Raw genomic sequence first — 57,254 nt, 5'->3', positions numbered from 1 at the left:
GTGGATATTCATGAAACACGGCATGCGCCAAAAGGTGCTGTCTCTTCCGAATGGGCAAGGCGCCCTGGCGCGGAGGGCCATCCGAGGTTTTCTGCGGAGGAAGATTCCGGGCCACATCTTTTCGCCTGGATTAAGCGGCCGTGGTATTTATACAAGGTGGCAGGCCGCCGAGTGGCCTTCTTCGATCTCGGTGAGAAGGGGCAGCCGGTCCCTGCAGATGTCCCGTGCCAAGGGGCATCTCGTGCGAAAGGCACACCCGCTGGGCACGTCCACGGGGCTGGGAACGTCGCCCATGAGGACGAATTCCTCTGTCTGCCGGTCGGGATCTGGGTTCGGGACGGCCGAGAGCAAGGCTTTCGAATAAGGGTGTGCGGGGTTGAGGAATATCGCGTCGGTCGGGCCTGCCTCGACGATCCTGCCGAGATACATTATGATCACCCGGTGTGAGATGTGCTCCACCACGGCGAGGTTGTGGGAGATGAACAGGTAGGTGAGGTCGAAGGTTTTCTGGAGGCCGGTTATGAGGTTGAGGACTTGAGCCTGAACCGATACATCCAGTGCCGAGGTGGGCTCGTCGAGGATCAGGAAGGAGGGGTTCAACGCGAGAGCCCTGGCTATGGCGATCCGCTGTCTCTGCCCCCCGCTGAACTCGTGGGGGTAGCGGGCCAGATGTTCACTTCCCAAACCCACGTGCCGGAGGAGTTCCAGTACCTTCCCTCTCAACTTGGTTCCGGTCAGGCTCGTGTGGGTTCTCAGGGGCTCGGCGACGATGTCCATTACCCGCAACCTCGGGTCAAGCGAGGAATATGGATCCTGGAACACGATGGCCATCTCCTTCCTGACAGCCCGAAGCTCTTCCTCGGTGAGGCTGAAGATCGCCTTTGACCCGAGAAAGACCTCTCCTCCCGTGGGCTCTACCAACCTCATGATGGTCCTGCCCACGGTGGACTTGCCGCAGCCTGATTCGCCCACCAGGCCCAGGGTTTCGCCCCGACCTATCTCGAAGGAGACATCGTCCACGGCCTTGACGAACCGCTTGCCCCCTCCCAAAAGACCCTGCTTGACGGGGAAGTATTTCTTCAGGTGTCGGACACGGACCAATCTTTCCATCGACCGGGTTCTCTGGCGTACGGGTTATCCCTGCCACAGGTGGCAGGACACGAGATGGCCTCCATCTATTTCAACGGTTCCGGGGACTTCCGCGCGGCAGATGTCGCTGGCCTGGGAACATCTGGGGTTGAAAAGGCATCCCGGAGGCGGGTCTGCGAGGTTCGGCACGTATCCCTCGATTGTTTCCAGACGATCCCTGGCCTCTCCCAGCTTCGGGGTCGAGGCCAGGAGTCCCCTGGTATAGGGGTGTCTTGGGTCCTTGAAAATCTGACGCAGGCTTCCGTACTCTACGATTCTGCCAGCATACATTACCGCGACGTTCTCGCACATCTTGGCGATCACCCCCAGGTCGTGGGTGATCAAGAGGATGGAGGTTCTGACCTCGGTCTTCAGATCTCGCATGAGGTGGAGTATCTGTGCCTGAACCGTCACATCGAGGGCCGTTGTCGGTTCGTCGGCTATGAGGAGACTCGGCCTGCAGGAAAGGGCCATGGCGATCATGGCCCTCTGGCACATCCCGCCGCTCAGCTCATGGGGGTATTTGCCGAGAGCGGCGAGGGGGTCTGACAATCCCACCATGGAGAACATCTCCACAGCCCGATCCAGAGCCTCGGACTTTGAGACTTTCTGGTGGAGCCGGATAACCGTTTCTATCTGGTCTCCCACTGTAAAGACCGGGTTGAGCGAGGTCATGGGGTCCTGAAAAATCATGGAAATAGTCTTGCCCCGGATTTCCTGCATCTCCCTCTCACTTTTGTTCAGGAGATTTTCTCCCTCGAACCATATCTCGCCCGAGACGATTCTGCCGGCCGGATAGGGGATGAGCCTCACGATCGATAGGGCGGTCACGGATTTCCCACAACCGGATTCGCCCACGAGTCCCAGGGTCTCCTCCTTCTGCATAGTGAGATCGATCCCCTGGATCGCCTTTACCGTGCTCTTGTACATGGAAAACTCGACCCCGAGGTTCCTGATTTCCAGAAGAATCCTGTCCGTACCCATCGGCATTTCACTGGCGTACCTTGGGGTCCAGAACCTCCCTCAGGCCGTCCCCAAGCAGGTTAAAGGCAAAAACGGATAAGAAGATGGCGAGTCCGGGAAAGGTCGTGGTCCACCAGAAGTTCAAGAAATAGGGCCTCGCCTCGCTGATCATGAACCCCCACTCAGCCCTAGGGGGTCTGGCACCAATGCCGATGAAACTGAGCGAGGCCGACGCCAGAATCGCGTAGCCGAGGTCCAGGGAAGCCTGGACCAGGACCGGGCTTATGCTGTTCGATATTACATGCCGGAGGATGATGACCCCGTCTCTGACGCCCATCGATTTGGCCGCCAACACGTAGAGTTGCTCCCGGGTGACCAAGACCTGAGCCCTCAGGAGCCGCGAATACCAGGGCCACCAAACAATGGCCAGCCCGATCATGTTGATCTTCATGCTGCTTCCGAACACCCCGCCGATGACAATAGGCAAGAGCAGGGTCGGAAAAGAGAGAAAACCGTCGCAGATTCTCATCAGTATTTCATCCATCCGTCCTCCGAAGTATCCGGCGACCAGGCCCAGGGGGATGCCGATGAGAAGTGCGATCAGGACGATCCCGAGTCCGATGGAGAGTGAGTACCTGGATCCGTAGAGCACCCTGGAAAATATGTCCCTTCCGAGATGGTCTGTTCCCATGAGGTGGCGTGGAGACGGGGGAAGGAGCTTGCTGTGCATGTGAATGTCGCCCGAGGCATCTCCCGGAAACGGTGCGACCCAGGGCGCCAGCAGAGCCACGAAAACCAGGAGAGCGCCGATCCCAAGCCCCAGCATGAGCAAGCGGTTTCCCCGGATGAGGTAGAGGTAATAGCCGGTGCGCTCCTTTTTGCGCTCCCAGGGGGAGGGCGGTTTTGCAAAGGTGGTTTGCATCTCTGTTCCTTCTACTTTCCTCCGGTCTTCACCCTGGGATCGATGAACGCGTAGAGCAGATCGACGACCAGATTGATCGTACAGCATATGACGGCAAACACGATGGTCACGCCCATGATCCCGGGGTAATCGTTGTTGATAATCGAAAGCCAGAGGAATCGCCCCATTCCCGGCCAGTCAAAGATGCTTTCCACCAGTATGGATCCGCCCATCTCATAGGCATAAGAGAGCCCGACAACGGTGACAACCGGAATCAACCCGTTCTTGAGTGCATATTTGTAGTGAATCAGTTTTTCTTTCATGCCGAAGGCCTTGGCAGTCCGGATATAGTCCTGATTCATGACTTCGATCATCGACGAACGGGTTATCCGCACCACGAAGGCGAGGGAGGCAAAAGCGAGGGTGACCGCCGGGAGGACCATGTGCGTCACGGAATCCACGAAGGCCGGCCAGTTGCCGGTTATCAGGGTGTCGATGAGATAGAACCCGGTTTTGGTGTCGATGGGGTAGAGGAGAAAAGCGGTACTGGAAATTCTCCCCTGGAGAGGAAGGAGTTGCCAGCCACTGGAAAAGGCCAGTTGAAACATCATCCCGAGCCAGAAGATGGGGACGGCGACGCCGGAGAGCGAAAAGATCCTCCCGGCGTGGTCGGCCAGGGATTCCCTGTGGAAGGCGGTGTAGATGCCCAAGGGGATACCCGCGACCAGGCTGAGGATGATGGCAACGGTGACCAACTCGATGGTGGCCGGGAAATATCGCTTCAGTTCCCCGGCCACGGGTTGGCGGGTTCGGATTGAAACACCGAAATCTCCGTGCACGAGTCTCTTCAGATAGAGCACATAGCGGGTATGGGCCGGCTTGTCCAGGCCGAGTTCCTTTCTCGCCTTTTCCAGTTGTCCCGGTTTGGGTCGCGGCCCCACCCACAGGCCGGCCGGGTCCGAGGGGGCGATGGTGGTGAGGAAGAAGGTCACCATCGTCAGGACCCAGAGAACAATGGCCATGAAGGCGACTCTTTTCAGAATGTAATAGCCCATTGGCGTACGTGCGTCCGAGGATGCCGCGCCCGGCATACCTCCGGGGCGGCATCTCGAGGATTATCCTCTCGACAGACGGTAAATCCAGTAAGCACCGTTGTAAAGCGGAAGGAGTTTCAGGCCCTTGATGTCTTTTCTCTTGAAGACCACGTAATTGAAATCGGCGACGAAAAACGATGCAGCGTCGTCCAGCAGGATCTGCTGGGCCTTGCTGTAATACTCCGAGGCCTTCGAGATGTCGGTCGCCTCGTAAGTCATCGCCTCATTGACGAGCCTTTCGAACTCCGGGTTGTAGTAGTAGGCCCAGTTGAACAGTGTCTCCTCTTCCTTGAACCAGGGCCCGGTAAGAAAGGTCCTGGGTGTCGGCCATTCCGCCCACCAGTCAAGACAGGTCATCTGTGGACACCTCTCCTTGTTCTTGAAAGTCTCCCAGCAGGCGGGCCAGGGAGTGGAGTCGATTTCCGCGGTGATCCCGATCTTCTTCAGCGCCGCCTGTATGTAAGTCGCCGGTGCCAGCCTGGTCTCGTCATAGGAGGTGATAGTCAGCTTGAGCTCCCCCTTTTTCCACTGGTCTGCATATCTGGATTTGGCAAGATACTGCTTGGCCTTCTCCGGGTTGTAATCGTAAGTCCTCAGGGTGGGGTCATGGCCCCAGAGGCTGTACGGGATGGGCCCGACGGCCTTGACGGCGTTCCTTTTACCGAAGATGGTCTCGATCATCTCGTCGACGTTGATGGCGTGGCTGATGGCCTTTCTCACGTTTATGTCGTCTGTGGGGAATTTCTGGTTATGGAGATGGTACCAGAGATTCTGGGTGCTCTCGAAGACGGCCATCTCGATGCCCGGCTCTTTTGCCAGGCTCTCCTGGACCTCCATGGGCACCATCTCGATGATATCCATCTCACCCCGCTTCAGGAGTTGGACTGCTGTCGAGGACTCGTTGATGATCTTGTAGATCGCAATGTCGAACTGGTCGGGCTTCCACCCTCCCCAGTAGTCGTCGAATTTCTCGAGTACAGCGCCGACCCCCTTTTCATAGGACTTGAGCTTGTATGGTCCGGTGCCGCAGGCATTGCCTCTCTGGAACCATTCCGATCCCTTTGCCTCGGTCAGCTTCGGGGGCATGATGTAAGGACCGTAATAGGATGTCATCATGAGGTCCACAGGTTGGGCTTCGTCACAGACGAACTGTACCGTGTACTCGTCGATGGCCCTTGTCTCCTTGATCGGCTCGAAGTTCCATGCGCCTCCTTTGCCCATCTTCAGCAGCCGGTCGATCGAGTATTTCACGGCATAAGCGTTGAAGGGCTCTCCGTTTTGAAACTTCACTCCCTTGCGGAGTTTGAAGGTCCAGACCCTTCCGTTGTCGGATTTCTCCCAGGAGGTGGCCAGGGAGGGGGTCACCTTTCCGTCTTCATATCTGACGAGAGTTTCGTAGATATTGGTCAGGATCCGGGCCCCGTCGGAATAGCAGACGTGGGGGTCCCAATCCTTGATCTCCCACATGAATACCTTTATGATGTTCTTGGTCGTGCCGATCGATACAAGAGAGAAGGTGAAGGCAAGAACCAACACCACGGTGGAAAAGATTCTCTTCCCAACAGACATGTCACACCTCCTGTCGTGGTTTTGTCATGTTCCATACCCAGGAAAAAAGGGGGCGTCTGGATTTGACGGCGTTCTCTCTCCCCCTCGCTCCGGTGGTTTGCACACCACCTCCTTTGGATACGGGGAACCGTTTATAGTTCCCCGCCCCCCCGGGCCGGGTCGCGCCGGAAGGGCATGCTCTGAAGGTGCCCCCCCTCTTGACTCGGTTCTTGGCCGAAAGGAAGTCTCATAACAGCAAGAGGGGTCGGCCGGGGCCAACGAACTACTGGAGAGAGCCTAGCCCCCAGGGGAGAAAACCCTATTCCCCGTGGAGTGAAGCATCCCGGTAGACCTCTCTTCCCTCAAAGAGGGTCAGCACAACCCGGGTCTTCCCGATCTCAGAGGCAGGCATCTCGAAGAGGTTCCCGTCGATTACAACGATGTCCGCCACTTTGCCTACCTGGAGCGAGCCTGTTTCCCTTTCGAGGAAATTGGCGTACGCGCCGTTGATCGTAAAGCAGGCGATCATGTCCTTGAGGCTTGCCCGCTCTTCCGGCCAGAGTACCTCGCCTGGGTCTGCGACGCCCGGCTCGCATCTCGTTACACCGGTCATGATGCCGAGCAGAGGAGGGCATGGGAGCGTGACCGGAAAATCGCTTGCCCCGGCCATCCTGACACCGGCCTCGAAAAAGCTCTTCATGGGGTACTGGCGATCTGCCCTCTCGCGGCCCAGGTAAGGGAGTGCCAGTTTGTAGTAGTAGTCGCCCTTCAGAAACCAGATGGGCTGGGGTACCCCGATGACCCCCAGGGAGGCAAAGCGGGGGATATCCTTGGGACCGAGGAGTTGGAGATGTGTGATCAGGTGGCGTGAGTCCCGGGGGCCGTTTGCGTTTCTTGCGTGTTCAAAGGCGTCGAGTGTCATGCTGATGGCAGCATCGCCGATGGCGTGAACGTGAATCTGGAATTTCTCGCGGTCCAGGACCCTGCAGATCTCCTTCAAGGCGTCCGGTTCCCAGAGGCTCTTTCCCCTGTATTCCGGCATGTGTGCGTAAGGTTCGAAAAGATAGGCGGTGCTCCCCTCTATGACACCGTCTGCGAATATCTTGGCCGAGTTGATCTGAAACTGTGCTCCCCTGTGTTTGGCACGTTCCGAGAGGAATGCCGAAACCTGTGCCGGGCCTCTTGTCGGTAAGGTCAGGAGAGACCCTCTCACACGGAGGCTCAACTCACCGTGGGCTTCGAGCTGTGAAAAGGCCTCGACACTGTTCCTGGCCAGCCCCGAGGCCAGGTAGGATTCCCTGTCGCCGGGACAGATCAGCATGGGGTCGTGGACGGTAGTGATGCCCTCTCTTGCGGCCATGGCTGCATAGGCTCGTATACCCTCCTTCATCTGTTCGACTGTGTACGGAGGCAGGATACTATGGACGGAGTCCATGGCGGTTTCCCGCAGTGTCCCGGAGGGCTCGCCCGTCTCGGGGTCGCGTTCTATCACACCACCTCGTGGATCAGGGGTTCCCTTGCCGATGCCTGCTGCCTCGAGGGCCTTTGAGTTTACCCAGACCGCGTGGCCGTCCTCTGACATCATCGACACGGGGCGGTCTGCCACAACGGCGTCGAGGTCCTCTTTTCTGGGCCCTAGGGGAGGGAAAATGGAGTTGGTCCAGCCTGCACCATAGATGACTTCCAGATCGGGACGTCTCGCCGCGAAATCTCTCAAGGCCTGCTGATACGCGGCAAGGGACGGCAGGTTGAAGAGTTGAACCGACACGGAAGGAACCAGCGAGACACCCAGGGACACGTGGGCATGAGAGTCGACAAATCCCGGGAGGACCATCTTTCCGTGGAGGTCTATCACCTCTGTGCCCTGGCCGATGTAGGCACCAACCCCGGTGTTGCTTCCCACATAGACGATCTCTTTGCCCTTGACCGCAAGTGAATCCGCCCACGGGCGGCTGGGATCGACCGTGTAAACCGCGGCGTTTTGAAGCACCAAATCAGCGGGATTCTTGCCCGCCCTGCTCGTATTCGACTTGCCTCCATTCATCCCGTTCGTCCTCCCGGCTCGATTCTCGCACTCTTTTCACCTTGCACGCTTATCTCATCAGACGACCGTATTTTTCAAGATCCTCCCTCAGTCGGTCATGGGGGATCGCTATGACCGTATGGTCGTCGATACCGGTCATTGTCTCTGCTGCAACCAGTGCATTGATGATCGCCTCTTCAGCGGCCTGGACGGTTGCTTCAAAAATGGGATCCATTCGGTCCTCAAGAAGCATGGTCATCTGGGCCACGCCTGAGGATCTTGCAACCTCGGGATTTGCCGTGGAGAAAGCGAGGAAGATGTCGCCCGAGTAGTTGCTCGCCGTGCTACCGGTTCTTGCCAGCCCCAGAGAGGCCCGTCTGGCCACTCGCTTCAACTGGTGGGGCATCAGCGGTGCATCCGTTGCCACAATGATGATGATCGAGCCTGCCACGCGCGAGCGGTCCTGGGACCAGACCAGATTTTCTGTCATATCCGTACAGACAGGGACGCCGGCGACCCGGAGCTGCCTCCTCCGCCCGTGGTTGGCCTGTACCAGGACGCCTATAGCATAGGCTCCATCCCTTTCCTCCAGCTTCCTTGAGGCTGTCCCGATACCCCCTTTGAATTCATAGCAGATCATTCCGGTCCCGCCTCCGACGTTTCCCTCTGCCACGGGGCCGGAACCGGCCTTGTCCAGAGCCTCAAACACGTGTTCTTTATTCACATGGAACCCATTGATATCGTTCAGAAAACCGTCATAGGTTTCCGCAACAACCGGGAGGGCCCATGGCTGGGTCATGAGCCCGTGTTTTGCCAGCCATTCGACCACACTGTCCCGGACAACTCCGACGCTGTGCGTATTGGTCAGCATGATGGGGCCTTCTAAAAGGCCCGATTCTTCAATCCAGGTGGTGCCGGTCATCTCGCCGTTCCCGTTGAGGGAAAACCACGCGGCAAAGACCCGGCCGGGCCCCTTTTTGCCCCGGGGCAAGATCGCGGTGACCCCTGTTCTGACCGGGCCTTTCCCCACGACGAGTCTCCCCTTGCCCCTTATGAGCGTGGCATGGCCCACCTCGACCCCCTTGACGTCCGTGATTGCATTCATCGGTCCCGGTCTGCCCTCAAGGGGTATGCCCAGGTCCCGGGCCCTTGGTCTTTTCTCGAGGCTGTCTCCCATCTATCGATTCCCCTTGCGATTGCTCCCCGGCAAGCCGGAGCCCATTGATGAGAGCCATCAAGCGGAGGGCCCCGCCGGAGGGACTCCCGCCGTCCCTTTGTGAGACGAGTATAGGAGAAGGGAAATTCTGTGTCAAGGAGAAAGAGGGTAGGGCAGGAATTCCGCATTTACGTGATTTGTTTTGGATAAGGTCCTGAATTGGAGGAGTATTTTCTGGTTTGAAGGGTGGCGCAGAGTCGCGAGTCCTGGGTTTTGAGCTTTGAACTTGTTATTACATGGTCGGTATGGGTGGCAAGGCCGAGCTGGGTCGTTGGCCCTCTACGGGCGAGGAGTGACTGCTGGTAATTCGGTGGTCCGGGCGGTTTGGGTTGGGCAAGGTCAATCGGGTTTTAGGTGGGCAGGGTTCTGAAGCATCTCATGGAGACTTTGAACAAACATCTGGCTGACATAATGCATGGACCCTCGGTGAGATAGCGGGATTTTAAGATTGCGATAATAGAACATCTGAAACAGGGTATAGGCGAGACAGCAGACCAGGGCAAAAGCCACAATGGCGGTGGGGTGATGTTTGAAGCAATGATCCAGGCCGTAGTAATTGACCAAAACATTGAGCCCTTGATTCTCTACTTCCCAGCGCGTATGTCCGATTCGACAGATCGTATCGGTAGAGACGATCGCCTTGGGTAGGGTTGTGGCCCAGTACCAGTCAGAAGTCTCGATTTGCTTGGCTTTGGGCTTGGTCTCCAAAGAACGGACAATTCGAAGGGTGTCTTTGAGGTCTGGCCAAGCATCGAATCCCTCCTCGTCCCAGCGCTGACAGAGCCCGGAGCCGTCCTGCTTGCCAAGGGGGGCTTGGTTCAAAAATAATCCTTTGGCATCTTCTAGCAGATCATGGTTGTTCTCCTTGAGAACAAACACGATATGTTTACAATGTTTGGTCAATAGATTCACAAAACCCGCCCGTCCATATAAGCCGTCGACCGTCACCACATCAAAGGCCTTCGGGTACCTTCCCAAAAGCCGCTCCATCAATCGAGTAGCCGCCCCTACCTCATCCTCGCCTGCTCTGATGGGTTCAATGTCCAAAACAATGGCAAAACTGCCTCCCAAAAGCTGAGCCACAACAACCCGATGATAATACTGAATCCGCTCTCCTTGGGCCGTATGAATCCGCCGGGTAGAGCACTGGGGACAACATCTCGAATAGCTTGAAAACAACTCATGCCCATCAAGGGCAACGATCAACCAACCATCCAAGCGGATCTGGCCAATCAGATGGTTGCGCTGGAGCCTCCTGTAGACCTGATGAATCATCTGTCTGAGGGTCTCACAATCAAACCGCATTAAGCTATAGCCCAGCGTATCCGCACTGGGAGGAGCTTGACCCAAGTGGCCTGCCCATGTCCGCCTCCTTGACCCTGTCCGATAATGGGCCTCCAAGGCATTCAAGCTGCCCAGCCTCAGAACAAACAGCAAAAAGACACAATAAAAGACCGTCTGGGTAGAAATGGGAGGAGAGTGACGACTGTCGCGCAGATGGCCGAGCAAAGCCGACAAATCAAAAACCCTTTCCAGATATCGGAAGAATCGCCGGAGCAACTATTCCTCTTTCTTCTCTAACTTCTGCCAGTACTGCTCGGATAAGGATTCCAGAATCTGGTGAATCTCCTGATACCGGCCCACCCAAGCCCGGATGCGAAGATGCCAAGTTCGAGGAACATACTGCATGTGGTGCTTTCCTCTCCGACTCTGGGCCAGATAAAGGGATTCGTGCTTCTCTCCTCTCTGACACTTGCAGTTGGGCTTGCCACAGGTATTCCTGAGCGTCACCAGGTTGCCCCGCACAAGCCCTCCAGAACGGACAAGCTGCATCAAGCGCGAACGGAGCTGTCTCTCTTTACCAGACAGATGGGCTCACCTGTCAACCCTTTTTTTCAATCGCGACTTTGCTCAGTCTCCCACAGAGCCCTAAACTGCTTGGATTCTCAAGGATTCTCTCGAACTAACAAATCAATTTGCGGAATTGCTGACCAGGTGGAGTTTCCCGACTTTTGGAGAACACCCTTGTCCCTTCACTCCCAAGCTCTCGCGGTGACCCTTTCGGAGTTCGCGGGCGGGGAATTCCTGCCCCTTCGCCACGGCACGAATCACGAATCACGAACACGAATCACGAACACGAATCACGAACACGAATCACGAATATCGAAAGCTCCACAGAAGACCAGAGGCTGGCCGGTCCGCCCTTTGCCCCTATGTCAGGTAATCCCGGTAGATGCGCCAGCCTATGTAGACCCCGGCTATGCTGCCGATAAGACTCAGGATGTATCCGGCCATGAATCCAAAGTGTCTGCCTATCCACCAGCCGGCCCATCCGAAAACACTCATTGCCAGGAAGATGCAGAGCTTGTTCATTTTGTTCTCCCTCCCTCAGGGGACCGACGGGCGTTAGGCAAGAAGGAAAGGGATCCTGGCGCTCACACCTTCGGCCATCCCAGGCCCAGGGCCGACGCTGTAATGGGTCCCACTATCCCATCGTCCCCTCCGGGCCCGAAGGCTCTCGTCTGAAATTCCAGCACGGCGCGGATCGTTCTCCTGCCGAAATCACCATCCAGGTTGCCCTCGTAGTAACCTTTTTCCTGCAATGCCTCCTGCAAGGCCGAGACCAGGTCGCCCTTCGATCCGAAACGGAGGCGAGCAGGCACCTTCCGAGTACCCCCGAGGGCCGTCTTTTGTGCATCCCGGCCGTTGAGGAGGAGATAGGGAAAACCCTGCTGGTCGAGGCCGTAGGCGTTTGCCTTGAATCGTTTCCAGGGGCCCTCGTCGGGCATGTTCCCCCGGCTTTCGCACCTGGGATATCCCACGATCACCTGGCATCCAGCGCTGGCATATGAGTCATGGTTCACTCCCATGGTCCAGCCCGCATGGATGTTGTCATAGGGATTGGCGAACTCCACGCGGTCGTCATTGTCAAAGTCGAAGTCGTCGGCGGTCCTGCGTACGGGATGCCCTTCTGTCTGCCTGAAGGCCTCGTGGGCGGTGGGGCTACCGTTGAGGTGGATACCTTTCCGGTAGTCCTTGTAGTAGCCCGTCATCATCTGGTTTGCCCCAAGGCCGTCTTTCTCCTTTGAGGCTTTTACGTACCTCAGGTGAGGGACTGTGCTGCCCGGGAAAAGGGCGATTCTGCCCTCCCTTGGAAGCCATTGTCCGAGCATGCAGCGGGGGTGGAGATAGTCGATTCCTGCCAGGACGACCCTGTGCTCGGCCTTGAACTCCTGGTCGTCTTCGTCCAGGGGCAGGCATCCACGGAAGCCGAAAAAGACCATGCCCCGATCACGAACCGGAAAGCTGTTGATGAGGCAGAGCCGCTCGAGATGGGCCCTGTTGAGCCTGAAGGCCATGGTTTTTCTCCTTCCCATGATCTCGGATCCATATGTTTGGCATCGGTCAGCGAGCCGTCTTCAGGGATCCTGTCCAAGTCTCAAAGGAGGGGAAGTCCGTTCCCCTCTCCTCTTTCTTGTAGAAAGCAACCCAGGTCATGTTCTTGAGACTCATGAAACCCGGCCCCTTCGTCGCCTTCTGGTGCGTAACCCGCCATGTTCCGGTGTTGAGATAGAAATGCTCCTTTCTGCCTCTTTCGTTCTCAACCACATCGAGAAGGACCCGCCTCGGTTCATGAGTATGCCCATAGACTACATAGGAGATCCTGCTGTCCAGGTGAAGATACTCCCTGTAAGCAGCCTCCAGGAAATCGTCCCTTTCTGAGAGCCGTCTTTTTATCTGCATCAAATGAGCGAGGAGCCTGTGCGAGGGGAAGGCCCTGAAATGCTCGTAGAGCCAGAGCACCGATTGGATCTTGTCCGCCTCGTCGCACCAGTCCGTCCACCGGTCGTGGTGCCTGTACCATGCTCTGACAAAGTCCAGGTTGTTGAACTTCCCTATGACCTCGTCTACCGACACCTCTATCATCTCTTTGAGGCTCAAGTTCCTCTTCACCTGGTAGAGCAGCCATTCAAGCACGGCGGAAAAGGGCCTGACATTGTCTATGTCCCGGAAATTTCTCACCAGCCTCCCTTTCTCTTCAGCCGTCAGAGGAAGGGACTCGATCTTCCCCTTCAGGACACGGGGCAGCCTGCTTATGAGCTCGGTCGTGATGGGGTCTCCGATGGGCACGCGCATGTATTCGTCGTACTCATATGAGAGGCCCCCTTCGTAGTTGAACTGGTCATATTCGTGGCCGTGCCTGCAAAACACGCCGTAGTCGACATCCTCGAAATAATGCTCGAACGGCAGAGACCCCCGCCTGGGGATGTTGAGGCAGTCACACACCCTGTCTCTCAGGGTCTGGTACCTGTCACAGAGCCTGTCGTGGTTTCCAGGAACATAGATCCTCTCAGGCTCGGAGGGGAGGCCGAACTCCCTCTTCAGGTCTCCGCCGAGGAGGCCGAAGGCATCCTGATTCTCTTTGATGATCCCATCGAGGATCGTAGCGGCATTCTTCTCGATGCCTTCAGAATCGCCACCCCAAGGCCTCTCACTGACCGGGTGCTCGAACCAGGTCTCTGTCCTCAAGAGGTCGAAGATGTCTCCCAGGAAGACGATCTTTATTTCTCTTATCTTTCCCCCTGCTCTCTTGAGCCTCTTGGCGGTCCCGGAGACGGCCCTGAAAAATATCCTGAACGCATCTGCGGGAACATTGTGTTTTCCGGCGGTTCCATCGGTGAAGTGCAGGTCACTGATAAGAACGAGCATCACACCCCCTCCCCACTGTTTGGTACGGCATGAGGTCTTCCGGCCCATGGCGGGAACAGACAAAGAGCCCGTCCCTCCTGGCCGGGAGACCGGGCCCCACTCACACTCTCTCCTTGCTCTGCCCGATTCCACGGTGCAGACAAGCGGTGTATTACCCCTATGTTAGCAGGCAGGGCGGCAAAGTCAACCGGTTTTGCCTCGACAGGAGGCTCGAGTTTCCTGACCTTTCGGCCAGGGATTTTCGCAAGGAGTGGACTTGATGATCGTCTACACATTCTCCAGAAGCGAAGAAACTCCAGCGCGGATTTTTGTTTTTCTTTCCGTGTTTTTGTGTTATTCATGTGAAGCCTGCTGGTTGAGGATCGGTCCGATCTCTGGCCGTTTTCCCGGCCTGAGCGAGGCCTGGACGATCGGATTGCAAGACGGACCAGTAGGAAGAAAGCTTAACCGGGATTTCAAACAGAGACCCGCCAAAGGAGGACTGCCATGCCCGAAGGAAAGAACTTTGTGGACAAAATCCTGGAGAAGATCGAAAACCTCAAGACCCTTGAGATCCGTACGGTTATCGGAAATTTCAAATGGAACCCCCAGACCAGGAAGATCGAGTATGCAGAGGGGAAGGTGAAGACCATCATCACCCAGATAGATCTCCTGGAAGGGGACATCACAACGGCATTCAGCGAGGATTTCCTGGAAGAGCCTTACGCCGGCATCCGGGATTTCCACGCCGAAAGGGAAAAACGGGGCCAGGAGATCATAGATGGCAACATAAAGGCTTTAAAGGAGTTGGTCGGTCTGGCTGTAGCGGCCCTCAAAAGCAAAAAGGACATAGACGCTCTCGAGCAGGGCTGATGGGGGGTTCCGAACGGGAGACGGTGCTTTTGATCCCGTGCGTCTGAGAGAGAATCGGTAAGGGTTGCGATGAAAAGGGATTTTTTCAGGACACTGGCCCAGGATCTTCTCACCCTCGAAGTGAACACCATCATCAAGGAAGACATGTCGGGAATCAAGATGCCTCCATCGAGACGGCAGGCTCTCTATGAACTGGCGCGGGGGTATCACCTGAAGCTGAAAGAGCTCGGCGTTCGGGATCCTGTATACTGGCGGTTTGCAGGGATCAGGTCCTTTGGTGAACTGCGTGATCGTGCCAAGTACGGTATAGGGGAGTACGAGAAGAGGGAGAGGAGAGCGCCTGAAGAGAAAAAAAGAGAACTCCGGGAGGATATCAAGATACTCGAACGGATTCGGGATCAGTCGTCAGATATGGTAGGCCTGTTCTATGAGTTGAGGGAGAACGTTCGGGGCCTGATTGAGAGGGGGGAGAAGGGATACCGTGACGTGCCGGAACAGAAGGGGAGGGAGGTTCTGGAACAGGAGGAGAGAGAAGGCCGGCTGGAGCGGGCGCCCGCCCACACGGCCTCCCAAATGTGGAACAACGACATCGAGAGGAAACAGATGAACGGACTTGCGGATCTGGATCTCACGGCAGAACAGGTGACCCGGATCCGGAAGGCGTGGGAGATAGGCACCGAGCGGATCGTACTCCAGACCGTCATACAGATCGACGGAGATGTTACGACGCGGCTTTCGGAAGGTTTCGCCGAGGCTCCGGACGCCACGGTTCTCCGGATGCACAACGATTCCATTGAGACCTCCACCAGGTTCTGGTCGAATCTGGTCAAAACGCTGGCCGGCATCGCCGGGAAAGGATTCGAAGCGATCCTGGGTTGACCGAGATGGCTCTGAGATTGGCCGAAGAGAGGGGTTTTGTCCTTTGCCGATTGGCCGAGTCCTTGAGGCTTGTCGTGCGAAGCCTGCCGGACTTCCTCCTGGAGGGAGGGGTCTCGATCGACACGGAAGCCCCACCCAGGGCAGGGCAGGGAGGTGGAAGGGAGTCGCTGCTCTTCCGAACGGTTATCCAGGCCGACGGGGACATCATCAATCTCATGCGGGGCCCTGACGGATCCGGATACGGCCCGGCCGGACTTCGATCGTACGAGGAGACCTACGAGGTCCACAGGGCCAAGGTGCGGACTTTTCTCGCCTCCCTGGAGCGGCTCAAAGCGATTCCCCTGGCGTTGAACACGGTTTTCGGGTTTTTCCTTGCCCTTGTGCCGGCGAGGGGGCTTCTTCTTGATCAGGGGAAAGCGGTTACCTATGTGGGGCTGCTTATTGCCTGGATACTTCTTGTCGCTCTTCTTCAGAGGTTTCTTGCCAGGTATCTGTTGAGAGTCACCATAGGCTACCTTCTGAGAAGGAGGACGTGACGGATCGACCGGGGAGAGAGCGGCTGGAGTTTCCCGAATCACTGTTTGAACGAGGATTCTTGCGGATGGCTGCCCCATCGTTTCCGCCCTCCGGGACGCTGCGGTCGGCAAGACGGGTGACCGTTTCGGGGCTCACGTGTGGGTAATCCTTGACCCTGCCCACTGGTGCTACCTTACCATGCCGGCCCAGACCGCAGAGGCTCGATCGACCAACCTCCGGGTGATTTGTTCTGTGGTGGCACCCTTGCCTCTGAATTCATTCACGACACCGTCCAAGCTGAATTGGAGACCCTGCTTGAGCTGTTGTTCGGTGAGCCTGTTCAGCCACTTCAATCCCCGATCACCATACCTTGCCAGGGAGCTGTCGAAAAGCCCTCTCATCTTCCCTGCCACGAGACTGGAGAAGTATGCTGTGGCAGAGGCTTGCAGAATATCCACCACATCGATTTGGTCATCGAGAAAGACGCTTTTTCCCACCTGGAGGGCAGTCTCTGCCACCCCTGCCAGCAGGGCCGACTCCAGGGGCAGGCTGGCTGGCGCGGTGATCACCACGATCGCCAGTTCGCAGATGCGTTTGCCTGTGGCTGCCCCCTTGATCACGCCTTTCCGGTACTCGTTCCACTCGCGGTAAGCCCCATTGAATCGAATCTGTGCGATGCGGAGATACATCTCGGCAAGGGCGAGTTGGTTTTCGACCCATTCCGGATTGTCCCGGAACCCCGGCCGGTCCGCCTCCTCGACCATTCTCCTCGCTTCTCGCAGGGACTTTGTCACGCCACTGAAACGGCCCGGGCTTGGTATGGAAACGCCGGCCAGCGCCTCTGCCCAAAAACTGACTATCCATTGGTCTCTGTTGAGTTCCTGCTGATTCCGGATCGCCGTTATGGCTGAGTCGGTCCAGTTATCTATCGTATCGATAGCCTGGAGTAAGCCCAATTCCCACTCCTGGTCGGCGAAGGTCAACCTGACGCGTTTCCTCAGGGCGACCCCGGCCGCCTGTGGTCCTCCTCCGGGCACTGAAAAATCGAGGAGGCTGAAGGAGAGATGCCAAGGTAGCTCCTCCCCTGTACCCTTCCGGACATCCACTCGAAGGGTGACCGCCTCAGGACGGAGCCCCTTGGGCGAAAGGCCCTTGTAAGTAACTTCCTCAAGGTTGGATTCTCCAAGGAGGGCGTAGTACATACGGAATGGAACGGTCAGCCCGTACTTTGTCTTTCCGAGCTCGGCTATGATGCGATTTTCGAAGAGTCCATAATCCGGATCCCAGGGGACGTTCCTCAGAACAACGCTTTTGGGCTGGAATGCTCCCTCGGTTTCCTTTTCAGGCTCGGCCTCTGTCTGAACCGGCCGCGGGATCGGTTCGAAAGGCAGTGTTGTCTGAATGAGGTCTTCTTCTCGCTCCGGTTGTGGCTTTCTACGAGGCACGGGTGCGAAGGGGGCGGGCCTGCCCCGGTATTTGTCGGCTGCCCGGGCGATTTGGAGCTTTGTCTGAAAGGTGCTGGACGCAATCATGTTTCGGACTGCTCGATTACCGATGGTTCTTTGGAGGGAGAGGATGCGCCCGTGGGGAGATCCCATGGATTGAGGGAAATCGGGCTCCCCTGCCCGGGAGACCAGGTCTGTTCTGTCCGCCGGGTGGTTTTGCTCCGATAGAGTCGTCTTTTCAGGGGATTGCTCTTTTCCAGGCATTTCCTGATTCTTCCGGGGTTTGTGATTGTCAGTGGCAGAGCCAGGTCACATCCTGGATCTCGACACCCTCGCGAAAGTCGAAACGGTGCACCATCTCAAATGTTTTTCCCCCATCGAGGGAGACACATACGGCGGTGAACTCGGGGTCCTGGGCCCAGCCGCCCGCGCCGGGCGGGCTTGCCTCCACGGCGGCAACTATTCTCTTCCGGCATGTGTCCACTGCGCGGACCAGGATGGTGCGCCCGGAGACGCAGAGAGCCTTCAGGATCGGCCCCACCATGGAACGGCCCTCCCAACGAGTCCCGCGGGCCTGCCAGACCGTGCCCTGGCAGGTGAATAGGCGAAATCCAGGCTGGTCGGATCTGTCGATGGAGCGGATCATCTCTCCTTTGAGCCTCCTGGTATGGGTGCGGTCGGGGCCGAAGACAAACACGAAGGAAGAACCGTCATCCAGGAGCCACGAGCAGACCGAGGCAGCGATAACAGGAGGGCCCTCGGCATCGATGGTTCTGAGTTCGGCAAGACCTCCCTCTCGGATCAACCTGGCACCGTCCAGGGGGTTCAAGCGCGGGGACCTGGGCTCGAAGGGAGCCCCGGGCTCGGCCTGGTAGCGGACGGCCGCCTCGGTCTCTTCGCCGGGAATCCGCCTGGAGTCCACCGAACCGGCAAACCAGGCTCCCCCACCAGGGTCGATGCTGACGTCGCGGAAGTGGAATTCCTGGGGGAGTTTACGACGGGTCCACCGGCCCCCCTCACCGTAGACCCACAAATGACGGCCTTCCACGGCGGTGAGGACTCCTGCGGTCGAGTGCACCTTGCAGCGGTAGCCTGGAATCGCCTCGCCGTTGCCGGGAACAGGGGCGAGGGGCTCGAAATCCAGCCCTCCATCCCGGCTTATCCAGAAGGGCTGCCGGTTGCCCTTGGCCCGGAGATAGATCACCCCCGCCTTGTCACGGTACAAGCCGAGCCAATAGCGGTCTTTCGGAGGGATAGCGATTTTCGCCGTGAACACCGAAAGATCCGTAATTACGCGAACGTCCTCAGGCGTCCAGACCAGGGTGCAAAAATCCAAGGGTTACTGATCCTCCTCCTTGAATTCCCCTTCAAACACGCAATCCGAGGGGGGGAACATCTCGTAGATCTTCTCGACCAGGCTCTCTCCCAGCCATCCCCCGAGCAAGCCCCCGCCGATCGCCCCGATAATGCCGCCGATGATGGCGCCTGGAATGGCACCTGCCCCGCCGAAGAGGGCACCGACGGCAGCACCGGCGGCTGCCCCGGCCTTGGCTCCTGCAGCACCCAGGGCCAGGGAGCCGGCGATTCGTGCGACCTCCTGGAGAGCCACCCGGACTCTCTCGCCCTCGGGTGCGAGGGCTACCTTGACCCCGGCCACGGCTATATCGAGGGCGATGAGTATCTTGCCGGCCACCCGCAGGCGCCCTGCCCAGCGGTTGACCAGGATGTTGGGTTTTCCGGCACCGCGGATGATTTTGGTGTTGATTTCTTCGGGCGAAAGGCCCTGTTTGGCATACTTGGCGTAGAGTTGCTCGTAGCTGGGGCCGAACTTGTTGTGATACTCCCTGAGGTTCCGAGCTTCAAAGACCTTCTTGAGGATGGGGTTGCCCTGGGCCCTGATCTTCACTTTGAGCTGATTGCGTGCTTCCACGGCCCACCTGGCCGCGTCCCCCTGTGGGACGCCCTTCTCCACCATGGTTTTGGCCGTATCTGTAATTGCCCTGGCAGAGCCGTCGTAGATCTCACGGAGATAGGCTTCGTGCATGGCCACTACACTGCCGTAGTCCACCACCGAACGTGCCCCTGAAAGAGCGGCCGACCCGGCGGGTTTCGGCGGGGTCGGCCTGCCTCCCTGGCCGGGCTTTTGAGTCACATCGGAGAGCCTCGCCTTCGGGTCCTTCATGAACTCTTCCCACGTGTCGTACACGTAGAACTTCATGTAGGAGTGGGGAAAATTCTTCGGATCCGAACCGCCGAAGGGTTCCAAAGTGTGGGTCACCTTTATCCACACAGACCAGGGTCTATCCTTTCCGCCGGCTTTACCTCTGGCCACCACATCCTTTGGAATGTAAAGGGTCGGCTCCGGCAGGGTATAGTGGGACTCGTAGAGGAGCCTGTCTTCCGCGTCGTAGATCTGCCATCGCCGTCTCCATGAATTGGGACACCATCCCGACCTGATGGCCGTATACGCCGTGCCGTCGTATCCCTCCTTGATGATGGGCTTTACGTATGCAAGGCCGGGTACGAAGGTATGGCAGTCAGGGGGTGACGGAAAACGGGCAACAACCCCTTCGGGTCGAAGCAGCCTCTGAACGGCCTGGTTCCCCACCTTCTTTTGAAGGAGGAGTATGCGGGCGGCAAGGGGATTGTCAGACGGGGAGAGTTCAGGCCTGCGTGCTTCTGAGGCCGGACTGCCTTGCTCTGTCTCAACCTTTCTGGAAGCCGCTCTGGTGCGTGTATTCATCGGGTCTCTTCTCGGTCCCCTTCTTCCAAGGGTTCTATCCGTGACTCTCCTGGTTGTCTTGCCCGATCAAGCAAGGGGTACGGGCCGGCACGGCCTGTCCCGAGGGAGCCCTGGAGGAAAGATGATTCCTGCCTTGAAGAGACGGCGCCCCATGTAGAGGAGAAAAAAGAAGGCAAGGGAAAAGACCCCTGCGACCCCCCATCATTTGGAACTGGGACGGCCCGCTGATTCCTCCTGTCAGATCCGGCAGTCGAAGCGCCTGCAGAACCAGTCATCGTCCCGGCACCGCCGCTCCTGGAAATACCTGCGCCGGTCCATGGTATCGCTTTCCAGGAGCCAGATCATTATCTCGCAGAATCCCTGGGTATCCCTGTAGTGCTCAAGCACCCTGGCAAGCCTGTCGTTGGAGAGATGGACCATGGCCATGCGCAGGCGGTTGTAAATGATCCTCTTCATATCCACTCTATAGGGGTGGCTCTCCCGAAACAGATGATAGATGACGGTCTGGGGCTGAACCAGTACGTCATAACCCATCAGCCAGATCCGGAGGCTGATTTCCTGATCCTCGCTGCCCCACCGGGTCATCCCGGCGTCGTAGCCCCCGATTCTTTCAAAGTCCGCCCGCCTCATGGCCTGGCAGCCTCCTGGCAGGAGAGGAACGGGGTAGGGCAGATCGCCCGTCTCGAGGAGCCACTCCATCTCGAGGCTCGAGTCGCGCCAGGTGATTCCCAGTCCCCGCGTGCCGTCGCCATGTTGGAGGCTCGCAAAGGAGGGCCCTACCATGCCGGTTTTCGGATCCTCAAGGGGTGCGATCAGGGCTTTCATCCAGCCTGGAGGTGTATAGCAGTGACCGTCCAGGAAGAGGAGGATCTCTCCGCTGGCGGCATTAACACCATGATTGCGTGCGCCGGCAACTCCCAGGCCTTCTGCCCTTACCAGGGAAACCGGCCCCTTGTCCCCGAACAGGACGGCTGCACGGTCTCCGCTCGAGTCTGTGGAACCGTCATCGACGATCACCACCTCGAAGTCGGGGTAGGTGGTGTTTTCCAGAATACAGCCCACCGTGTCCACGAGGTTCTCCCCCTCGTTATAAGCGGGGATTATGACGGTGACTCTCCCGCGGCTCATTTTTTCTACCCCACGAGCAGGCGCCTGGCCTCGTCGATGAAGCTCATGGCTTTCACCTCTGAAACATCGAGCATCCGGGCCAACCGTGCAGGCTCCATGGAGGCCAACTCGGCCAGATTCGTGATCCCACCGGCTCTCAGACGCTCCGTGTAAGACCGGCCGATACCTCTCACCTCGTCCACACGGCGGTCCGGGTAATCGCTCGGGAGAAAGCGGGTCGGTCGAATTGTGGGTCTCACGGTGGGCCTTACGGTCATGGTCGGCCTTACGGTGACCGTCGGTCTGGGCGTGAATGTGGGCCGCGGCGTCACGGTCGGTCTCGGCGTAAAGGTGGGCCTGGGTGTGACCGTCGGCCTGGGGGTCACGGTAGGTCTGGGGGTAACCGTGGGTCTGGGTGTCACGGTAGGTCTGGGTGTGACCGTGGGGGTCGGTGTAGGTCCCGGTCTCCTCAGCACGGTGATGACAACCGTGTCCGGGGCGCTTCTCAGGCCTGCGCTGTCCTCCACCACCAGTTCCAGCACGTGTCGGCCCACGGGCAGGTCCACCTCGATGCGGGGTTGGTCTGTAACGATCGGAAAATCGTCGATTGTGTATGCCATGATGTGTGCTCCTTTCCAGCGTCAGAGTGCGGAGTTGCCGCCTGTCCGAGGACTGCCGGTCCTCCCTTCCTGAGAGCCACCTCCTGGCGGCCTCGACTCTCTAATCCTCTTTCCTCTTCCAGTGATACCGGACGATCTGCCGGCCTCCAAAGGCGCGGGATCCACCCGCGTCAAGGGTCACCACCATCCCTTCACCCCCGGTGAAGACCACCCGGTCGCGACCCGCATGGGCTATAGGAGCCTCGCCATGTGTCTCAGCCAACTCCCACTCGTAGCGAGTGATCTCGTGTCCGCCGAAGGCATGAGAACCGGAAGCGTCGAGGGCTATTCTCGCGGTGTCACCGGGAGTTAGAGCAGTCCTGTCCGCCCCTGCTTCAGCCACGGGAGGCTGGATGACGATCTCGGAGATCTCCCGGGCCGCCTCTGCCACGGCATCTTCCCTTGTAAGGAGGAGACCTATCTCAGCCCCCTCTCGGAGGGAGGTAATCAGGAGAGAGACCGCTGCCTCGTAAGCCTGATACTCGGGTGTGGCGACGACCCCGGGATGGGCTGTGCCCATCTCCTGCCCCACGTCCTGCTCCACGGCGGCCAGGGCGGCAAGCACAGCGGGAAGGTTTTCGGGATGGATAGAACCGGTGCGGGCCAACATCTCCAGAACCAGGGCTCCGTGGCGGACATCCTCGGCCGAAGGAACGGGAAAGGCCCGGGCAAGGGCTGCAAAGTCCCGCCTTTTGCGACCCATGAGTTGGACCACTTCCTCCATTACTGCAGGTGGGAGGGGTCGCTCGGCTGTGCCCACAGAACCGGCCCAGACGACGTACCTGCGGTCGATCTCGTTGCCTCCGGGATTGTCGGGGTCGACCGGGTTGGCGATCCCCGTTGCCCCCGGCTGCAGAACGATGCGGGCCAGCTCCAGCCGGAGCCTGTTGTCCGGCTGTGAGGTAGTGATCTCCAGGCGGGGAATTTCCGCTACCCGTGTATAGCCGCTGTACTGCGGTGCTTGTACGTTTTCGACCCGATCGGTTTCTGATTCTTCGTACCGGATGGCTACGTAGACCGGTTGGGGCAAGGAGTAGGCATCAGGGTGGATGGTGAGGGTGCCCGGCTGGCCGAGGTAGATCTCTCTCCCGGCGCCGTCCAGGGCCGCCCCGGGAAGCACCCGGATGTTGAATCCCCCTGCCGCCTCCACGCGGAGATCGTCCCTCTCACCCCGGAAGATACCGGGAGTGTGGAGTCCGCGGTTGTGGAGCATCCGTTTCTCCATGTGGTAGTTCTGGCCCTGGGTCCAGTCATCTGCCGTGGTGAAGAAACCGGTGAAGAAATTTAGACGTTTGAATTCGGTGATATTGATCATGGTCCTTCCTCTCTGTCCTCGTCAACCGACGGTAGTATCCAGGCCGATGGTGGATCGGATTCCGATCTGCATCGGCTTCAGCCGGTATAGGGTCACCACCGGCGTGAGCTTGAGGTAGTAGATCGTGTGGGCCGGCTTCTCCAGGTCCACAATGGCCCGCACCTTGTCGAGTTTCACCTTCTCCATCTCAGCCTGTGGGACCTGGACGTCGACAATGAACCTGTAGGGCAGCTCGGCCTCGTCTACGAGAACCGTGTCTCCCCTGTAATGCACGGTCTGCCCGTTGCCCTCTTTGTCTGCCACGGCAAGGGTGTAATCCTCATCAACGAGCCCGTCGCGGCGGGTGATGGTTGCACCCTCATAGTGGTCGATTTGACCGTTCACCCGATGTATGGTTACATCCCCGTCCTCGAGTGTGACCTCCCTGACCGTGTCGGCCCGGTAGTACCACTGGTGGATCTCCCCCCCTTCGACACGCTCAACCACATAGTAGTCGTGATAGGCCGGCGGCTGGCGGCGCACCGCTTTCTCGATGCGGGCTATGGATATGTCCTCAGGGCTTGTGCCCCCGATCCGGGAGGCGACGCCGATCTGTAAGCCCGCGGGCCAGCGGCATTCACGGATGTCGGGTACCAGCCCGGTATAGATCTCGAGATACCGCTTCAGACCCCGCACCGTGCCTCGCCACCGATAGAGTTCCACCGCCTCGCCGATGAGCCGCCTCCGTTTGGCCTCGTCCCATTCCTCGTCAAGGACCAGGGAGACCCAGGTGGCCAGCCAGGGCAGGAACTCCGCGTCGGTGAGGGCAGGGGCAAAGTACCGGTCGATGGTTGCGAGAACCCCCTCAAAGGCCGAAAACACCCTTTCAAAGGGCAGGAGGAACTCTCCCAAGAAGGGATCTTCCCGGTAGAGGGCAGGTAGATAGTCGAGGTAGCGGCTTTGGGTCGGGCCCTTCATAGGCTCTTCTCCACTCGGGTGGTACGGGCGGACCACACCTGGATCGTACTGGCGGAAAGATCGAAGTAGACCAGGTGGTTGGGGGGTATGGCCGCACGGTCGCCCGCCGCGGTCCAGCCGCCCCCCTCCTCTTGTCTGGTTTCAAGGACGAGAGATTCCACGTGATCCACCCCTGATGTTCCTTCGATCACCTGGTAGACCTCGGAGGCGTAGACGTCCCTTCCAAAGGGCCACCCTTGCCGGGCCGGGCCACCCTCGAGGGGATGGAAGAAGCCCTTCAGATTCATCCCTATCCGGCCTTGGAGGGTTTTCTCTTCGACCCCGTCTTTTCTAACCACACAGGCACGGATGCGCATATCCGTGTATTCCGGCCTGAGAACGTGGTGGCGGCAGGTGATCAGTCGCCGTTCGTCCAGAAGCCTCCAGACCCGGGCGATGCAGTCGGCCGTGGGCTTTGGTTTTTCCCCCGGCGTGTTTGGGACGACCACGAGGCTCACGTGGCCGTGGCGGGGGAGGTCAGGGTCGGGGGAGGTCAGATCCCGCTCTGCCAGACAGTTGACCCGGGCGATGTTGAGGCCGGCCTCTTCCAGGATCAGCTCTTCGAAGTCCTCGGCCCGGACGGCACGCCAGCGTTTCCTCAGGGCGCGGGCCGCCTGATCACGTGCCTCCTGGATTCCCGTCGGATCCATGGCGCCTGAACTTTCTGCCTTGCTGAAGATGGACAGGGATACCCCCGAATCGAGAGCTGCCTTCACGCCTTGGTCGAGATTGTCCGACTCTTGGTCGATCCTGAACTCGGTCCCTCCCGGGACGCGCCCCCCCCTGCCCAGGGTGGAACGGTATGTGGAGATGATCTCGGCACCCTCCTGGGGGACTCGTCCCATGTTGCCGCCGCCGAAGCGGATCACGCCGAGGCGTGGCTCCACGGTGAAGTGGGGATCGTGGAGCGTGGAGCCGACCAGGCTGGGTCTGTACAGCCAGGCCTCGCCCTCTACCCGCACCTCCGGTACCTGAGGCGGCAGGTCGCTGGGATCGAGAACGACAAAGGGACGGGCCAGGGAGAAAACCTGATGGGCCATCCCGTTGGCTGTCCCGAGCCGCTCGTTTCGAATCAGGGTCGTCTGCCGTGCCTCAAGGAGGCCGCCTGGATTTTCCGGCGTCAACCGAAGGGCCCGGACAGTCTCAAAATGGAGGGGCTCCCCTGTTCCGCCCGATTCGGCCACAAGGGGTGTCTCCCGAGGCAGTGTGAGCCCGGCCTCCAGCCCCTGAGCGGTGACGGCCAGAGTCACCGAAGCAGGCTCGGCAGGACGGAAATCGGCGCCTAACAACTCGAGAAAGCGGACTTCGCTTGCCTCCGGGATCCGGTTCAAACGGTAGATAAGGGCTTCCGCGAGCCAGGCAAATAGCTCGACCAGGGTGATCCCCGGGTCTGATACGTTGTGATCCGTCCAGGCGGGTGCATACCGGGGGATCAGGGCCCGCATCTCCTCCACCAGGTCGGTGAAGGTGCGATCATCCAGGTTCGGCAGGGGGATCGGCATAGCTTTACTCCAGAACCATCTTGATGTCGTGGCCGCCGGAATAGATCAGGTGGCCCTCGGGCACGAAGATCCGGTCTTCCAGGGGGCTTACCGCCAGTATGGGCAGAAACTCGAGCCCTGGATGGCGGAGGGTACCGGCCACGATGCTGACCTTTTCCCCCGCCTCGAGACTCCTGACCGCCACCGAATCTGTCTCGACTCCCGAAGGGAGGGAGCCGTTCCGGGCCGAGATCGGGAGGCGCAGACGCCTGTCTTCCGAGCTCAGGGCCTCGGCCTTTTCTGGCAGAACAAAGGACTCTGTAAAGGTCACCCTATGGCCGGAGATGGAGGCTATTCTGAGATTCTCCTTGACAACCGAATTGTCCGCTCCGACCAGACAGGCTCGGTCGCCCGACTTGAAGCCCGAGACGGCAAGAAACCTGAGCTCCTCTCCTGCCCGGAGGGGCTCTGCCAGGAGGAGCTTGATCCGCTCGTCAAAGGTACCCACCTGGCTGCCCACAGGAGCGTCCAGGGGGACCTGTTGCCTTGCCCCCTTTTTCGGCCCCACCTCGAGGCGGAACTGCTGGATCGAGGCGAGGAGTCTTATGAGAGCCACGTGGTCGACTTCAGGCACCTCTTCGACTTCGGCGCAGACCTCAGAGAGGTAGACATCCCGGCCCAGCTCCCAACCCCTGCGGTCTACACCTCCCAGGAGAGGATGGAGGAAGGTTTCCAGTCTCTTGAGTACCGCAAGCTTCGCGGCGTCCGCCTTGTCGGGGTGTTCCGGGACCACTTGGGCTTCTACGGCGGCTTCGATATACTCGGGCCCTGTAACGTAGATGCGACCGGCAGCCTTCAGGTTGGCCAGGACTCGGTCTTTCAGGTAGCCCTCCACTCGCCGCAGCAGGGCCGGAGGGGGTGTAGGCCTTGTATCTCGGCTCTCGGGCGTGATGACCACCGTTACCCAACCCGGCTCTTCAAGGCCTGTGGCGTTGCGTACGGGCAGACACGCGGCACGGGCCACCTCGCCGCTTGCCTCCCTGGCAAGCCAGACAAAATCCTCGGATGTGACGGCCCGCCGACGGTGTTTGAGACTCTGCGGGCCCCGCTCCTTGACTTCACTCACCGGCTTGGAATCGGAACCTCCGGCTGCCGGCTCTGGATTGGTCGCACTCTTGATGTTGGCCAGATCCCCGCTCGGGTTGCGTAAGGCCGTGATAGCACCTGCCGGTGCATTGGCCTTGGCCCCATCGAGGTTGCGGTAGATAAGGGCCCTGATGTTGTCTCGCCCCACAGGGGGAATCTTGCCCTGCTCGCCGTCCCCAAAACGGACATCCCCTGTAATGGCATCGAGGGTGAAGTGCCTGCTCGAAGGAGCAGAGCCATGGAAGTCGGATACCCGGGTCCATCGGATCCAGATCCCTTGTCCGGGGGCACCCCCTTTGTCTTCCAGGAGAGCACCGGCCGTGCTGCCGGCGCTGCGCAGTTCCTCCTGGAGCCGTCTCAGTTCATCACTCGGGGGGCGGTCAGGTTCCCTGACCGCGAGGGAAAGCTCGGGGAGCACGGGAGGTCTCTTGAGGGTAAAGACCTGATTCGGCTTACCGTCACTCGAACCGAGAACCTCGTTCCGGATGGTGACGGCATTAAGGGCAGGGGCGGTATTGAGGCGGATGGCCTTGAGAAAGGGCGTGGGGATCGGCCTCGTCCCGGGCCTTCTTGCCTCTGCCTCTGCCCGGCTCCAGATATATTTCGCTATGGGTCGGTCCTCGGCACCCCGGGAGTTCGCTCCATTGAGAGAGACAGTCGCCCTTTGACCCTCGGTGACAATAGTCCGATCAGGGCCCGCCTCGGCTGTGGGAGGGCTGGAAGATACTATCCGCCAGGTATAGGTAGAGATCTTTCCCCCTGGGCCGAAGGCCTCCGAGTTGAAGGCGTCTAGGGTGACGGCGGCCTTGCCGTCGAGAGCAGTGACCTTCTGGTCCTGTCCGGCCCTTGCAAGGGGGCCGAGGCGCCAGGTGTAACGGGTGATCCTTCTCGACTCGTCAAAGGACAGGGACCTGGAAGCGTCGAGGGAGACGGTGGCTGTCTCCCCGTCGGAACTTACCTGCCCGTCGCCTCCGGCGTCGGCCAAGGGGTGGAGGTGGGGCCGGCCCCGGAGCCAGTAGGCCTCCTGGCCGAACTCGGTTCGGGGTTTGTGATCCTCTGGTCCGAAGAAACCCAGATACTCTCTCCGCTTCAGTCCCCTGCTCCCGTCCGAGGCCCGGAGGGCGGCCCATCGGCTCCCGTTCCAATATTCCCAGAAGACCGGAGGCAGGGTTACATGGGCGGCGGCCTCTTCCTGAACATCGAGGAGCAGCTGGATCCATTTGTTCCGGGGGAAGGCGGGCTTGAAGCCCATATAGAGAGCCGGTCCTTCCTCGGCTGCACTGAAAGGCGAGAAAGGGGTGTTCTCCTCTATGGTCGCGGAGGTACGGTCTGTGAAGGCCGAATCCACCTGGCTGAGGCAGTACTCTGCGTGCCCGGGCTTCCCTGCAGGGGGCCGGTAGGTGTAACCCAACCTGAGGGAGCCCAGGGCCGGGGGTTGGACCACCTCTGGCACCCACCGCCTCCCCCTGGCGTCCCAGTAACCCTCCCGGCCATAGAGTCCCCTTGTCATTCGGACCCGCAGCCAGTGGTGTTTCTCCCCGTTTACCGTGACGGGCCTGGAGGGATCGAGTTCCGGATGGGCGGAGTCGGGTAAGACGAAGGAGACCTCGTGCCGGCCTGCCAGGGTAAAGGCCCGGCTCGTATCCCGAAAGTGGAAACCAGGGGTGGACTCTGCCGGAGCGCGGCTCGAGGACCTGCCGATCGGCTGCCAGGTCTCGCCGTCGTAGTACTCCCAGGTCAGGACCACCTCCTCGGAGGCGACCCCCGGGTCCCCGATATCCAGGGTCAGGGTGACTGTCGCTCCGGGTTTGGCGAGGGGTTCATCCGCGGCCATGTAAAAGGTGTCGTGATTGCATGGCCGCCTGCCCAGGGGATAGAACTCTTTTGTGAGGTCCAGCGGGATATAGGCGGCGCTCTCGATGGGGTTGTAATAGGAGAGATCGGGCAGGAGGTTCCCCGATTGGACACGCACGCTTCTGGAAATCCTGACCGTATCGAGGACCGGAAGGAGGGTCCGGTCTGCGCCTCCTGTCAAAAGGGCACGGATCCAGCGGCTGGTCCACTGCTCGTCGTTCTGGGTGATCGTATGCTCACCGATTTCGGGTGGTGCGGTGAAGGTGACGAACCCGCTTGTGAGAAGTCCCCGGGTCTCGTCCTCGGGCTGAGGGGAAAAGCGCTTCCAATCCGCGGCATTCTCGTCGTAATATTCCCACAGAAGCCGCCAGTCAGGAGACCCATGTTGCGCTTTGACCTGAAAATGGAGCTTGATGACGGCACCCTTCCGGGTTGCCTCGTCGGGAAAGGCAAAGACCGCGCCATGGCCTATGTAGAGGGCGCGCCTCCGTTCTTTTTCGCCCCGGAATGCGGCAAAGCCCGCACGTGTGGTTTCAGCGGAAGAGGCAGAGTCCCCGCCTCCAGCCTCCGGGGTACGGTCGCTGTAGTTGAGCGGATCAAAGGCGATGCACTTTACGAGTCTGGTTGAAGAGACCACCACATCGCGTTCGGTCTCGAAGATTATCTCGGGGAGGGTCTCGGTCTGAACCGTTGCCACCTGGGTGCCGGCGGGTACGAGGATGTGGGAAGGGCCGTCGGGTTGGAGGGTGAAGGTGAGTTCCGTACCTGCCGGACTGGGGGGGAGCAGATCGACCCCGGCTTCGTTGAGGAAGGCCAGGAAGTGCTTTTCAGGTACCTGGTCGAGGCGGTTGAAGACGAGTTCCACCATGCGGCCGAAGAGGTTCATCAGCGCCCAGCCTGCTCCTCCGGGCTGGAGTTTCAAGCCCTGCTCGGCCAACTCTTCCTTCACAAAGTGGAGGGCCTCCTCGGAGTTTCGTGCCTCTCCCTCGGTGTGATTTTTGATCCGGATCCTGAACCCCGGAGCTTCGATTCTCATCGTACCTCCCCACGTTCCAGGTAGAAGGGATAGACCAGGTTGAAACGGGTGTCCGTGGCCCGAACCCGGTAGCGGATATTGATCCGCAACAGGACCGGCCGGCCCGGGTCGGCCTGGACATTCACCTCCTCCAGGTCGATCCGCGGTTCCCAGCGGGTGAGGGCCTCTTCCACATGAAAGCGGACAAGGCCGGCAGTACGGCTGTTGTTCGGGGAGAACACGTAGTCGTGGATGCCGCAGCCGAACTCAGGACGCATCAGCCTCTCTCCAGGTGCGGTGCCGAGGATGATCCAGATCCGCTCTCGAATATCCTCTTCATGGCGGCTGAGAGCGATCTCGCCCTGGTCGTCGGTCTGCACGGGAAACTTCCATCCCACCCCGAGGAACTCCTGGCTCATGGCTACGCTCCTTTGGTGAAGATCGTGCTCTGGACGCTCTTGATCGCCGGTACGGTCGGCGGCGACGTTGGAGCACCGAGGTTACCCACGTGGAAATGGGCGTTGAAGATATCGAGAAAGGTGTCGTTCACCAGGGTCAGGGCGGCGGAGGAGCCCAGCTTGATCGAGGTGGCATCCAGTGTTATCGCGGAAGGGGCCGAGATGGTCACCGTGCCTGTCACGTTGATTGTCAGGTTGCCCCCCACTGTCTGGTCCTGGTTTCCACCGGTCTTGACGGTCAGGGAATTGGCATTCGAGTCGAGCACCATCTCGTTGCCGGCCTTGTCGGCCAGGGTCACGGTGCCGGCTGCATCGTCGAGGGTGATAGTGTGGCCCTCCTTGGTTTTCAACTCGATCTTTTCCTGTCCTTTTCCGTCGTCCAGGTGGATCTCGTGCCCACCCTGGCTCTTTATGATCAATCTCGCCTTCTCCTCGTCGATGTTGTCGTCGAAGGTAAGAACGTGGCCGCTCCTGGAGTGGATGGTACGGAGGTGGTTCTTGCCCTCCCCATCCATGCTCTCCGGGGGTTCGTCGTCGGCGTTCCAAAGAGAGCCGATGACAAAGGGACGGTCCAGGTCTCCGTGCTCGAAGGCCACGAGCACCTCTTCCCCTACCTCGGGGACGAAGTAAGTACCCCGCCCACTTCCAGCCATGAGCGTGGCGATGCGCGCCCAGTAGCTGTGGGCCCGATCCTCCTCGGAAGAGATGGATACCGCTTCTGCGGCCTCACCCATCCAGGGGAAGTCGACCTTGACCCGGCCGAGGTTGAGGGGATCCTTTATGTCCCGGACTATGCCGACCACCACGCCGTACACCTTGTTCTGCTGGTCGGCCCCGGGAGTGCGGGCATTGAGAAGTTCGAGCAGGCTCATCTGGCGTTCCTCTTTACCTGGAAATCCGTACGGTACCCCCCGCCGTCGATGGTGTGGGTGGCCGCGGTGACGTAATAGTTCCCGCTGAATCTCTTCCCCAGGCCTTTGAGGGCGAGTACCATCCTCGCCCTGAGCCTCGGGTTGCCGATGCAGGAACCGCTTCCTGTGATGAAATTCATGGCCTGGGTCTCGAGCCTGGCTCGGGCCACCTCGTTTGCCTCCTGGGAGGTGGTAATGTTGTGGTCCTCCACCAGGAGGTGATGGTCACCGAAGACACTGCGGGCTATCTGTTGGCCTGTCTCTGTGCCCATCTTAACCCGCTCATCGCCGGCCCGGGCAGTGCCCACCAGGGGTTCCTTGCCCCGGCCCTGCGAGGTCTGAGATCCCCTCACCGTGACCTCTGTGGGAGCATTGAAGGTGGAGAGCCTGGGGCTGAAATGGATGAGACTCCTGCCCCACTCAAGGGTCAACCCGGGGCTCGGGTTCTCCAGATAGCGGGGGCGTTGAAAGTAGAGGGTCTCTCGTTTCACCACCACCTCGTAGCCGATCCGCTCGGCCCTTTGCCTGAGAAAAGAGGCGCACGTCTCCCCTTTGGGGGAGACCAGGGGATACTCCACCTCGGTCTCATCCACCATGGGCTCCAGGTTCATCTGGGTGGCGATTTGGCGGACGATTCCACTGTCGGTGGTGGCCTTGAACGGCTTTCGAAGGCGCGTCCGCTGGAGCCTGTGATAGAGGCTGTATCCCTGCACCCTCAAGGTGGGCTGTCCACTGGCTGGAAAACTGGGATTGACCGCGGTTATCTCCCCAACCATCATGGAGACGAGATCGTCCGCGTAACCCATGTAGATCTCCACCCTGTTACCCTCGTCAAAGATACGGCTGTCCATCCACTGGAGCCTCTCTCCACCTGGGAAGAGGCGATCAGGTTCAGGGAGGTGATCCCGGACGGTGAAGCTGAAGGAGTCGGCCCGGTCTGCATTGTCGACCACGGTCACCGAAAGCACGTCGGCGGTGACGCCGTGACGGAGCTCGGTGCCGCCGAGCAGGATTCGAAAGCTGGGTGCATAAGACCTGCCTGGACTCACGGATACGATCACTCCAAGGCAGGGATGACCAGCACTTGCCCTGGTCTAAGGGCAAGGGGGTCATCCATGCGGTTCTCCTGGGCGATGGGTCGCCACAATCCTGGGTCGCCATACTCCTGGTGAGCGATCCTGTTCAGGGTATCACCCCTCTTGACCACGTAACGCTTGGTGAAATCCGCTGACTGGAGGTTCCCAGCCTGTTTCTGTGCCTCGCAGTATTCCTTGAAAGAGACGTCCACCGTGGCCCTGACAGGGGTTCCGTCCGGGAGGAAAAGGGTGAAGCGCTGGTCTGCCCTTTCCAGCACCCCGGCAAAATCGAGTCTGCCCCAGTTGAAGTGGCAGACTGGGGGAGCGTGGAGCTCTCTGTGGATCTCCAGGAGCTTCATGATCTTCTGGGTGTGCTCCCTCACATCAGAGCCCTGTTCATAGGTATCGAAGAACAACTGCATGGAGAGCGTACGGGCATTTCCGCGGACAAACTGAAGCGGCGGGGTACCCAGGCCGGGTATGGCCACCTCGGCAAACTGGTTGGCCTTGTTGAGTCGATATTCCGTGGGGTTGAACAGGACCTGGACGACCTCTTTCTTGTTCTTTATCTCGTACCAGATCGTCGCCTTTTCGAGTTCCATGGTACTACTGTCCTCCTCAGCCTAGATGCCGAGACTCTCCCGCTCTATGGTGAGACGGTCCTCTATGATGGAATAGACTTGATCTGCCAGCCGCTCCAGATCTATTGCCCGGCCACCCGCCTCGGCCGTTCCCCCGCCCGAAGGCTCTTCCGCAGATGATGGGGTTCCACCCTCCTCTCTCTGCGCTGCCAAGGGGACTCCTTTTCCGGAGTTCCCGGATCGAGCGTTGATCTGCGCTAAAGGTTGTCCCCTCCTCCCGGCCGGGCTCTCGGAGACCCTCCTGACAAGGGGCATTTCCCCGGTCGAGCCGGGTATCTCTCCCATCAACGGCCGGGCATCCGTGAGAGGAGAGACCCCTGTCGCCACTTCTCTGTCCGGGGTCCTCACCTGCCCTCCACCCGGGCCACCTTGCTCTTGCTCCCCCAGCACGGCTTGTCCGCGAGGGCCGGACATCTCTCCCCGCATGGCCGCGAAGGGTCCGAGAGGCAAAGAAGAATCGATCGGCAAGAGGGCCGGTTGCACCCCGCGGCCCGGCTTGGAGCCGGGCATGGAAGATCGAGGAGGGTCTATTACGGCATAGGAGATGATATCCGGCACGTTGGGCACGTGGGTCCTTTGGAGGCCGGGTCCCCGGGCAGCGGAGGGCACGCCGTCCGGGTGTCGATTTCTGGAATGGCCTGATTCTCGCTGCACAAGGGCGGGCTGCAATCCTTGTTCGTAGAGGCTCCCCGAGGAAGGAGTCGAGGTGATCCTCTGAAACCCGCCGGCCTTGTTTGAGATCGGCTCCTCAAGAGGCCCGCCGGTAGGCCACGAGGGTGAGCCTGGAGCAACCCTTGCCAGAGACCCCTGGTTCTGCAAAGGGAAGGCCGGATCAGGGGCTGCCCTGCCCGGAGCCGGGGTTGAGATCAGGGTCCCGGAAAGAGCCGGGGCCGGCGTGGACCCAAGGCGGCCGGAATCCCGGGCAGAAGGCTCAGGGGCAAGAGGCAGCCCGCGGGTTCCAGCCTCCTGCGAAAGGAGAGGATTCGATACTCCCCTCTGGAGCGGGACTTTTCCGTCGGATTGCGGAGTCAGGGAGCCGGCCTTAGGGGTTGAGACTCGGCGACCCGGTTTTGCTTGAGGGGCCTCTTCTCCCTCGGGAGAGACCTGCTTCCCGGAGAGCAGGCCGGGGTCGCCGGGCCGTGGCGCTCCAGGACCTGCGGGCTGGAGGGCAGTCCTTGCCGGAAGGTCCGAGTAGGCGGCGAGACTGCCGGCTTTTCTGTCCCTGGCTGCGGCGGCATAGGTGGTTGCGAGAGGTATCCGGGCAGGGGACTTGATCGGTTCGATTCCCGTCTGCACGGCGTCAATCCCCGCGGCCGGGGGAACAGAGTCCCTGCCCCGTGAGGAGGGAGGTGTCTGGTAGAGATCTCGGTTTGTGGAGGCAGGCCCTCCTGCCGGATCTCGGTAAGGACTCGTCTGAGGAGAGAGAGGGGGAGAAAGCCCCATCCCGGCAGGGGCCGACAGGGGGCTGTACGAGAGAAGAGGGAAATCCTGGGAAAAGGAAACCCCTACAGGCCTGAAGCGTCTCCGGATCTCAGAGAGCATGGGCAGGTAGCCCGACTTCGACTTGCCGGCTGGCCACCCTGCCGGATCTGTCTGTATGAGCCCCGGAGCCCGCCCGTAGCGGCCCAGGATACGCTCTCCCAGTTGGGTGGTCGCTTCCTGTGTCTCCTGCACAGAGATATCACGGGTCGGCTCTTTCCGGGGACCTCGGGCAGGGATCTCTTGTTTAGGGCCCTGTTGCTTGGGTTTCATCTATTGGTTCCTCCCGGTCTGCTCTCTCACCGTGCTTTGGCTATTCCCCTGTGGACCAGTTCCACCGTCTCCACGGCCACAACGGCGGAGGTCGCGCGCAGCTCCGGCCCGGTCCACTTGACCGGATAGGCCTGGACAAAATTCCAGCGCCACTTCTCTTCTCCTGCGGCGTCCAGAAGGACGATGGATCCGTTTTTCCTCTGGATGGTACCCTGGGTCACCTCCTGGTGCCACTTCCAGAGGGCGTCGACGTCTGTCATCCCGTGTTTGAGAACGAGATTCGACGGATAGCGGGCAGGGCCGGCCAACCTGTGAACATAGCCGTTGACCCCGCCTTCGCGATAGTCGTGGACCTCGACTTCGACCTCCAGACCGGTGACCTCGCTGAACCCGCCGGCCACTACCCCATCGATTTCGACCAGGAAGTTGAAAGCCAGATAAGGGTCTGTACGGTCCCCTACCGCCATGGTTTGCCGCTCCCTGCGGTCTCATTGAGCCGGTGATTGATCTTGGCGATCTCCCCGACCCACCGCTGCCGCTCGCGGTGTTCCATCCCCATGATCTGGTCGAACGGCCAGTGGAAGTGATAGGCTATGTAAGCTACCTCCTCGAACAGTCGGTCCAAGGGGTAGCTCATCACCCCCCCGAGCCGTTGACCTCCACCTCGAAGGCCTTCTCACAATGGGGGCATGTGACCCCCAACCGGCTGTGGCCGTTCTGGTTGACGCGACGATAGAAGTCCTGCAAGAAGGCCAGATCGGCCGAGAAGATGCCCTCGATTATCTTGGGATTGATGTGGGTCAACTCGCCGAGGCGGGTGATCACCCGGGAAAGGAGGATGATCACCAGATAGCCCGGGTTCGCCTGGACACGGGGATCCTTCATGGGTGCGATCTCGTCGTAGGCTGTGGCAAGGCGCATCACTCCCTCACGGTGGAGGTTGCCATCGGCGTCCACATATCCCCGGGGCAGGGTGAAAGGGAATTCTGTCTCGAGCGTCATGCCTTTTCCACTCCTTCATGGGTGATTTCCAGGTCCTCGACAGCCACCTCGTTTCCCGTGGCATTGAGGCTCGGGCCCGTCCACTTGGTGGGCCAGCCGTTGCGGAAGTTCCAGCGGAGCTTCTCCTCTCCGGCGTCGTCCAGGAGGACGATGGAGCCGTTCTTTCGCTCAACCTTGCCGTCCATTGCCTTCTTTCGCCACTCCCAGAGCTCCGCATCGTCGGTGATGCCCCACTTAAGGGTGATGTTGGAATACTTGACCAGGCCCGGCAGCTTGCGCGGCGTCAGAGCTTCGTTCCCCTCCCGGTATTCGATGGGGTCCTGGGAGGAATCCAACCCGGAGCATTCCCGGAAGCCCGCCCGGGTGATGCCGTCCAACTCCACCAGAAAATTATAAGCGCGATACGGATCTTTTCGATCTCCCACTGGCATGATTCAAACCTCCTTGGCGTTTTATCCGGGCCCGGCGGACCCGGCAGGTCTTGCCCCGGTGTCGGGATACCGGTTCAATGCACTACAGGTATACACGTGGACGAGATTGCCCTCCTGGTCCCTGAGGAAGGCCCGATCGCCCACGTTGTTCCAGATCGCGGCCCCGCGCCGCCCCCAGTAAAGATCTTTCGCCGTGTCGGCCCCGGCTTTTGTCCAGATGCGTACCGACAGGCCGGGATGCAGGGTAAATTGCGGGAAAACAAAGGTGTGGCCGGCAAGGTCGCTGATAGTCCAACCTGTCAGATCGGCGGGCCTTTTGCCCTTGTTCTCGATCACCACATGCTCTCCTGCCCAGTCATGACCTGGAGGGTCGTATTCGATACGAGTAATTGCCAACTCGGGGGGAGGACCGCCTCCCGTGGGATTCGGCGTTCCCGGCGAGCCGCGGGGTCTTGTGGGCTTGAAGGCCACCGTTGCTCCGCCGGCCTCCTGGATGATGCGGAGGATGACGAATTCATTCGGCTCTGTGGGAGCAAGACGGACCTCGGCAACCAGTCTTCCTGCCCGGCGTACCTCCGGTGGGCTTGTTTCTTCATCACACTTCACCGAGAAGGCCTCCTCGGGTGATGTCCCCTTGAGTGCTCCCCTCTGGAACAGGTCGGTGAAATAGACGGTGAGCTCCCGGCGGATCCCGGCCCAGAGGCTGGGATCATGGGGTTCGAAGACGGCCTCCGACAGGGTCTGGCCCACCCAGCGTGCCACCGTGAGAAGGAGACGGCAGACGCTGACATAGGCCAGGTTCTCATCCCTGCTGAGGGTCCGTGCCCCCCAGACCCGGATGCCACGTCCAGGAAAGGCTCGGAGACAGTTGACTCCTGCGGGATTGAGGAGACCTTGCTCTCCATTGGTGAGAGAGACCTCCAGATCGAGGGCTCCTTCCAGCACTTCGTTGGCCGGCGCCTTGTGAACCCCCACCTGCCTGTCGCTTCTCGCATAAACCCCTGCCACATGGCCGCAGGGCGGCACGCAGGTGGTCTCCTCCAACTTGATCCAGGGGTAGTAGAGTGCACCCCTGGTCCCCTTCAGCTTCTGCCGTTGGACGAGAACCTGGCTGGGATCCGCCCCGGGAAGGCTGTCGAGTATGGCAAAAGGACCCTCCAGAGAATCGCAAAGGCCGAGGACATCGTTCTGCATGGCCGTCACTTCCTCGGGGTTGGGCGACCGACCCCATCGCCGCAGGAGCTGCCCCACATAGGCCGACCAGACAGGACCGAGGGAGTCTGGCGGGGGGAGAGCCTCCTGGGGATACATCCTGATAAGATCCGGAGTGCAGACCAGGTCTCCCGTCTCCCAAGAGGCCAGGGCATCAAGGCCCATCTTCAGTGCATCTCGGGGCGGGTCGGCCCGGTCCAGAGGTACCACATAGCAGAGAGTCCCGCGGTTTTCGAAGAAGCCCCGGACCGCGTCAGCCAGGTGGCCCCCCGGTGGGGGCGGGCCGAAGGCCTCCTCGAACTGGGGCCAGAGGGTGACGCGTTGGGGGGTATAGAGGGTCTTCCTCCCCAACTCGTCGCCGGGGACTCTTCCGGTGTAACCGAGGAAGGCGGGTACCCCAGTGCGTGGCTCGGCCCTTGCCTCGAGCAGTCTCTCCTCCCTATAGATCCCGGGTGTCGTGTAGGTCGGCATTGTCGATTCCACCCTGATGCCGGGTCTTCCGGGCGGTTATGAACCGCTCGGTCCCGTCCACTGGCTGATACGGAAAATCACGAACTCAGCAGGCTTGACAACAGCCACGCCGATCTCGGTGACCACCTGGCCGAGTTCGCGTACCTCCGGTGGATTCGTCTCGGCATCGCACTTCACGTAGAAGGCCTCCTGCGGAGTGGTGCCGAAGAGGGCTCCCCCACGCCAAACGTTGGTGAGGAAGGCCGTGATGTTCCGCGTTATCTTGGCCCAGAGCTTCGGCTCGTTCGGCTCAAAGACGACCCACTGCGTCCCCTTGTCTATGGACTCGCGGAGGAAGTTGAAGAGGCGGCGGACGTTTATGTAGATCCACTCGGGATCGCCTGCCGGGTCAGAGGCGAGGGTACGTGCCCCCCAGACCTTGATAGTGCCGTTGAAGGGCCGGATGCAGTTGACCCCCTTTGGGTTGAGGGTCTTCTGGAGGATCTTGCTCACCCGGTATCGAGTTCCCAGAGCGCCCATGATCATCTCGTTGGCAGGGGCCTTGTGCACGCCACGCTGGGCGTCGCTTCGGGCGTAGATCCCGGCAAGATGGCCGCTTGGAGGAACGGCGACGCGGGAACCAGCCGGCTTGAGGGGATCGGCCACCTCGATCCAGGGGAAGTAGAAGGCACCGTATCCCTTCTTGTTTGCGGCGGGCCGCCAGATGCCGCTGTCATCCGTGGTGATGACGAAGTTGTCGTCGGTGATATCCCGGGTGCTGTCGAGGATTGCCACCCGGTCTTCCATCAACTGGCAGTGGGTGACGAGCTTTTCGTGGATCGCGTGGAGGGCGTCCTGGGAGGTGTCTGGCGGCAGAGGAGCGGCCACCACCGCGATCTCGTCGATACTCTGGAACTGGTCCACCGCATCGTCCAGGTCATCGACGGAGCTGACCCGGTTGACCCAGCAGCGGGTGCCCCCGTTGTTGAAGAACCCGTAGACCCCATGGGCCAGATACTGATTGGCTGCCTGGAAATCGCCGAATTTCTGCTTGAACTCCTCCCAGTTGTTTACCGGCTGAGGGTCTTGAGCGTCGGCTTGGCTGTAATGGCCGCCTGCCGGTTTCTCAGGCATCTGGTCATCTGCAATATCGGCAGAGAGGCCGACAAAACCGGCCGTGCTGGTGCCCACTCCGGCGATCGGTTTGATAGCCGAGGGCACCTCCTCTACGAATACTCCTGGAGCTAAATATTCGGGCATGGCAGACTCCTTTCTTCGGGTTATGGATCAAATTCCAAATGGGCGGGGCCGTTGAGGTTCCCCCTCCATGTGGTCTCTCTCCGGGGATCCGGCTTCTCCATCCATCTCCCCTTTCCACCTCCGGTGAGGAAGGCCCGCCTCGGGCAGAGCCCCTTCCTGGCGCAGCCCGGTTCACGGTGGGGGCTCAGCCAGGGTGAAGTCGAGTGTCTTGACCTCTCCAGGAAAGCCGACCAGCACCGTCTGCTCGGCTGCCTGGTAGCCACGGGCAGAGACCTGGACCACCCGCCTCCCCGCTTCCAGGGGGGGCAGGAGGTATCGTCCCTGGCCGTCGCTGAAACACCCCTCGCCGCTCCCCCTTACCCTTACCTCGGCCATGGCCACGGGATGGCCGGCCTGGTCGGCGATCAGGCCCTTTACCGTGGTGGGGGGGAGGGCGATTTCCGCCTTTCCCATTGCTATGTGGCCCTGGGCGTCGCGGGCGACAGTAACGTCTTTCCGGGCCGTGCCGTAGCGGCCGAGAGCCTCGGGCAGGGAGGCCGCAAGGGTATAGTCTCCTTCAGGAAGGTCCATGAAGTGGAAATGGCCGTCCGCTTCTGTGCGGGTCCGGTCCGGCCTCTCCGCCATGGAAGCCCAAGGAGAGCCCCGTTCCTTTGCCCTGGCGGCGAGCCAGGCCATGAAGGTCTCGGGTCCGTGGCTGATCACCACCTGCCCCCCTCTCACGGCCCTGCCGGTTTGACCGTCGATTACCCTGCCCGCGATGGCGACGACGTGCCGGATGATCTCCCACTCGCTCATGGTGCGGTCTCCTTGGTAACACGAAACTTGAGCATCTTCTCGGTAACCACCTCGGCCTGGACCGGCCTGTGGACCTCGAGGCCGAAGGTCACCATGTAGTTGAGGGCCGCCTTGAGCTTTCCCCCGAGGGCCTGCCAGAAAGGACCCATCATCTCCAGGCGGCCCGGCAGGAGGCTGATGGCGGGTAGGGGAGGCTCCTGGCCTTTCAGCCCCCCCTGGAGCACCTCAGCTGGAATGGTAGGGTGGCGGAGCATGACCTTCATCACTTCTCCGAGGAGCCGATGCTCGTCCCGGGCCGGGTTGGGAGTGCTATCACTCGGCCAGGCCGTGATCAGATAGGAGCATTCCACCCTCACAGGCGGGCGCCTCTTGGTAGTCGACCCGTCGCTCTCTCTCTCCACAATCCACTCGTTTGTCCGCAGATCCCGGTTTTCCCTGATATCGTAAAGGAAGAGATCGACCGAAGGGAGGGTGACCGAGGGAGGGGGGAACTGCTCATCGGGCGTGGCGAAGCTGATGGTGATCTGCGAGACCAGTTCAGCCGGAAGTTCACGCCTGAGCAGTTCTTCCAGGGTCCTGTCGAGATCCTGGATCATGACTCCCCCTTTCCTGTTCGGGCAGGATGGATCTCTGCCGGGAGCAGCCTCATTCTCCTATTCCTCCTGCCGGACTTCTTGCCAGCCTCCATGGCCGTTGATGCGGAATTCCCGGGAATCATGGGTCTCTCCCAGGGCGAGCTCAACAGAGATGGTGAGCTGGGCACCCGGCCTTCCCTCCGGGTCCGGGACAGTCGCCATGAGAGGGGTAAGCCTCACCTCGATGTGGCTTCCCCTGGGTGCCTTGTAGTCTGCAGCGGGAAGAGGAGTGACGCTCAGATCAGACAGAAGGCCGTCCCTGCATGACCAGGTCGCCTTGAGGCGGAGAGCCGATGTTTCGGGCACCAGAGCCTCCTCAAAAGACGCGGTTTTCCACTCTCCCCGGCCCGGGACCGCTTCGGGCCTCGCCTGTCCCGGCCCAAGTACGCCCCTTAGGCTCTCAAGGGTCCATTCGATGTTGTTGAGTTGGACCACGTCCCTCTCGATTTGGAAGGTCTCGGGCTCGGAATCGATAGGATCGGATCCTGACGGGTGGTTTCCCATACTCTACCTGCACTTTCCCTCTCCATCGATGATCCAGGAGTGGTTGGAAGAGATGTCGGATGCAAGCGTCCTTGTGTACGTCCCATCGAGGACGACCCTCACCAGGGCGACCGGATTGCCGTTTACGTCTTTCCTCACGGCCATCAGGGGTTGGATCAACCAGGTGAACTTCGCGCCCCACATTGGGGCATCACCTGCCCAGCGCTTTGTAATGTAAACGCCGCTCAATCCGTATCCATTGTATTCCCAGTGGACCCGGACCTTCATTCCCGTCCTTGTGCCGAACCCGTTTTTGCGCCAGATAGACAGATCCACGTATGTAGAGTACCAGGGGGTTATCTTCTCCCAGTTCTTGTTGTTTCTCGGGTACTTCTGCCCGCGCATGCGGTCAAAGGAGTATTTGACGTCCCCGTCGAGGGCATCTACGATGTCCTTTACGACCGTGTAGGTCACGGCGATGACCGCCACTGCCGCGCCTACCGCTTCAGGGGTGATCCTCTGGATGCGGAGGGTGTCGCTGCTCTTTCGCTGGAGTGTGGCCTGGGCGGTTTCTTCCTCTTCAGTGGTGGGAACAGGCCGGGACAGGGGTTTTGAAATGGGCGTCACCGGTCCCGGCTCCACTTCTATCCCGAATCCTGCGTCTTCGGTCTCCCTGGGATCCTTTGCCTCTTGGCCTTCCCCGGCCTGCCGGTCAACCCCGATCCCACCGCCCTTCAATTGGATGGGCTCCTCTTCCTCTTTTTCCTCTTCGGCCTGCCGCTCAACACTCCGGTTTTCCTTACGGGCCACGGCCTTTGCAACCTCGTCTGCTTCCCGTTCGTACTCGTCTCCGGGCAGGCCCAGGATCAGCTTCGGCTTGATCTCCTCCCCGCTCTGTTGCACCACGTGCGTGAGTTCATGGGCAAGCAGTTCCCGGCCGGCCGAACTGCCCGGATCATACGCCCCCTCCCGGAAGAAGATGTCCCTCCCGGTGGTGAAAGCCCGGGCATTGAGGGCCTGGCTGAGGGAGTCTGCTTCTTGGTCGGTGTGGACCCGAACCCTGCTGAAATCGGCATGGAAGGCAGGCTCCATCCTGGCAAGGCTCTCCGGGTCCAGAGGCCGGCCTCCTCCTCGGGCGCGGTCGATCGTCTCTTCCAGCTCTGGAGAGACCTCTTGTTCCTCACTCCTTTCCGCGGCCAGGGCCAATACCCTCTGGACGAAACGGTTTCCGTATCGTTGCTGCAACCTGACCAGGGACAGGCCGGCATGGGCCAGTCTCGAGGAGAGGGCTCTTTTGAGTCTTGATCCGTCGGCCGTGGCGGCAGGGCCGCCTCGGGCTCTCGAGCCCAGTCTGGCCAAAAGGTCCGGTTGATGGAACAGGGGGTTCGTCGTCTTTGGGGAATGCCTGATCTGGGACGGTTGGGGTTTTTTCCGTGATTCGAGTTTCCGCTCCTCCATTGTCCTCCACCTTGCCCTATCGTGTCTCTGCGAGCCTGGCGTACCTCCCGAACTCTCCTTCACTCAGAACCTTGCCCATCTTCTGATACTCGCGCCGTGTGGCCCGGATCAGGTGGGACATGTTCAGGACGCCTCCCTCATCAGCGGCCAGAAAAGAAGCGGCCACTGCCACGTTTCGGATGTTGCCCCCGGCGATTTCGAACTGGCGTGCCATGAAATCCAGATCCAGGTCCTGGCTCAGAGGGGTCTGCTCTGGCCAGATGCCCTCCCAGATGCGCCGCCTGTCCCTTTCTCCGGGGAAGGGGAACTCCACCGCGAAATGCATTCGCCTTACAAAGGCGTCGTCCATGTTCTTGCGCAGGTTGGTGGCCAGGATGACGACGCCTTCGTACTCCTCCATTCGCTGGAGCAGGTAGCTGATCTCGACATTGGCATAGCGATCGTGGGAATCGCGTACTTCGCTTCGTTTTCCGAAGAGTGCATCGGCTTCGTCGAAAAAGAGGATCGCGTTGCTCGTCTCGGCCTCGGCGAAGATGCGGGCCAGGTTCTTCTCGGTCTCACCGATGTACTTGCTCACCACTCCCGACAGGTCGATCTTGTAGAGGTCGAGCCCCAGATCCTGGGCCATTATCTCTGCCGCCATGGTCTTGCCCGTGCCGGAGGGCCCCGCGAACAGGACGTTGAGCCCCTTGCCCAGGGAGAGCTTCTGGTCGAAACCCCAATCCTCGTAGACCAGGGAACGGTACTTGACGCAGTTGCAGATTTCCCGCAGTTGGCGGCGGCGGTCTTCCGGGAGGATGATGTCGTCCCAGAGGTAGCGGGGTTTGATCTTATGGGCCAGCACCGCGAGTCTGCGGTTTGAGTGCAACCGGCAGGCTCGGTAGAGATCGCCCGTGGTCACATGGCCGTTCTCAGGGTTGCGCCACCGGGCCAGGTTGCGGGCCGTGGCGAGAGCATCCCTTATCTGGCCTCCTGTCAAGGCGAACCTGTTGGCCAGGGCCCTCAGATCCAGACCTGCCTCGGTAGTCCCGGTGTCCCGGAGTAACCTTGTCCAGAGGTGCAGCCTTTCGGCGTACCCGGGGCGGCGGGATTCGACGCGCACAAAGGGCGTTTCGTGGAGCGCGTCCACCGGCTCCCAGGAAGTCTCGCCTGCCAGAAAGGCCAACCCGCCGCAATCCTCCAACTCGCGGATGAGCAGATCCCGGGAAGGCCGCTTGTCGTCGGCCAAAAGAGCGTCGAATCCGGCCCAGTAGAGAGCAGCCCCCTGGAGCCGCACTTCCCGGCTGATGATCGCCAAGGCGCTCTCAAGGGGGGGATTTTCGGCCTGCAGCAGCCGCCTTCCATCGACTACCAGCAGCCTCAGGCCGAGTTCGCGGCACACCGCTTCTGCAGTGACCTGCTTTCCCACACCGTAAGGGCCCTGAAGATAGAGGACCGGGCCCTTGCCGTTTGGTCCCTTTTGACGGCCAATGCCTCTGAGACGGCGTTTGACATGGGTCGGAAGGAGTAGGTCTTCCAGGCTGGCCCGGGGCAGGATGAGTCTGGCATAGGGAAGGAGACGGGTGTCAGGCTCGTCGGACCCGAGCAGGTATTCGACTACCCGCTCGTCTATCTTGATGTACCGGCCGAGCAGAGTAGGCCTTGGATTAGAGGGGTCGTCGAAGAGCTCGACGAGGCGGTGTTTGATAAGGGGTGCTCTCGGGGCGAAACGTCTCCGTGCGGTGAGCCTGGCCTCGAATGAGGGACAGAGAAGCTGGATGGCCAGGTCCACCCCGGGCCTCCTCTTTGTTACATCGTCCTGGAGGTAAGCGTAGAGGCGCTCGTAACGGAGGTCGAGCTCCGGCATGAGGCAGACCAGTAGGAGGTCGACATCGAACTCTGTGAGATCGAAGAGTTCCCTGAGCCGTTCCAGACGGAGGAGGGTCCCGTTCCGGAGGCTCATGGTCCTCCTTTCCGAGATCCTTCTCTCCAGGGAGGCAAGCTCGTCCCGGAGCGGTGTCAACCCCGGCAGAACGTCTTGCTCCCGGGTCTCGAAAGGGCCCCTCCTTGCAAGAATGGCGTCGACATCCTCTTCTCTGATGCAGAGGCCCCTGAACTCGTCCATGGCCGCCTGTCCGGTGGCGCGGAACCTGACAACCTGAGCCCGAATCAGGAGAGCAATCCGATGGAGTTCCATCAACAGATGGTCCAGACTTTCCTCATAGCCATCCATCAGAGGAGTTTCCCTGGTGGTTCTTGATGGGTTCAAAGTTCTTTTCGTACTGTTCTATAGACTCCCGGAGCGTCTCAAAAAGGGTTTTTGCATAGATCGGGCTGGTGATGATCCTGGTGTGAACCTGCGCCTCGGTGCTTTCGGGATAGAGCTGCCCGAAGTCGAGGACGAACTCAAACGCGTTGTGACCGACCTTGAAGTAGTTGGCGTATCGCCCTTCCAGCTGACCGGCAGCACCGGAGGCCAGACCCTCCTTTTCCATGGATACCTCCCAGCTCCCGAACGCGCTCTCTCCGGTCTTCGACCGGCAGGGGGGGGAGCCTTTTAGGCGGCGTTTTGGGGCAAGATCGCTGCCAAGGCACAAAAGGAGGAAAGCTCTCGCTTCTGGACGTTGCCCGCGGCGACATTCCCGCCAGACGCGAGGTGCCAGTCTTCACCCCGGTTTGGGTGAAATGTCACACCAGAGCGAGACAGCCCGTTTCGACCGGGGAGCAGGGCAGGGCACGGCGAATGGGTGGAATGGCCCGGGAAAATCCGGGAGAAAAGGCGGAAAACACCCGGCCTGGTGGGAGAGGCTCAACCCGGAGCGGACTGCCGGCCCGGTGTAACCCCGGCCTGTGACACCCCCTGTCACCACGTGACAGCCTCCCCGTGCAATCACAGACAGAGGGGAGCTTTCCCTGGGTCCGAACCGGGCTGTCCTTTACGCCTCTCAACCCTTTTTCGGCTTTGGAGGGCAGGGCTTTGTGACAATATGGTACTTGGCCATTTTGCGGTAGAGGGTCATACGGGACCAAGAGAGCTTCTGGGCTGCTTTGCTCTTGTTCCAGTTGGTGGCAAACAGAGCCGAAAGTAACCGGTTCCGCTCGGCTTGGGGAATGTTCCTAACCTCCTTGAGCCGCCTGCGGAATGGTTCCGGCAGATCCAAGAAGGTTATCCTCCTGGAGGGCAGGTTTATGAAGGTGGCTTCCAGCAGGTTCTTGAGCTCTCGAACGTTCCCCGGCCAGTCGTAATGGAGGAGGGATGCAAGAGCCTCTTCCGTGAATCCCTCAACTCTCCTCCTGAACCGCCGGTTCATCTCCGCCATGTAGTGGTTCAGCAAGCAGAGTATGTCCTCCTTCTGATCGTGCAGAGGCGGCAGGTGGATTCGGGCCACGTTGAGCCGGTAGTAAAGGTCCTTCCTGAATTTGCCCTGTGCCACCATCTGCTCCGGGTCCTGATTGGTGGCCGCGATGACCCTGACGTCGACGGGTATGTCCTGCTTCCCCCCCAGGTGGGACACCTCTTTTTTTTCTATTGCCCTGAGGAGTTTTGCCTGGGCGTAATGGCTCATGTCTCCGATCTCGTCGAGGAGAACCGTCCCGCCCCGGGCGAGTTCGAATTTTCCCTGCTTGGAGGCGAGAGCACCTGTGAAGGCCCCCCTTTCGAAGCCGAACAGCTCGCTCTCAAGGAGAGTATCGGGCAGGGCGGCGCAGTTGATACAGACAAAGGGTTTCTTGTGCCTCGGGCTCTTCTTGTGTATCATCTCCGCAGCCAGTTCCTTGCCCGTTCCGGTCTCACCGGTAATGAGGACCGTACTGTCCGTGGCGGCGACCTTGAGGAGGTACGCCTTGATCTCCTGCATGGCGCGGCTCTCACCGATCATCGGCTCGAGGTCGAAGGAGCCCGGAGTCCCCGCCTGGGGGGGTGAAAAGAGTCGCCCCGCTGCAGAGTGAAGGTTCCGCTCCACGCTGGCAAGCAGTTCTGCGAATGGGAGGGGCCGTTTCAAGTAGTCGCTGACCCCTGCCCTGAGGGCCGCAATGGCCTGGGCCTCGGAACTGTGCTCTGCGATCAGAATTACGGGAACGATCCGGTCTTGCTTCCGAATGTCCACGGCCACTCCGAGGCCGTCCCAGCCGGTCCCCTGGGATGTGCCTATCAGGACAAGGTCCGGAGAGCTGTGCAGGAAGGATCGTAGAGCCCCCGTTCTGTCCCAGGCCTCAACAACCTCATACCCCCGTGCGATCAATCCGGATTTCACATTCCGGCGCAGGATCTCATCCCTTTCGGCAATCAGGATGGTCGGCTTCATGATTCCCCCCTTGGGCACCAGACTCAGAGTCCCCATGGAGAACCCCGGATCCAGCATTGGATCTGTCGTGAAGGCCCTCTCCGAAACCGCCAGACATCCTCTTGCCGGATCTTCGGGATACATCACGGCCGCCCTGCTTCCACGGGCGCCCCCCCGGGTCTCCAGGTGGTCCATCTTCGCTGCGGCAGCGGGCTTCCCTCGGCGAGCCATGGCTCTGAACGGGAAGTCTGGCGCCCCTTTGTCCTGCTTGCTGACAAAGGGAGTCAATTCCGATCAATAGCAGGCAGAAAGGAGCTTGTCAAGGAGAAAGTCTTGGAGTTTCCCGAGGTTTCGGTCGGGGCTTATTCCAAGTAACTGACATTACGGTTTTTTCCTTGTCTGCCGGGGGAATGCCCTTTCCCTTGCTCGCAGGCTCACGGAGAAACCCTGTCAGGGTTGGCGGGTGGAGAATTCCTGCCCCCTCCCCGCTCTGAAGGCGGGGCTTTTCATTTTCTTCGGCTGCTCTCAGGGCGGCGCCCACTCATTCCCGATGGGTGGCCCACCGCTTCCGCAATGTCGCCCGGAGACAGAGGTGATCCTAGGACCCCCGGGTGCTCTTGGAAACAGATTCCTCTCAAAGAAGGGGCTCAATGTGGGATAGTCGGATATGGCCCGAGCCGAGAAAATCGATTGTAGGACAAATGGCTAGGTCGTTTTTCTTGGCCGATGAGACCGCCGGAGCTTCCAGCCCACGGAAGTGTCTTGGCCTAAGGATGGCAGTCGGGTCAGGGGAGGCCTTGTCATGCTCGTCCGAGTAAGTCGTTGCCGTTCCGGAGATCCCCGTCAGGGAGTTCGTCTTATAGGTGCGTGTTTCAAGTGGTATCCGGACTTGGAGCCCCATGAAAAGGAAGCCGCGGCGCTCAGGTGAGGGGACAGGCATAGACGGGTTGGCCAAAGGAGCCTGTGAAAGATGCGCCGTTTTTCCCTTCCGAGTTATCATCTGGGGTGGTGCCCGAAGTATCTGAAGAAGATATTCGCACGTGGGGATATAAGGGAACGAGCCGAGCAGTTGATACGAGGGAACCAGCGAGGAGTATGGGTTTGAAATTGTCGAGATGGAGGTGGCAGCGGAACACGTTCGTATTGTGTTGTCTTTTCCCCCAAAGGCGATCGATCGGGGAAGTTGTTCGAATCATCAAAAGCAACAGTGACCGAGAACTGTTCGGCGAGTTCCCGAAATCATGTCCATAACTGAACCACTCAACTACCTCCCCGTCCGCCACTGGTCCGCACTCTGAGATAGCCATTGCAAGGATCCAGGCAGGACAGATCGCCAGACAGCCACGTCACTTGAGTCCTGCCTTATGGAGACTGTCGAGTAGATGCTCGAGTACCCCATGATCCTTGTAGGGGAGTCTCTCTTTCCAGGTCTCGGTAGAGGTCTGGAGGCTTAGCCTCGTGACTTCCGCCGCCTCGGCCCGGGCCTCCTCGTACCGCCCCAGCTCAACGTAACTGGCAGCCAAGTAGAGGTGGGAAGGCCAAAAATTGGGGTTGAGGTTCAGGGCCCTCCTGAGTGTGGTGACTGCCTCCTCATACTGCCCTGTCAAGAAATAGGCATGGCCTAAGGTGAATAAATAGAAAACCGGATATACAGGGTCCAGACGGATGGCCTTCTTTACCAGTCCGATACTCTCCTCAGGCCGTCCAGCCCAGGTCAGAATACTCCCCAGGCCCTGAAACCCATCGGGATCGTTAGGGTCGAGAGCGATGGCTTTCTCATATTCAGCGATGGCCCGGTCATGCTGCTTTTTCCACAAATAGACATCCCCCAGGAAACGATGGGGTTCAGGCAGCGAGTCGTCCAGGCCTATGGCCTTTTGCTCCAGCTCAAACGCCCGCTCCAGGGACTGAGAGTCTTGGCTCCACCCGAGAGACCACTCAAGTAAATGGGTCGAACCCAACAGCGAATACGCTATGGCATACTCCGGATCCAGGCCGACGGATTTTTCAAACATCTTTCGCGCCTGAGTATTGGCCTCTTCAGTAAAGCGAAAAAGATATTCCAGTCCCCGCAAGGTATAGTCGTAGGCCTCCAGGTTGTCGGTGTGTTTCCTTACCAGACGCTCCCGCTCATCCTGGGTCAGGTTCACAGCCAGAGCGGACACGATCTTCTGCGTCACCTCGTCTTGTAACGCAAAAATGTCTTTCAGATCCCCATCATATCTCTCTGCCCACAGGTGTCCTCCTGTGGCGGCATCCACCAGCTGTGCAGTAATCCGCACCTGGTCTCCAGCCTTACGAACGCTTCCTTCCAAAACATACCGCACTCCCAGCTCCCTCCCCACTTCCTCTACCTTCACTGACTTCCCCTTGTAGGTAAAGACAGAGTTGCGAGCGATAACAAACAGCCCTGAGAGCTTGGAAAGGTCGGTGATAAGGTCTTCGGTTATCCCGTCGCTGAAGTACTCCTGGTCCGGATCTCCGCTCATATTGGCAAAAGGCAGTACCGCGATCGAGGGCTTGTCCGGTAGCTCAAGCACCGGCGACTTTTCAGGGGTCACCTCCTTTGAAGGAGGGGAATGGCGCAAGAAATGGTTCCAAAATACCCCGAAGGCAGCTCCGGCAACCAAGACCACCACCAGAGTCAGAGTCGCCCTCCGTTTATGCCTCGGGTCATCCCTTCTCTTTCTGTACACCAGGGAGCCCGCAGCCTCAGGTGCCATCAGGACGCGGTAGGCCCGCACCGGCCTCTTGATGTTCTTGACGACTTGTTCCCCCAGGTACTCATACCCCAAGGCAAGCTTGTTCTCAATGCTGTCGTGGACAGTCCCGGAGATGCAGACTCCCCCGGCCTCGGCCAATCCTTCGAGTCGGGCCGCAATATTGACACCGTCGCCATAGATCCGCTCTCCCTCTTCGATCACATCTCCAAGGTTGACCCCGATACGGAACTCCATCCTCCGGTTTTCTTGCATCTCAGCGTTTCTGACCTTGATCTCCTTCTGGATGTCCACGGCACAACGTACCGCATCCACCACACTCTTGAACTCCGCGAGCACATTATCCCCGGGGGAATCTACCACTCGCCCGCGATGCTTCTGGATCAGGTTAGCCATCACCTCTCTATAGGCGGTCAGTGTTCGGATGGTCGCCTCTTCATCCTCGCCCATGAGACGGCTGTAGCCTTTTACGTCAGCACTCAAGATAGCCGTGAGCTTCCGTTCGTACCGTTCACCGGTCATGGGGTCACCCCTCCGGGGATCTGTGAGAGAGTGGAAAAGTATTACAAGGTAGTTGATTGCCGGGAATCACCGAGCTGTAGTCTATACCAAGGGGGATAGGATGGCAAGTTACGATGGTCTCCTCGGCAGGTCGGGTTGGTACCAGGCACAGCCTTCGGGCAAGGCCAGCCGCCATCGGGGTACCTCCACGGCATAGATGGTGGCTTCGTGAGGGTGTTCTGCCCGGATGGAAGGATGGAACAGAATACGTCTGGTGTTTTAGGAGCAATGACCACCAGCATCGATCACAGGCGTTTCTTCGCAAAGGCGCGACCGGAGGGCGTTTTCAGATAGCGTTCAAAGTCCACCGCTTTTTCTCGATCGGAAAACGTAATAGCTGTTTTGACCCGTCACGGTTTGTGTTTGGATGCGTGGGAACATTGCCCGGTATTGTGGGTCTTCAGGCAGTTCTCAAGGTTTCCAGTGAACCCTGTGTAAAACCGTTCCGGTTCTCTCTCTGATTGAAGGATATAGACGTAGTAGAACTTCGTATTCCTTATCCTGGAGTGCCGAGCCGTGGCTTCGAGCGATTGGTAAGATGGAAATGAAAAGTGCCCGCCTGCGCTGTTCAGCTTCAGCGCGGCAGCCTTCCCCTCCCGGTTCGCCTTGTCAATGGCTTGCCGAGGCGAAGTTCTGAAAAGCGAATGCTTTTCAGAACGAAGACTGGTGGAGGCGGGGGGAATCGAACCCCCGTCCGGAAGTGTTCCCCTAGGATCTCTACATGCTTATCCCGTTTTTTTGATTTCCCTCCTCTGATCTCCAACGGGAAGGATCTCAGACTCGGTAGCTCAAAAGGGGTTCGCCCCTTTCCCTATGAGCCTCGGGAAAGGAGCTATCCTGCTAGCATGACGCCCTTTTCAGCCCCGCAGGAGAAGGCTGGAAGGACGCTGGCTGCCCTTAGGCAGCCAGAGCGTACCCGTAGTTGTCTGCGAGTATTTTGTTCCTGTTTGTTTAACGAGGCAACAGGACCTCGGCATGCAACCCTAGTGTCTATCACCCCCGTCGAACCCATTTCGCCCCCGTTTCGTTTAAGTATACCATCTTTTTTAGGAAATTTCCGGACTATCCGTCGGCTCGGACGATGGAGAGGTTTTTGGCTCAGCGTAATCTCGTGCGCCGGGCCGGTGTCGCTCCTCCAGGCTCGGAGGTGTTTTTTGTTGGCCTTGGCCGCTCCTTTGTGGTACAAAGAATGTCTGATTACGAAGATCCGATTCGGGTAATAGCTCTATGGGGTATGCGATGGCTCACCGGTAGAAGCGCGAGGGGTTTTTCTTGAGAAGCGAGGGATGTGGCCTGGGGAAACAGAGGACGGTCTATGTGACAGTAGCAGGAGGTGGTCTGGATGACGGCGATTGCTGGAGAAGGAGCGAGAAAGAGACTCTACAAGGTCCGCATCATTAGGGAGGGGGATCCGAAGGTTCGGCATATCGAGTACGTATGGGCACACTCGGCCAGAGAGGCCGAACAGCTCGCCAGGAACCTGCGGAGAAGGGGGCAGGAGAAGATTCTAAAGGTCAAAGCAGGAGGGTTGCTTTAGCGGAAACCCGGGTATACCCGGGAACCTGTTTTTCTTGAGGTTCAAGGGACATAGACGGTGAAGAGAAAACTGGAACCGGAGTGGGTATATCGTGCATGGAGATGGAAGTCGAAGCCGGCGGTTTGATATCTCAGAGATAGTCCTTGCAACTCGAAACAGGGGCAAGGTTCGTGAGATCAAGGGATGCCTTGAGAGGGAGGGCTGGCGGGCATACTCGTTAGAGGATTTCCCAGAGGTGGGGGAGGTGGAGGAAAAGGGCGACACCTTTACGGAGAACGCCCTGAGCAAGGCCAGGACCGTAGCCAGACTGACCGGCAGACCGGCGCTTGCCGATGATTCCGGTCTCGAGGTCGATGCCCTTGATGGCAAGCCGGGGGTCCTTTCCGCACGGTTTGCAGGCCAGGGGGCTACCGATGAAGAGAACAACGAGAAGCTCCTTGAGCTTTTGGAAGGAGTTCCACCGGAGAGAAGGGGTGCCTCGTTTCGTTGCGTCCTGGCGATTGTATGGCCGTCTGGGGAGGAGAGAATTATCGAAGAGGATTGCCGTGGCATGATCACCTCCGAGAGGAGGGGAACCGGGGGATTCGGTTACGATCCTCTCTTCTTTTTCCCTCCATTGGGCAAGACCTTTGCAGAGCTGGACCAGGACGAAAAGAACCGCGTGAGTCACAGGGGCAAGGCCTTGAGAAGACTGAAGGATGTGTTGAGACAGGAAGGGGAGGAGGGCAGGTCTTTGTGAGCCCTTTTGTTATGGTTTGCCTGGAAACACGGGTCCCGGGACTTGTCCGGCAGCCGAGTCCATGATATGTATTGTACTTTCCGGGGCGTAGCGCAGCCGGGTTAGCGCGCCTGCCTTGGGAGCAGGAGGTCGGCCGTTCAAATCGGCTCGCCCCGATTATCTGGTTCCCCTGCGATGAGAGAATCCAGCCGCCCGGTCAGGGCGGCTTTCTTTTCTGCCGGGCTTGACCTGGCGCACCAGATAGTCCCTGTACTTTTCACTTTGAGGGGGGAACTCCCAATCGAAGAGTTCCACATCCTTGAACCTGACGGGGAATTTCGTGCACACCATAACAGCACGCAAACCGTCCGTGAAATAAGGATCTCCACCGAGGTTGTGCTTGGGGTTATCCGGGGGAGCCTTGCCGACTCCGGCGACATAGCCGAGCTTGGCAAGGGCGTGTGCCTCGACGAGGTTCTGGATGAGGTACCATCGGTCATTGTCCACGTCCGGATCGATGACGTGGGTCGTAAGGAAACCTACCCTTAGGGTGAACTTGACGCCGATATCGCGGCTTATCTGGCCGATCCAGACGGGCTTGTTCTTGAAACGAAGCGGGCTCAGCCAGAGGCGGAGATGGTTTCGCTCGTTGACTGACTGGCGAGCCTTCTGGAACGCCGCGTCCTGCCGACGTCCGAAGACATAGAGTGAACTCACCGGGGAGTGCCGGTAACGCTTGCCCAGGAAAAAGGACTTCACCGTCCTCCACATAGAGCCGGAGGACATCCTCTCGGTTACGTCCCACCCGCTTCCGACCAGCGCCACGAGCAGATCCTCGACGTCCCCGATGAAGACCAGGTTCAAGGGGTCCCCCTTGCCTGTCCCCCTCTTGTTGGTCGTACAGCACGGCATCTTTTCAAGAGCAGCCCGTAACTCCTCTTCGTCGCAGTCGACGATCTCTTCCCGGGAGTACAGGCTGTCGAGATCGACCTCCTCGTAATCGGCCTTTATCCCGGGCACCTCGACCACTATATTGAAGATCTCCACACTCTCGAACCCCACGAGGACCACGTTGACGTACTTGAACCCCGGATCTGCATCGGTATGGACAAAGCCCGAGACCGTCTCTTTCGGGGGGACCAGCACCGGCACGTCCATGCTCTCGAAGTGAGCCCTCATCCTGTTGTTCTTGGATCTGGAGAAGCGGAAACGCTTTATGTAGGCCACCTCGGCTGGAGAGTAGTAGTCAGGGTCGACGCGGGTCTGAAAGATCCAATCCTCGTCAAGGCATGAGAGGTAACCCGGGAACTCCGGAACATTGAGACCCCTGCGGTTTTCCGGTGAGAAGCAGTATAGACTGTCCGAGCAGACCGCGTCAAGGGGCTCAACAACCGGAGTTTCTTGATTCACGGTGCCCCCTTCTGGGCTCCGGAGCGGGGAAACCCCAGCCGCCTCATGTCTTGACTGGCGTTTCCGGAGGGGCTATAAATAGTCTGAAAAAGACAGCGGGAAGGGGCTCGGGTGAAAGAATCGGGGCGCCTCCCGGATGATGAGGGGATGGAAGAAGAGGAGACCGTTGATGCGCCTGTAGCTCAATGGAAAGAGCAACGGACTTCTAATCCCTAACGCGGGATTTCCGTAAAATGTTGATAGAAGCGGAAATCCCTTTTTTCTTGCCTACTTAGACCCTCTCTGAAACATCACAGAACATCACAGAAAGTCCACTTTTTCTCGGCAAACTCCCAACATTTTCACAACAGTGTGCAACGCACTGTGACTCCGTAGCGGGACCAGGGGGCCGGCAGAAGGGGCTTGACATAAAGTAGTTCTACTGGTAAACTTACATTAAAACGATGAGGATGGAGGTGAATAATGGAGAAACGGGTCACGATCTATTTCCGGTCCGAAGACGAGCTCGAGATATACGAAAAAATCAGGAAGGAGAGTGAAGCCCGCAACCTCTCATTCTCGCGGGCACTTTTCCGTCGGATTCAGGAAGTGGATAAAGCGCTCGAGCGCGCAAGATTGACCTTCAAGGACGTAAAAAGGATGAAGGCGCAAATCCGGGAGAAGGACAGTCTCACCAACCGTTATGTCCTCGAACTCAAGGCTCACGTCCAGGACCTGCAGAAAACAGTAGATTCCCTGACCAGGGAGAATGAGCTTCTCGCTCAGCAAATACAATCTCTCAAGCAGGGAAGCGTCCATCCGGGTGACTCCCCCGAAATCGCAAGAAAGAGGGGAGCCTTTCTTGAGGTCTTGAGCCGCTTGTCCCCCCAAGTCATTGAGGAGGTGTACGCGCGGACCTGGCCGATTCTGCAGGCTTTCTTGGCCAGAGCTCCGGGTGTCGTCGCATATTTGCGGGAGCGAAACCTGATAACCGAGGATGAGGCTCGGCGGCTGAACTAGAAACATGCGATATCTAACCATCACAGACGTGGCGCAACTTCTCGGGCGATCGCCGGCGGCCGTACGGAATCTGGCCTGGCGGCGGAAGATCCCGTACCACAAGCCGGCAGGCAGGCTTCTCTTTGTCAAGGATGAAATCGACAGATGGGTACTCGAGAGCCCGGGCGTCAGCCTTGAGGAGGTTTTAGACCGTGGATCTGCTAGAAGGTCTTAACGACATAGAAAAATTCGAAGTCTGCACCAGAGCGTTGACGGAGGCATCGCGGGTCCTTGTCACAGCCATCCGCCAATTGTCAGAAACCGCGGATCGGCTCGAGATTTTGTGCCGCGTCCAGGCAAAGCTGATCAGCGAAAATGACAGGACCCTGTGGGAGAGAGCCCTTCACGAGGCACTCGACCGCAAGCCGGGGCGGGCAGGGCAAAGACGACGCGCCGCTTGATCCGCGGAGTAAGGCATGCACGGGGCCACAACAGCAAGCATCAAGCAAAAAACTGAAAGATGGAGCATCGAAGATGTCAACGACCTCATCGGTCGAGATCTTCCCAGCACGAACCCGGTCATCGACAGCGGCATTCTTCCCGAAAGGAGCGTGGCCGTCGTGGGCGGAGTCTCCAAGCTGGGAAAAAGCCTGTTCGCGGTGAATATGGGCTTGTGCATAGCGACGGGAACGCCTTTCTTGCTTCAGTTCAACGTACCGAAGCGCCGGAGGGTCGTCTACCTGCAGGGCGAGATTTCGCTCGCCTCCCTCCAGGACAGGCTTAGGAAAATGAAAAACGGTGGCCCGTGGCCTGAGCAGGGCTGGTTCTGGCAGATCACAAAGAAAGGACTCAGGCTGAATCTGGACAGGGACCTCGCGGCCTTGAGCGAGACGTTGGGACGCGTCTCCCCGGAAGTCCTCATCCTCGATCCGCTCTACAAATTCCACAGCTTGGACGAGAACAAGGCGGGGGATATGACCCGGCTCTTCAGTAACCTAGATAGACTGATCGTGGACCACAACTTGGCGTTGGTGATTGTCCACCATCACGGAAAACCCGTGGACGGCCGGCCAGAGGGGTCCCATCAATTGCGTGGATCATCGGCAATCGCCGATTATGGGGACACCTATCTGACCCTAAATCGCAAGTCAGGCAAGGAGCCCCGCTCATATCTCAAGCTGTCGTTCGAGCTCAGAAACGATGAGGACCCGGACCCGCTTTTTCTCTATCGCGACCCGCAGAGCCTTTGGTACGAGGTCCTGGGCGAGGATAGCCAAGGGGCCGTGGGTATCCATGATGTCGTGGAAGCATTGAGGAATCTTGGCGGAAGAGCCAGGCGCGCGGACCTGATAAGGGCCGTGGCCGACAGGACGGGGAGGTCGGACAAGACTGCACAGAGAGCTATCCAGAAGACGCACGCGGTCAAGAAGATAGTCTCACAAGAGCTCAAGACCCAAGGCCGCCCTGTTGAATACTATCTGCCTGGCCAGGGGGATTTCTTCCCTTATGAGGACAAGGGACATTGAGGACATGTCCTAGACAAATTTTTTGTCCCAAACAGAACTTATTGAAATTACAGGCAAAATGCATGAAAAATAGGTCTTTTAAGGAAAGTTGTGCCAAAACGGGGTGGGCTCAAGCGAAACCGTTGTGGGAGTAAGGCTCGGCATGAGGACACCCCCCTTTATATATATATGGGTTTGTCCTTAAAGATGGTCCTGACCTCTTAAAAGAGGAAGAAGATCCGGGTTGTCTCTCTTCAGGTGGCCCCGAGGGGAGGGGGTAGGGTGGGTGAAAAGGAAGCGTTCGAGCGGGCGCTCTGAGCCCCCGGACCCGCGTGGTGGGACCCCCGATAACGGACTAAGTGTCCGTTGCCGGTATAAGAAACAGGCTGTAATTTCGGCTACTTAGAAGAAAGCAGAAGGCTGATGTTGGGGAAAAAGATGGGAACTAGCAACAGGGAGAGAACAGGAACCCGAACAGGGCAGCAGTGCGAGGCCGTTCTGAAGAGCGGCGATAGGTGTCGAGGCAGGGCTTTGCGAGGTTCGCAGTTTTGCTCGTTTCATCACCCTCGAACGCAAAAGCGCATTCAGGAGGGCCGCAAGCGAGGTGGGCGAGTGCCGCGGGCCCGGGTCTTACAGCAGAAGCTGAAGGAGGTCAAGACCCTTGGGGATATGCTTGACTTCCTGAATCTGTTGATAGCGGACCTCTACTCCGGGAAGCTCCCGGCAAAGCAAGGTCAGGCAATCGTCAGCGCTTTGAGCGGCATCAAGAGCACGATTGAGGCAATGCCTACGCCAGTCGAGGACGGAATAGGCTTGAAATTGTACGATGTCCAGATTGATGAGTTTTACGACCAGCTCCCGCCCCTGCCGGCCCCTGGGGAGAAGGGCGACGCCGGGTCTGTGGAAGAAAAGCCCAAGGCGCTTGTCGTGGGCTCTGAAGACAAAAGCGATGAGGGCAGTACCAACCCCTTGCCTGACAAAAAAGTCTCGTCTGACGGCCTCTCAGCGCCTCAGAAGGAGAAAAAAAAGGGAGAGGGGCGACCGGAGCCCGAGAGCGGGAAGCCCTCGGTGATTGTGACGGATTTTGCCAGGCGCGACTACTGCGACTCCGAAGAGTTCTGGGATTACCTGGAAGAAAGAGCAATGGGAAATGACTTTTGATTTCGCTTACTTAGCGAATTGAGACCAGCCCACTTCTGAGATGGTCCCGTGATGGACGGCGACCCAGGGGGAACGGAGGCCCCAGGTGCCGGACCCAGGCGGGAACCAAGTCTCAGGGGGTGTTCCCCCTCGAGTCTCAGCCAAAAAACACGAAAGGAGACGATGATGAGAGATGAACTACACGATGTTCTGCGGGACATCAGGGTTGGTGTCAGCGGAATGAACAAAAAGGTAGCCAGGCACGAAG

Annotated in this window: 50 protein-coding genes, 1 tRNA gene and 1 other RNA gene; 11 read left to right on the top strand and 41 right to left on the bottom strand. The window is 59.3% G+C overall.

Translation table 11 applies throughout. The annotated features are described in order from the left end of the window. Nucleotides 1–147: 147 nt before the first annotated feature. The 11 genes from JRJ26_09985 to JRJ26_09935 all read right to left on the bottom strand — a co-directional run bounded on the left by JRJ26_09985 (nt 148) and on the right by JRJ26_09935 (nt 13,583). Nucleotides 148–1,110, bottom strand: coding sequence for an ATP-binding cassette domain-containing protein (locus JRJ26_09985; protein ID MBW2057809.1), 963 nt, complete (start codon nt 1,108–1,110; stop codon nt 148–150). A gap of 24 nt (nt 1,111–1,134) precedes the next feature. Next, complete coding sequence (locus JRJ26_09980) at nt 1,135–2,112, bottom strand: ABC transporter ATP-binding protein (protein MBW2057808.1); 978 nt, start codon at nt 2,110–2,112, stop codon at nt 1,135–1,137. A 7-nt stretch (nt 2,113–2,119) separates the two neighbouring features. Next, nucleotides 2,120–3,013: an ABC transporter permease gene (locus JRJ26_09975; protein ID MBW2057807.1), complete on the bottom strand. Its 894-nt coding sequence runs from the start codon at nt 3,011–3,013 to the stop codon at nt 2,120–2,122. Nucleotides 3,014–3,024: 11 nt separating this feature from the next. Beyond that, entirely contained in the window at nt 3,025–4,047 is a 1,023-nt protein-coding gene (locus JRJ26_09970; protein MBW2057806.1) for an ABC transporter permease, read from the bottom strand. A gap of 60 nt (nt 4,048–4,107) precedes the next feature. Further along, nucleotides 4,108–5,655 (bottom strand): ABC transporter substrate-binding protein, encoded by a 1,548-nt coding sequence (locus tag JRJ26_09965; GenBank protein MBW2057805.1) that lies wholly within the window; start codon nt 5,653–5,655, stop codon nt 4,108–4,110. A gap of 298 nt (nt 5,656–5,953) precedes the next feature. Then, on the bottom strand, nt 5,954–7,678 hold the full coding sequence (locus JRJ26_09960; GenBank protein MBW2057804.1) for an amidohydrolase: 1,725 nt from the start codon (nt 7,676–7,678) through the stop codon (nt 5,954–5,956). Nucleotides 7,679–7,727: 49 nt separating this feature from the next. Then, nucleotides 7,728–8,834, bottom strand: coding sequence for a P1 family peptidase (locus tag JRJ26_09955; GenBank protein MBW2057803.1), 1,107 nt, complete (start codon nt 8,832–8,834; stop codon nt 7,728–7,730). Between the two features lie 378 nt (nt 8,835–9,212). Next, nucleotides 9,213–10,433: a transposase gene (locus JRJ26_09950; protein MBW2057802.1), complete on the bottom strand. Its 1,221-nt coding sequence runs from the start codon at nt 10,431–10,433 to the stop codon at nt 9,213–9,215. A 651-nt stretch (nt 10,434–11,084) separates the two neighbouring features. Further along, entirely contained in the window at nt 11,085–11,246 is a 162-nt protein-coding gene (locus JRJ26_09945; GenBank protein ID MBW2057801.1) for a hypothetical protein, read from the bottom strand. 62 nt (nt 11,247–11,308) lie between these two features. After that, nucleotides 11,309–12,250 (bottom strand): peptidoglycan-binding protein, encoded by a 942-nt coding sequence (locus JRJ26_09940; GenBank protein ID MBW2057800.1) that lies wholly within the window; start codon nt 12,248–12,250, stop codon nt 11,309–11,311. 28 nt (nt 12,251–12,278) lie between these two features. After that, entirely contained in the window at nt 12,279–13,583 is a 1,305-nt protein-coding gene (locus tag JRJ26_09935) for a hypothetical protein (GenBank protein ID MBW2057799.1), read from the bottom strand. A gap of 486 nt (nt 13,584–14,069) precedes the next feature. Here JRJ26_09935 and JRJ26_09930 point away from each other — a divergent pair, with 486 nt between their 5' ends. The 3 genes from JRJ26_09930 to JRJ26_09920 all read left to right on the top strand — a co-directional run bounded on the left by JRJ26_09930 (nt 14,070) and on the right by JRJ26_09920 (nt 15,850). Further along, nucleotides 14,070–14,435 (top strand): hypothetical protein, encoded by a 366-nt coding sequence (locus JRJ26_09930; GenBank protein ID MBW2057798.1) that lies wholly within the window; start codon nt 14,070–14,072, stop codon nt 14,433–14,435. Nucleotides 14,436–14,504: 69 nt separating this feature from the next. Then, nucleotides 14,505–15,314 (top strand): hypothetical protein, encoded by an 810-nt coding sequence (locus tag JRJ26_09925; GenBank protein MBW2057797.1) that lies wholly within the window; start codon nt 14,505–14,507, stop codon nt 15,312–15,314. A 5-nt stretch (nt 15,315–15,319) separates the two neighbouring features. Then, nucleotides 15,320–15,850 (top strand): hypothetical protein, encoded by a 531-nt coding sequence (locus tag JRJ26_09920; GenBank protein ID MBW2057796.1) that lies wholly within the window; start codon nt 15,320–15,322, stop codon nt 15,848–15,850. A 168-nt stretch (nt 15,851–16,018) separates the two neighbouring features. Here the strand turns inward: JRJ26_09920 and JRJ26_09915 are convergent, their stop codons facing one another. From JRJ26_09915 to ssrA, 29 genes are all read right to left on the bottom strand, one after another. Next, nucleotides 16,019–17,539, bottom strand: coding sequence for a hypothetical protein (locus tag JRJ26_09915; protein ID MBW2057795.1), 1,521 nt, complete (start codon nt 17,537–17,539; stop codon nt 16,019–16,021). Between the two features lie 28 nt (nt 17,540–17,567). Further along, the gene (locus tag JRJ26_09910; GenBank protein ID MBW2057794.1) at nt 17,568–18,611 is read right to left on the bottom strand and encodes a hypothetical protein; all 1,044 of its coding nucleotides are present in this window, start codon (nt 18,609–18,611) and stop codon (nt 17,568–17,570) included. 3 nt (nt 18,612–18,614) lie between these two features. Continuing rightward, nucleotides 18,615–20,018, bottom strand: coding sequence for a hypothetical protein (locus tag JRJ26_09905; protein MBW2057793.1), 1,404 nt, complete (start codon nt 20,016–20,018; stop codon nt 18,615–18,617). Nucleotides 20,019–20,255: 237 nt separating this feature from the next. Continuing rightward, nucleotides 20,256–21,146: a glycosyltransferase gene (locus JRJ26_09900; GenBank protein MBW2057792.1), complete on the bottom strand. Its 891-nt coding sequence runs from the start codon at nt 21,144–21,146 to the stop codon at nt 20,256–20,258. 5 nt (nt 21,147–21,151) lie between these two features. After that, nucleotides 21,152–21,745, bottom strand: coding sequence for a helix-hairpin-helix domain-containing protein (locus tag JRJ26_09895; protein MBW2057791.1), 594 nt, complete (start codon nt 21,743–21,745; stop codon nt 21,152–21,154). A gap of 100 nt (nt 21,746–21,845) precedes the next feature. Beyond that, nucleotides 21,846–23,099 (bottom strand): hypothetical protein, encoded by a 1,254-nt coding sequence (locus JRJ26_09890; protein ID MBW2057790.1) that lies wholly within the window; start codon nt 23,097–23,099, stop codon nt 21,846–21,848. Between the two features lie 21 nt (nt 23,100–23,120). Beyond that, complete coding sequence (locus JRJ26_09885) at nt 23,121–24,056, bottom strand: hypothetical protein (GenBank protein MBW2057789.1); 936 nt, start codon at nt 24,054–24,056, stop codon at nt 23,121–23,123. Continuing rightward, entirely contained in the window at nt 24,053–25,597 is a 1,545-nt protein-coding gene (locus JRJ26_09880; GenBank protein ID MBW2057788.1) for a putative baseplate assembly protein, read from the bottom strand. The genes JRJ26_09885 and JRJ26_09880 overlap by 4 nt, the downstream gene beginning before the upstream one ends. A gap of 4 nt (nt 25,598–25,601) precedes the next feature. After that, the gene (locus JRJ26_09875; protein ID MBW2057787.1) at nt 25,602–29,612 is read right to left on the bottom strand and encodes a putative baseplate assembly protein; all 4,011 of its coding nucleotides are present in this window, start codon (nt 29,610–29,612) and stop codon (nt 25,602–25,604) included. Continuing rightward, complete coding sequence (locus tag JRJ26_09870) at nt 29,609–30,010, bottom strand: GPW/gp25 family protein (GenBank protein ID MBW2057786.1); 402 nt, start codon at nt 30,008–30,010, stop codon at nt 29,609–29,611. Before JRJ26_09870 ends, JRJ26_09875 begins: the two co-directional genes overlap by 4 nt. Before the next feature lie 2 nt (nt 30,011–30,012). Continuing rightward, nucleotides 30,013–30,921, bottom strand: a complete 909-nt coding sequence (locus tag JRJ26_09865) for a phage tail protein (protein ID MBW2057785.1) — start codon at nt 30,919–30,921, stop codon at nt 30,013–30,015. Next, nucleotides 30,918–32,009, bottom strand: a complete 1,092-nt coding sequence (locus JRJ26_09860) for a phage late control D family protein (GenBank protein ID MBW2057784.1) — start codon at nt 32,007–32,009, stop codon at nt 30,918–30,920. Before JRJ26_09860 ends, JRJ26_09865 begins: the two co-directional genes overlap by 4 nt. An 8-nt stretch (nt 32,010–32,017) precedes the next feature. After that, nucleotides 32,018–32,638, bottom strand: a complete 621-nt coding sequence (locus JRJ26_09855) for a LysM peptidoglycan-binding domain-containing protein (protein MBW2057783.1) — start codon at nt 32,636–32,638, stop codon at nt 32,018–32,020. A 21-nt stretch (nt 32,639–32,659) separates the two neighbouring features. Then, entirely contained in the window at nt 32,660–32,830 is a 171-nt protein-coding gene (locus JRJ26_09850) for a hypothetical protein (protein MBW2057782.1), read from the bottom strand. 1,625 nt (nt 32,831–34,455) lie between these two features. Then, nucleotides 34,456–34,896 carry a phage tail protein gene (locus JRJ26_09845; protein MBW2057781.1) on the bottom strand — a complete coding sequence of 147 codons (441 nt, stop codon included), beginning with the start codon at nt 34,894–34,896 and terminating at the stop codon, nt 34,456–34,458. Further along, nucleotides 34,887–35,066, bottom strand: a complete 180-nt coding sequence (locus tag JRJ26_09840; protein MBW2057780.1) for a hypothetical protein — start codon at nt 35,064–35,066, stop codon at nt 34,887–34,889. The genes JRJ26_09845 and JRJ26_09840 overlap by 10 nt, the downstream gene beginning before the upstream one ends. Then, entirely contained in the window at nt 35,066–35,431 is a 366-nt protein-coding gene (locus JRJ26_09835) for a phage tail assembly protein (GenBank protein MBW2057779.1), read from the bottom strand. Before JRJ26_09835 ends, JRJ26_09840 begins: the two co-directional genes overlap by 1 nt. Further along, a complete protein-coding gene (locus JRJ26_09830; protein MBW2057778.1) occupies nt 35,428–35,862 on the bottom strand; it encodes a phage tail protein in 435 nt (144 codons plus the stop codon). The genes JRJ26_09835 and JRJ26_09830 overlap by 4 nt, the downstream gene beginning before the upstream one ends. Before the next feature lie 21 nt (nt 35,863–35,883). After that, nucleotides 35,884–37,545: a phage tail sheath subtilisin-like domain-containing protein gene (locus JRJ26_09825; GenBank protein MBW2057777.1), complete on the bottom strand. Its 1,662-nt coding sequence runs from the start codon at nt 37,543–37,545 to the stop codon at nt 35,884–35,886. 36 nt (nt 37,546–37,581) lie between these two features. Continuing rightward, nucleotides 37,582–38,784, bottom strand: coding sequence for a phage tail sheath family protein (locus JRJ26_09820; GenBank protein ID MBW2057776.1), 1,203 nt, complete (start codon nt 38,782–38,784; stop codon nt 37,582–37,584). A 171-nt stretch (nt 38,785–38,955) separates the two neighbouring features. Continuing rightward, nucleotides 38,956–39,579 carry a carboxypeptidase regulatory-like domain-containing protein gene (locus JRJ26_09815; GenBank protein ID MBW2057775.1) on the bottom strand — a complete coding sequence of 208 codons (624 nt, stop codon included), beginning with the start codon at nt 39,577–39,579 and terminating at the stop codon, nt 38,956–38,958. After that, complete coding sequence (locus tag JRJ26_09810; protein ID MBW2057774.1) at nt 39,576–40,175, bottom strand: DUF4255 domain-containing protein; 600 nt, start codon at nt 40,173–40,175, stop codon at nt 39,576–39,578. The genes JRJ26_09815 and JRJ26_09810 overlap by 4 nt, the downstream gene beginning before the upstream one ends. Before the next feature lie 57 nt (nt 40,176–40,232). Then, a complete protein-coding gene (locus JRJ26_09805) occupies nt 40,233–40,718 on the bottom strand; it encodes a hypothetical protein (GenBank protein ID MBW2057773.1) in 486 nt (161 codons plus the stop codon). Between the two features lie 3 nt (nt 40,719–40,721). Continuing rightward, nucleotides 40,722–42,155: a DUF4157 domain-containing protein gene (locus JRJ26_09800; protein MBW2057772.1), complete on the bottom strand. Its 1,434-nt coding sequence runs from the start codon at nt 42,153–42,155 to the stop codon at nt 40,722–40,724. A gap of 16 nt (nt 42,156–42,171) precedes the next feature. Further along, the gene (locus JRJ26_09795; protein ID MBW2057771.1) at nt 42,172–44,367 is read right to left on the bottom strand and encodes an ATP-binding protein; all 2,196 of its coding nucleotides are present in this window, start codon (nt 44,365–44,367) and stop codon (nt 42,172–42,174) included. Beyond that, nucleotides 44,354–44,629, bottom strand: coding sequence for a DUF3467 domain-containing protein (locus JRJ26_09790; protein ID MBW2057770.1), 276 nt, complete (start codon nt 44,627–44,629; stop codon nt 44,354–44,356). Before JRJ26_09790 ends, JRJ26_09795 begins: the two co-directional genes overlap by 14 nt. Nucleotides 44,630–45,079: 450 nt before the next feature. Next, on the bottom strand, nt 45,080–46,648 hold the full coding sequence (locus JRJ26_09785) for a sigma-54-dependent Fis family transcriptional regulator (GenBank protein ID MBW2057769.1): 1,569 nt from the start codon (nt 46,646–46,648) through the stop codon (nt 45,080–45,082). 1,115 nt (nt 46,649–47,763) lie between these two features. Beyond that, a complete protein-coding gene (locus JRJ26_09780; protein MBW2057768.1) occupies nt 47,764–49,659 on the bottom strand; it encodes a tetratricopeptide repeat protein in 1,896 nt (631 codons plus the stop codon). 703 nt (nt 49,660–50,362) lie between these two features. Then, nucleotides 50,363–50,719, bottom strand: a transfer-messenger RNA (tmRNA) gene (gene ssrA, locus JRJ26_09775). 321 nt (nt 50,720–51,040) lie between these two features. Here ssrA and JRJ26_09770 point away from each other — a divergent pair. The 3 genes from JRJ26_09770 to JRJ26_09760 all read left to right on the top strand — a co-directional run bounded on the left by JRJ26_09770 (nt 51,041) and on the right by JRJ26_09760 (nt 52,130). Then, nucleotides 51,041–51,235, top strand: a complete 195-nt coding sequence (locus JRJ26_09770) for a hypothetical protein (GenBank protein MBW2057767.1) — start codon at nt 51,041–51,043, stop codon at nt 51,233–51,235. A gap of 127 nt (nt 51,236–51,362) precedes the next feature. Then, a complete protein-coding gene (locus tag JRJ26_09765) occupies nt 51,363–51,974 on the top strand; it encodes an XTP/dITP diphosphatase (protein ID MBW2057766.1) in 612 nt (203 codons plus the stop codon). 81 nt (nt 51,975–52,055) lie between these two features. Continuing rightward, nucleotides 52,056–52,130 (top strand) — tRNA-Pro (locus JRJ26_09760). Here JRJ26_09760 and JRJ26_09755 read toward each other — a convergent pair. Beyond that, a complete protein-coding gene (locus tag JRJ26_09755; protein MBW2057765.1) occupies nt 52,131–53,363 on the bottom strand; it encodes an LssY C-terminal domain-containing protein in 1,233 nt (410 codons plus the stop codon). It abuts the tRNA gene before it with no gap. Nucleotides 53,364–53,825: 462 nt separating this feature from the next. On the opposite strand from JRJ26_09755, the gene JRJ26_09750 reads away from it, so the two are divergent. The 5 genes from JRJ26_09750 (at nt 53,826) to JRJ26_09730 (ending at nt 57,007) form a co-directional block, all read left to right on the top strand. Further along, on the top strand, nt 53,826–54,362 hold the full coding sequence (locus JRJ26_09750; GenBank protein ID MBW2057764.1) for a hypothetical protein: 537 nt from the start codon (nt 53,826–53,828) through the stop codon (nt 54,360–54,362). Between the two features lie 4 nt (nt 54,363–54,366). Continuing rightward, on the top strand, nt 54,367–54,576 hold the full coding sequence (locus JRJ26_09745; protein MBW2057763.1) for a helix-turn-helix domain-containing protein: 210 nt from the start codon (nt 54,367–54,369) through the stop codon (nt 54,574–54,576). Continuing rightward, complete coding sequence (locus JRJ26_09740; GenBank protein MBW2057762.1) at nt 54,554–54,802, top strand: hypothetical protein; 249 nt, start codon at nt 54,554–54,556, stop codon at nt 54,800–54,802. Before JRJ26_09745 ends, JRJ26_09740 begins: the two co-directional genes overlap by 23 nt. Nucleotides 54,803–54,817: 15 nt before the next feature. Next, entirely contained in the window at nt 54,818–55,867 is a 1,050-nt protein-coding gene (locus tag JRJ26_09735) for an AAA family ATPase (GenBank protein MBW2057761.1), read from the top strand. A gap of 591 nt (nt 55,868–56,458) precedes the next feature. After that, on the top strand, nt 56,459–57,007 hold the full coding sequence (locus tag JRJ26_09730; protein ID MBW2057760.1) for a hypothetical protein: 549 nt from the start codon (nt 56,459–56,461) through the stop codon (nt 57,005–57,007). The last annotated feature ends 247 nt before the right edge of the window (nt 57,008–57,254 follow it).

It is taken from the genome of Deltaproteobacteria bacterium, from assembly GCA_019308905.1.
Classification (GTDB): domain Bacteria; phylum Desulfobacterota; class BSN033; order WVXP01; family WVXP01; genus JAFDHF01.
The sequence above is the reverse complement of the archived record's forward strand: the minus strand, read 5'-3'. Positions and strand labels throughout refer to the sequence as shown.

Coding starts and splice junctions, on each gene's coding strand:
- JRJ26_09985 (MBW2057809.1), bottom strand. CDS start 1,110: ATGGAAAGATTGGTCCGTGTCCGACACCTGAAGAAATACTTCCCCGTC.
- JRJ26_09980 (MBW2057808.1), bottom strand. CDS start 2,112: ATGGGTACGGACAGGATTCTTCTGGAAATCAGGAACCTCGGGGTCGAG.
- JRJ26_09975 (MBW2057807.1), bottom strand. CDS start 3,013: ATGCAAACCACCTTTGCAAAACCGCCCTCCCCCTGGGAGCGCAAAAAG.
- JRJ26_09970 (MBW2057806.1), bottom strand. CDS start 4,047: ATGGGCTATTACATTCTGAAAAGAGTCGCCTTCATGGCCATTGTTCTC.
- JRJ26_09965 (MBW2057805.1), bottom strand. CDS start 5,655: ATGTCTGTTGGGAAGAGAATCTTTTCCACCGTGGTGTTGGTTCTTGCC.
- JRJ26_09960 (MBW2057804.1), bottom strand. CDS start 7,678: ATGAATGGAGGCAAGTCGAATACGAGCAGGGCGGGCAAGAATCCCGCT.
- JRJ26_09955 (MBW2057803.1), bottom strand. CDS start 8,834: ATGGGAGACAGCCTCGAGAAAAGACCAAGGGCCCGGGACCTGGGCATA.
- JRJ26_09945 (MBW2057801.1), bottom strand. CDS start 11,246: ATGAACAAGCTCTGCATCTTCCTGGCAATGAGTGTTTTCGGATGGGCC.
- JRJ26_09940 (MBW2057800.1), bottom strand. CDS start 12,250: ATGGGAAGGAGAAAAACCATGGCCTTCAGGCTCAACAGGGCCCATCTC.
- JRJ26_09935 (MBW2057799.1), bottom strand. CDS start 13,583: ATGCTCGTTCTTATCAGTGACCTGCACTTCACCGATGGAACCGCCGGA.
- JRJ26_09930 (MBW2057798.1), top strand. CDS start 14,070: ATGCCCGAAGGAAAGAACTTTGTGGACAAAATCCTGGAGAAGATCGAA.
- JRJ26_09925 (MBW2057797.1), top strand. CDS start 14,505: ATGAAAAGGGATTTTTTCAGGACACTGGCCCAGGATCTTCTCACCCTC.
- JRJ26_09920 (MBW2057796.1), top strand. CDS start 15,320: ATGGCTCTGAGATTGGCCGAAGAGAGGGGTTTTGTCCTTTGCCGATTG.
- JRJ26_09915 (MBW2057795.1), bottom strand. CDS start 17,539: ATGCCTGGAAAAGAGCAATCCCCTGAAAAGACGACTCTATCGGAGCAA.
- JRJ26_09905 (MBW2057793.1), bottom strand. CDS start 20,018: ATGAATACACGCACCAGAGCGGCTTCCAGAAAGGTTGAGACAGAGCAA.
- JRJ26_09900 (MBW2057792.1), bottom strand. CDS start 21,146: ATGAGCCGCGGGAGAGTCACCGTCATAATCCCCGCTTATAACGAGGGG.
- JRJ26_09895 (MBW2057791.1), bottom strand. CDS start 21,745: ATGGCATACACAATCGACGATTTTCCGATCGTTACAGACCAACCCCGC.
- JRJ26_09890 (MBW2057790.1), bottom strand. CDS start 23,099: ATGATCAATATCACCGAATTCAAACGTCTAAATTTCTTCACCGGTTTC.
- JRJ26_09885 (MBW2057789.1), bottom strand. CDS start 24,056: ATGAAGGGCCCGACCCAAAGCCGCTACCTCGACTATCTACCTGCCCTC.
- JRJ26_09880 (MBW2057788.1), bottom strand. CDS start 25,597: ATGCCGATCCCCCTGCCGAACCTGGATGATCGCACCTTCACCGACCTG.
- JRJ26_09875 (MBW2057787.1), bottom strand. CDS start 29,612: ATGAGAATCGAAGCTCCGGGGTTCAGGATCCGGATCAAAAATCACACC.
- JRJ26_09870 (MBW2057786.1), bottom strand. CDS start 30,010: ATGAGCCAGGAGTTCCTCGGGGTGGGATGGAAGTTTCCCGTGCAGACC.
- JRJ26_09865 (MBW2057785.1), bottom strand. CDS start 30,921: ATGAGCCTGCTCGAACTTCTCAATGCCCGCACTCCCGGGGCCGACCAG.
- JRJ26_09855 (MBW2057783.1), bottom strand. CDS start 32,638: ATGGAACTCGAAAAGGCGACGATCTGGTACGAGATAAAGAACAAGAAA.
- JRJ26_09845 (MBW2057781.1), bottom strand. CDS start 34,896: ATGGCGGTAGGGGACCGTACAGACCCTTATCTGGCTTTCAACTTCCTG.
- JRJ26_09840 (MBW2057780.1), bottom strand. CDS start 35,066: ATGAGCTACCCCTTGGACCGACTGTTCGAGGAGGTAGCTTACATAGCC.
- JRJ26_09835 (MBW2057779.1), bottom strand. CDS start 35,431: ATGACGCTCGAGACAGAATTCCCTTTCACCCTGCCCCGGGGATATGTG.
- JRJ26_09830 (MBW2057778.1), bottom strand. CDS start 35,862: ATGCCAGTGGGAGATCGAAAAGATCCGTATCGCGCTTATAATTTTCTG.
- JRJ26_09825 (MBW2057777.1), bottom strand. CDS start 37,545: ATGCCGACCTACACGACACCCGGGATCTATAGGGAGGAGAGACTGCTC.
- JRJ26_09820 (MBW2057776.1), bottom strand. CDS start 38,784: ATGCCCGAATATTTAGCTCCAGGAGTATTCGTAGAGGAGGTGCCCTCG.
- JRJ26_09815 (MBW2057775.1), bottom strand. CDS start 39,579: ATGAGCGAGTGGGAGATCATCCGGCACGTCGTCGCCATCGCGGGCAGG.
- JRJ26_09810 (MBW2057774.1), bottom strand. CDS start 40,175: ATGATCCAGGATCTCGACAGGACCCTGGAAGAACTGCTCAGGCGTGAA.
- JRJ26_09805 (MBW2057773.1), bottom strand. CDS start 40,718: ATGGGAAACCACCCGTCAGGATCCGATCCTATCGATTCCGAGCCCGAG.
- JRJ26_09800 (MBW2057772.1), bottom strand. CDS start 42,155: ATGGAGGAGCGGAAACTCGAATCACGGAAAAAACCCCAACCGTCCCAG.
- JRJ26_09795 (MBW2057771.1), bottom strand. CDS start 44,367: ATGGATGGCTATGAGGAAAGTCTGGACCATCTGTTGATGGAACTCCAT.
- JRJ26_09790 (MBW2057770.1), bottom strand. CDS start 44,629: ATGGAAAAGGAGGGTCTGGCCTCCGGTGCTGCCGGTCAGCTGGAAGGG.
- JRJ26_09785 (MBW2057769.1), bottom strand. CDS start 46,648: ATGGCTCGCCGAGGGAAGCCCGCTGCCGCAGCGAAGATGGACCACCTG.
- JRJ26_09780 (MBW2057768.1), bottom strand. CDS start 49,659: ATGACCGGTGAACGGTACGAACGGAAGCTCACGGCTATCTTGAGTGCT.
- JRJ26_09770 (MBW2057767.1), top strand. CDS start 51,041: ATGACGGCGATTGCTGGAGAAGGAGCGAGAAAGAGACTCTACAAGGTC.
- JRJ26_09750 (MBW2057764.1), top strand. CDS start 53,826: ATGGAGAAACGGGTCACGATCTATTTCCGGTCCGAAGACGAGCTCGAG.
- JRJ26_09745 (MBW2057763.1), top strand. CDS start 54,367: ATGCGATATCTAACCATCACAGACGTGGCGCAACTTCTCGGGCGATCG.
- JRJ26_09735 (MBW2057761.1), top strand. CDS start 54,818: ATGCACGGGGCCACAACAGCAAGCATCAAGCAAAAAACTGAAAGATGG.